The 57671-nt window shown below is 72.9% G+C and carries 51 protein-coding genes (2 of these 51 cut by a window edge); 23 read left to right on the top strand and 28 right to left on the bottom strand.

Annotation, left to right across the window (positions count from 1 at the left end; all coding sequences use genetic code 11):
• The 4 genes from OG946_RS09570 to OG946_RS09555 form a co-directional block, all read left to right on the top strand.
• Positions 1–629, top strand: partial view of an ABC transporter substrate-binding protein gene (locus tag OG946_RS09570; RefSeq protein WP_326795709.1) — the 3' portion only. Its footprint begins 625 nt before the window's first position; the window shows 629 of its 1254 coding nt (coding positions 626–1254); its start codon lies beyond the left edge, outside the window; the stop codon is at positions 627–629.
• 197 nt (positions 630–826) lie between these two features.
• Complete coding sequence (locus OG946_RS09565; protein WP_326795708.1) at positions 827–1783, top strand: carbohydrate ABC transporter permease; 957 nt, start codon at positions 827–829, stop codon at positions 1781–1783.
• On the top strand, positions 1780–2718 hold the full coding sequence (locus OG946_RS09560) for a carbohydrate ABC transporter permease (RefSeq protein ID WP_326795707.1): 939 nt from the start codon (positions 1780–1782) through the stop codon (positions 2716–2718). Before OG946_RS09565 ends, OG946_RS09560 begins: the two co-directional genes overlap by 4 nt.
• A gap of 180 nt (positions 2719–2898) precedes the next feature.
• Positions 2899–4005: a murein hydrolase activator EnvC family protein gene (locus OG946_RS09555; protein WP_326795706.1), complete on the top strand. Its 1107-nt coding sequence runs from the start codon at positions 2899–2901 to the stop codon at positions 4003–4005.
• 3 nt (positions 4006–4008) lie between these two features.
• Here OG946_RS09555 and OG946_RS09550 read toward each other — a convergent pair whose 3' ends face one another.
• The 8 genes from OG946_RS09550 to OG946_RS09515 form a co-directional block, all read right to left on the bottom strand.
• Positions 4009–4224 carry a Trm112 family protein gene (locus tag OG946_RS09550; protein ID WP_326795705.1) on the bottom strand — a complete coding sequence of 72 codons (216 nt, stop codon included), beginning with the start codon at positions 4222–4224 and terminating at the stop codon, positions 4009–4011.
• On the bottom strand, positions 4221–5300 hold the full coding sequence (locus tag OG946_RS09545) for a DMT family transporter (protein WP_326795704.1): 1080 nt from the start codon (positions 5298–5300) through the stop codon (positions 4221–4223). Before OG946_RS09545 ends, OG946_RS09550 begins: the two co-directional genes overlap by 4 nt.
• A gap of 3 nt (positions 5301–5303) precedes the next feature.
• Positions 5304–6095: a class I SAM-dependent methyltransferase gene (locus tag OG946_RS09540; protein ID WP_326795703.1), complete on the bottom strand. Its 792-nt coding sequence runs from the start codon at positions 6093–6095 to the stop codon at positions 5304–5306.
• The gene (locus OG946_RS09535; protein WP_326795702.1) at positions 6092–7480 is read right to left on the bottom strand and encodes a condensation protein; all 1389 of its coding nucleotides are present in this window, start codon (positions 7478–7480) and stop codon (positions 6092–6094) included. The genes OG946_RS09540 and OG946_RS09535 overlap by 4 nt, the downstream gene beginning before the upstream one ends.
• 52 nt (positions 7481–7532) lie before the next feature.
• Positions 7533–12224 (bottom strand): alpha-(1->3)-arabinofuranosyltransferase domain-containing protein, encoded by a 4692-nt coding sequence (locus OG946_RS09530; RefSeq protein WP_326795701.1) that lies wholly within the window; start codon positions 12222–12224, stop codon positions 7533–7535.
• Complete coding sequence (locus tag OG946_RS09525) at positions 12221–12946, bottom strand: class I SAM-dependent methyltransferase (RefSeq protein ID WP_326795700.1); 726 nt, start codon at positions 12944–12946, stop codon at positions 12221–12223. The genes OG946_RS09530 and OG946_RS09525 overlap by 4 nt, the downstream gene beginning before the upstream one ends.
• A 5-nt stretch (positions 12947–12951) precedes the next feature.
• Entirely contained in the window at positions 12952–14265 is a 1314-nt protein-coding gene (locus OG946_RS09520; protein WP_326795699.1) for a glycosyltransferase family 4 protein, read from the bottom strand.
• Positions 14266–14409: 144 nt separating this feature from the next.
• Complete coding sequence (locus OG946_RS09515; RefSeq protein ID WP_326795698.1) at positions 14410–15420, bottom strand: DUF3068 domain-containing protein; 1011 nt, start codon at positions 15418–15420, stop codon at positions 14410–14412.
• A gap of 136 nt (positions 15421–15556) precedes the next feature.
• Between OG946_RS09515 and OG946_RS09510 the strand changes: the two genes are divergently transcribed.
• Complete coding sequence (locus OG946_RS09510) at positions 15557–15700, top strand: hypothetical protein (protein ID WP_018840808.1); 144 nt, start codon at positions 15557–15559, stop codon at positions 15698–15700.
• A gap of 217 nt (positions 15701–15917) precedes the next feature.
• On the opposite strand, the gene OG946_RS09505 is transcribed toward OG946_RS09510, so the two are convergent.
• Complete coding sequence (locus OG946_RS09505) at positions 15918–17975, bottom strand: SpoIIE family protein phosphatase (protein ID WP_326795697.1); 2058 nt, start codon at positions 17973–17975, stop codon at positions 15918–15920.
• Positions 17976–18094: 119 nt separating this feature from the next.
• On the opposite strand from OG946_RS09505, the gene OG946_RS09500 reads away from it, so the two are divergent.
• The 5 genes from OG946_RS09500 (at position 18095) to OG946_RS09480 (ending at position 24012) form a co-directional block, all read left to right on the top strand.
• Positions 18095–18583 carry a GNAT family N-acetyltransferase gene (locus tag OG946_RS09500; protein WP_326795696.1) on the top strand — a complete coding sequence of 163 codons (489 nt, stop codon included), beginning with the start codon at positions 18095–18097 and terminating at the stop codon, positions 18581–18583.
• Between the two features lie 101 nt (positions 18584–18684).
• Complete coding sequence (locus tag OG946_RS09495; protein ID WP_326795695.1) at positions 18685–19470, top strand: IclR family transcriptional regulator; 786 nt, start codon at positions 18685–18687, stop codon at positions 19468–19470.
• 130 nt (positions 19471–19600) lie between these two features.
• Entirely contained in the window at positions 19601–20437 is an 837-nt protein-coding gene (locus OG946_RS09490; protein ID WP_326800193.1) for an SMP-30/gluconolactonase/LRE family protein, read from the top strand.
• Positions 20438–20444: 7 nt separating this feature from the next.
• On the top strand, positions 20445–21332 hold the full coding sequence (locus OG946_RS09485) for an aldo/keto reductase (RefSeq protein WP_326795694.1): 888 nt from the start codon (positions 20445–20447) through the stop codon (positions 21330–21332).
• A gap of 157 nt (positions 21333–21489) precedes the next feature.
• Complete coding sequence (locus OG946_RS09480) at positions 21490–24012, top strand: glycoside hydrolase family 172 protein (protein WP_326795693.1); 2523 nt, start codon at positions 21490–21492, stop codon at positions 24010–24012.
• A 249-nt stretch (positions 24013–24261) separates the two neighbouring features.
• Here the strand turns inward: OG946_RS09480 and mmsB are convergent, their stop codons facing one another.
• From mmsB to OG946_RS09445, 7 genes are all read right to left on the bottom strand, one after another.
• A complete protein-coding gene (gene mmsB, locus OG946_RS09475; protein WP_326795692.1) occupies positions 24262–25503 on the bottom strand; it encodes a multiple monosaccharide ABC transporter permease in 1242 nt (413 codons plus the stop codon).
• On the bottom strand, positions 25500–27053 hold the full coding sequence (mmsA, locus tag OG946_RS09470; protein WP_442814600.1) for a multiple monosaccharide ABC transporter ATP-binding protein: 1554 nt from the start codon (positions 27051–27053) through the stop codon (positions 25500–25502). The genes mmsB and mmsA overlap by 4 nt, the downstream gene beginning before the upstream one ends.
• Before the next feature lie 17 nt (positions 27054–27070).
• Entirely contained in the window at positions 27071–28189 is a 1119-nt protein-coding gene (gene chvE, locus OG946_RS09465) for a multiple monosaccharide ABC transporter substrate-binding protein (RefSeq protein WP_326795690.1), read from the bottom strand.
• 5 nt (positions 28190–28194) lie between these two features.
• Positions 28195–29253, bottom strand: coding sequence for a hypothetical protein (locus OG946_RS09460; RefSeq protein WP_326795689.1), 1059 nt, complete (start codon positions 29251–29253; stop codon positions 28195–28197).
• A 76-nt stretch (positions 29254–29329) separates the two neighbouring features.
• Positions 29330–30346, bottom strand: a complete 1017-nt coding sequence (locus OG946_RS09455) for a zinc-dependent alcohol dehydrogenase (RefSeq protein ID WP_326795688.1) — start codon at positions 30344–30346, stop codon at positions 29330–29332.
• A gap of 87 nt (positions 30347–30433) precedes the next feature.
• The gene (locus OG946_RS09450) at positions 30434–31540 is read right to left on the bottom strand and encodes an aldose epimerase family protein (RefSeq protein WP_326795687.1); all 1107 of its coding nucleotides are present in this window, start codon (positions 31538–31540) and stop codon (positions 30434–30436) included.
• A 72-nt stretch (positions 31541–31612) separates the two neighbouring features.
• Positions 31613–32515, bottom strand: coding sequence for an SGNH/GDSL hydrolase family protein (locus OG946_RS09445; RefSeq protein ID WP_326795686.1), 903 nt, complete (start codon positions 32513–32515; stop codon positions 31613–31615).
• Between the two features lie 226 nt (positions 32516–32741).
• Here OG946_RS09445 and OG946_RS09440 point away from each other — a divergent pair, with 226 nt between their 5' ends.
• Positions 32742–33236 carry a DUF3145 domain-containing protein gene (locus OG946_RS09440; protein ID WP_047015564.1) on the top strand — a complete coding sequence of 165 codons (495 nt, stop codon included), beginning with the start codon at positions 32742–32744 and terminating at the stop codon, positions 33234–33236.
• Between the two features lie 66 nt (positions 33237–33302).
• On the opposite strand, the gene fabF is transcribed toward OG946_RS09440, so the two are convergent.
• The 5 genes from fabF to OG946_RS09415 form a co-directional block, all read right to left on the bottom strand.
• The gene (fabF, locus tag OG946_RS09435) at positions 33303–34568 is read right to left on the bottom strand and encodes a beta-ketoacyl-ACP synthase II (RefSeq protein WP_326795685.1); all 1266 of its coding nucleotides are present in this window, start codon (positions 34566–34568) and stop codon (positions 33303–33305) included.
• A gap of 109 nt (positions 34569–34677) precedes the next feature.
• The gene (locus tag OG946_RS09430) at positions 34678–34926 is read right to left on the bottom strand and encodes an acyl carrier protein (protein WP_101424732.1); all 249 of its coding nucleotides are present in this window, start codon (positions 34924–34926) and stop codon (positions 34678–34680) included.
• A gap of 76 nt (positions 34927–35002) precedes the next feature.
• Positions 35003–36037, bottom strand: coding sequence for a ketoacyl-ACP synthase III (locus tag OG946_RS09425; protein WP_326795684.1), 1035 nt, complete (start codon positions 36035–36037; stop codon positions 35003–35005).
• Entirely contained in the window at positions 36034–36984 is a 951-nt protein-coding gene (locus OG946_RS09420) for an ACP S-malonyltransferase (RefSeq protein ID WP_326795683.1), read from the bottom strand. Before OG946_RS09420 ends, OG946_RS09425 begins: the two co-directional genes overlap by 4 nt.
• Before the next feature lie 89 nt (positions 36985–37073).
• Entirely contained in the window at positions 37074–38288 is a 1215-nt protein-coding gene (locus OG946_RS09415) for a PucR family transcriptional regulator (RefSeq protein WP_078898202.1), read from the bottom strand.
• A gap of 111 nt (positions 38289–38399) precedes the next feature.
• On the opposite strand from OG946_RS09415, the gene OG946_RS09410 reads away from it, so the two are divergent.
• Positions 38400–39071 carry a pirin family protein gene (locus OG946_RS09410; protein WP_326795682.1) on the top strand — a complete coding sequence of 224 codons (672 nt, stop codon included), beginning with the start codon at positions 38400–38402 and terminating at the stop codon, positions 39069–39071.
• Between the two features lie 278 nt (positions 39072–39349).
• On the opposite strand, the gene OG946_RS09405 is transcribed toward OG946_RS09410, so the two are convergent.
• Positions 39350–40276 carry an NmrA/HSCARG family protein gene (locus OG946_RS09405; RefSeq protein ID WP_326795681.1) on the bottom strand — a complete coding sequence of 309 codons (927 nt, stop codon included), beginning with the start codon at positions 40274–40276 and terminating at the stop codon, positions 39350–39352.
• Between the two features lie 104 nt (positions 40277–40380).
• Here OG946_RS09405 and OG946_RS09400 point away from each other — a divergent pair, with 104 nt between their 5' ends.
• The 3 genes from OG946_RS09400 (at position 40381) to OG946_RS09390 (ending at position 41670) form a co-directional block, all read left to right on the top strand.
• A complete protein-coding gene (locus OG946_RS09400) occupies positions 40381–40950 on the top strand; it encodes a TetR/AcrR family transcriptional regulator (protein WP_326795680.1) in 570 nt (189 codons plus the stop codon).
• Between the two features lie 88 nt (positions 40951–41038).
• Positions 41039–41266: an AbrB/MazE/SpoVT family DNA-binding domain-containing protein gene (locus OG946_RS09395; protein WP_326795679.1), complete on the top strand. Its 228-nt coding sequence runs from the start codon at positions 41039–41041 to the stop codon at positions 41264–41266.
• Complete coding sequence (locus tag OG946_RS09390) at positions 41254–41670, top strand: type II toxin-antitoxin system VapC family toxin (protein ID WP_326795678.1); 417 nt, start codon at positions 41254–41256, stop codon at positions 41668–41670. Before OG946_RS09395 ends, OG946_RS09390 begins: the two co-directional genes overlap by 13 nt.
• Before the next feature lie 357 nt (positions 41671–42027).
• Here the strand turns inward: OG946_RS09390 and OG946_RS09385 are convergent, their stop codons facing one another.
• Positions 42028–42159 carry a hypothetical protein gene (locus tag OG946_RS09385; RefSeq protein WP_326795677.1) on the bottom strand — a complete coding sequence of 44 codons (132 nt, stop codon included), beginning with the start codon at positions 42157–42159 and terminating at the stop codon, positions 42028–42030.
• Positions 42160–42243: 84 nt separating this feature from the next.
• On the bottom strand, positions 42244–43083 hold the full coding sequence (locus OG946_RS09380) for a serine hydrolase domain-containing protein (RefSeq protein WP_326795676.1): 840 nt from the start codon (positions 43081–43083) through the stop codon (positions 42244–42246).
• An 86-nt stretch (positions 43084–43169) separates the two neighbouring features.
• On the opposite strand from OG946_RS09380, the gene OG946_RS09375 reads away from it, so the two are divergent.
• Both OG946_RS09375 and OG946_RS09370 read left to right on the top strand, forming a co-directional pair.
• Positions 43170–43583, top strand: a complete 414-nt coding sequence (locus OG946_RS09375) for a MerR family transcriptional regulator (protein ID WP_326795675.1) — start codon at positions 43170–43172, stop codon at positions 43581–43583.
• Positions 43571–44593: an aldo/keto reductase gene (locus OG946_RS09370; protein WP_326795674.1), complete on the top strand. Its 1023-nt coding sequence runs from the start codon at positions 43571–43573 to the stop codon at positions 44591–44593. Before OG946_RS09375 ends, OG946_RS09370 begins: the two co-directional genes overlap by 13 nt.
• A 263-nt stretch (positions 44594–44856) precedes the next feature.
• Here OG946_RS09370 and OG946_RS09365 read toward each other — a convergent pair whose 3' ends face one another.
• The 3 genes from OG946_RS09365 to aceE form a co-directional block, all read right to left on the bottom strand.
• On the bottom strand, positions 44857–45414 hold the full coding sequence (locus tag OG946_RS09365) for a hypothetical protein (RefSeq protein WP_326795673.1): 558 nt from the start codon (positions 45412–45414) through the stop codon (positions 44857–44859).
• A 936-nt stretch (positions 45415–46350) separates the two neighbouring features.
• Entirely contained in the window at positions 46351–47241 is an 891-nt protein-coding gene (locus OG946_RS09360) for a potassium channel family protein (protein ID WP_326795672.1), read from the bottom strand.
• Positions 47242–47437: 196 nt separating this feature from the next.
• Complete coding sequence (aceE, locus tag OG946_RS09355; protein ID WP_326795671.1) at positions 47438–50185, bottom strand: pyruvate dehydrogenase (acetyl-transferring), homodimeric type; 2748 nt, start codon at positions 50183–50185, stop codon at positions 47438–47440.
• A 362-nt stretch (positions 50186–50547) separates the two neighbouring features.
• Between aceE and OG946_RS09350 the strand changes: the two genes are divergently transcribed.
• The 4 genes from OG946_RS09350 to OG946_RS09335 all read left to right on the top strand — a co-directional run bounded on the left by OG946_RS09350 (position 50548) and on the right by OG946_RS09335 (position 53889).
• A complete protein-coding gene (locus OG946_RS09350) occupies positions 50548–50988 on the top strand; it encodes a DUF3052 domain-containing protein (RefSeq protein ID WP_326795670.1) in 441 nt (146 codons plus the stop codon).
• 179 nt (positions 50989–51167) lie between these two features.
• Positions 51168–51653 (top strand): peroxiredoxin, encoded by a 486-nt coding sequence (locus tag OG946_RS09345; protein WP_326795669.1) that lies wholly within the window; start codon positions 51168–51170, stop codon positions 51651–51653.
• A gap of 263 nt (positions 51654–51916) precedes the next feature.
• Positions 51917–53065: a DUF475 domain-containing protein gene (locus OG946_RS09340; protein ID WP_326795668.1), complete on the top strand. Its 1149-nt coding sequence runs from the start codon at positions 51917–51919 to the stop codon at positions 53063–53065.
• 89 nt (positions 53066–53154) lie between these two features.
• Positions 53155–53889, top strand: a complete 735-nt coding sequence (locus OG946_RS09335; protein WP_101424750.1) for a TerD family protein — start codon at positions 53155–53157, stop codon at positions 53887–53889.
• A 15-nt stretch (positions 53890–53904) separates the two neighbouring features.
• On the opposite strand, the gene OG946_RS09330 is transcribed toward OG946_RS09335, so the two are convergent.
• Positions 53905–54678, bottom strand: coding sequence for a TerD family protein (locus tag OG946_RS09330; protein ID WP_326795667.1), 774 nt, complete (start codon positions 54676–54678; stop codon positions 53905–53907).
• 202 nt (positions 54679–54880) lie between these two features.
• Here OG946_RS09330 and OG946_RS09325 point away from each other — a divergent pair, with 202 nt between their 5' ends.
• Together OG946_RS09325 and OG946_RS09320 are read left to right on the top strand one after the other, a co-directional pair.
• Complete coding sequence (locus OG946_RS09325) at positions 54881–56065, top strand: HpcH/HpaI aldolase/citrate lyase family protein (RefSeq protein WP_326795666.1); 1185 nt, start codon at positions 54881–54883, stop codon at positions 56063–56065.
• A protein-coding gene (locus OG946_RS09320) for a phosphoribosyltransferase (RefSeq protein ID WP_326795665.1) crosses the window boundary here: on the top strand, positions 56065–57671 show its 5' portion. It continues 1318 nt past the right edge of the window; 1607 of the gene's 2925 nt are visible here — the first part of the coding sequence; the start codon lies at positions 56065–56067; the stop codon falls past the right edge of the window. Before OG946_RS09325 ends, OG946_RS09320 begins: the two co-directional genes overlap by 1 nt.

The raw sequence follows: 57671 nt of genomic DNA, 5'->3' as shown, positions 1-57671 counted from the left end.
GTTACACCGACGCCGAGGGCAACTACACGATCGACAGCGCCCAGAACGTCGAGACCTTCGAGTGGCTGAAGGAGAACCTGGTCGACCCCGGTCTGACCTACGAGAACCCCGCCACGACCGACCGCAAGACGGCCTTCGCCGACTTCGCCGCCGGCAAGGTGGGCATGCTCAACGGCCACCCGACGCTGATCCAGATGGCCAAGGACGGCGGTGTCGACTACGAGGTGGCGCCGATCCCCGGCAAGGACGGCCCGCTGGACTCCACCCTCGGCGTCGCCGACTGGATGATGGCGTTCAAGGACGGCGGCAAGCAGGAAGAGATCAAGAAGTTCCTGGACTTCGCGTACTCCAAGGAGAACACGCTCAAGTTCGACGAGATGTACAACCTCATGCCGGTGACCACGGACACCCTTGAGGAGATGCAGTCGAGCGGCAAGCACAAGGACCTGGAGCCCTTCTTCGAGGTGCTGCCGGCCGCCCAGTTCTACCCGCTGGGCAGCACGAGCTGGGACGTGGTCTCCGCGGAGATCAAGAAGTCGGGCGGCAAGGCCGTCTCCGACGACCCGGGCAAGGTGCTGGGTGAACTCCAGCAGAAGGCCGAGGACACCGCCGCCGACATGGGCGAGTGACCAGGCACGGGTGCTGAACCGCCCTCGGTGACCGTACCGGGCCGGGCCGCCGCGCAGTATGCCGCGCGGCGGCCCGCCCCGGGCGCCGTCGCCCGGGCACCCCGTGCTCTCGCGCGGCCCGCGTACGACCGCGTCGCCGCGCCCCCGTAGCCCCCAGTGCGGTCCCCGCGGGCCGCCGTACCCGCAAGGAGTCCCCCGTGCCCGTCACGGTCAAGGAGCCCGCGGCCGCTGCCGGCCCCGGGCCCGGCGGGCGGAAGACCGGGCCGCAGCGTCGCCGCCGTCGCGGCGGCCTCGCCCGGCTCGGCCCGCTGCCCTGGATTGCCCCCGCCATCCTGCTGATCGTCGTGGTGGTCCTCTGGCCCATCTACGAACTGATCCGCACCTCGTTCCTCAACGTCAGCATCAGCGGCTTCGTCCGCGGCTCGGCCGGCACCGAGAAGTACCGCCAGCTCTTCGACGAGTCCGGCTTCGGCAGCGTGCTGACGATGACAGTGGTATGGACCGTCGCCGTCGTCGGCGTCACCATGCTTCTCTCGCTGGGCCTGGCCCAGTTGTTCAACAAGCCCTTCCCGGGCCGTACGGTCACCCGCTGGGCGCTCATCGCGCCGTGGGCCGCCTCGGTGCTGATGACCGCCATCGGCTTCCGCTGGATGCTCGACCAGACGGCCGGCGTCCTCAACACCCTGATGACCGACATCGGTCTGATAGACGGGCCGAAGGACTGGCTGGGCGATCCCGCGACCGCCTGGCCGTGGATGATGTTCGTCGCGGTCTTCGTCTCGCTGCCGTTCACCACGTACACGCTCCTCGCCGGGCTGCAGACCATCCCGCACGAGGTGTACGAGGCCGCCCGCATCGACGGCGCCAACTCCCGCCAGACCTACTGGCGGGTGACCGTGCCGCTGCTGCGGCCCGCGTTCCTCGTCGGCTTCGTCATCAACCTCATCAACGTCTTCAACTCGTTCCCCGTCATCTGGGCCATGACCAAGGGCGGGCCCGGCAGCGACACCGCCACGACCACGGTGTTCATGTACCAGTTGAAGGACACCGACATCGGCGAGTCCGCCGCGATGTCCGTCGTCAACTTCGTGATGGTCGTCGTACTCGTCCTGATCTTCCTGAAGGTCAGCCGCTGGAACAAGGAGGACGCATGACGGTCTCCGCGCCCTCACGCACACCGGAAGACGGCCCCGTCGCCAAGGAAGCCGGCGGGAAAGGCGGCGGCGACCGCGGCAGGGGAGCCAGGGGCGGCAAGGGCGCCGCCAAGCGCAGGAAGTACGGCCCGCGCACCCTCGTCATCGCCGCGAGCGCCTGGATGCTGGCGGTCATCTTCATCGCGCCGTATCTGGAGATGATCATCACCGCGCTGCGGCCCGCGGACGAGCTTCGCGACCGGACCTACCTGCCCACGTCGTTCGAGTGGAAGAACCTGGTCGACGTCTGGAAGGAGTCCACGCTCGGCGACAACCTCCAGGTCACCCTGCTGATCGCGGGCGGCGCCACGCTGCTGGTGCTGCTGGTGTCGCTGCCGGCCGCGTACTACACGGCGCGCGTGCGCTACCGCGGGCGCAAGGCGTTCCTGCTGCTGGTGCTCGTCACCCAGATGTTCCAGCCGACCGCGCTGCTCATCGGCCTCTACCGCGAGTTCCACCAGTTGGAGATGCTGAACTCGACCTGGACGCTGATCCTGGCCAACGGCGCGTTCAACCTCGCCTTCGCGATCTGGATCCTCACCGCCTACATCTCCTCCATCCCGGCGGAGTTGGAGGAGGCCGCGATGGTCGACGGCACCGGGCGGTTCGGCGCGCTCTTCCGGGTGACGCTGCCGCTGGCCATGCCGGGCGTGGTCACGGCGCTCATCTTCACGTTCATCTCGACCTGGAACGAGTTCGTGATGGGCCTGACGCTGATGACCGAGCCGGAGAAGCAGCCACTGACCGTCGGCATCAACAACTTCATCGGCAACTACACCGTCGAATGGAACTACCTCTTCGCGGCCTCCGTCGTCGCCATCATCCCCGTCGTCGTGCTCTTCGCCTTCATCGAGCGGCACGTCGTCTCGGGTCTGACGGCAGGCTCGGTGAAGTAGGCCCCGGCACGGCACTACCCTGAACCGCACCCCGCCCGCCGGCGCTGCCGGCCGGCGGGGTGCGGCGTACCACGGCCGGGGGAGCGCGGGGGCGCGGGCGACTGCGCCGGACGGGCGATATACACCGACACCCCGTGTTCGCTGACGCATGGCGCGCGCTTACGTCGTTAATTTCGGCCGATGCGACGAATTATCACACAAACAGGAGCGACCGCGGCCCTGTGCGTCGCCCTGGCCGTGCCCGCCGGCGTTCCGCACGCCGCCGCCCGCCCCGACCCGGGCACCGACGGCAAGGCCGGGGTACGTGCGGTGCGCGGCACCGTCGACCGGCTGTTCCGGGACGCCGCCGCGGCCACCGAGCGCTACGAGGCCGCCCGCCGGGCGTCCGCAGCGCAGCGCGTGAAGATCGCCAAGCTCCAGCGGGCCGTACGCGCCAAGCACCGCAGGCTCGTCGTGCTGCGCGGCCGGATCGGGCAGCACGCCGCCCGCCAGTACCAGTCCGGCGGCCTCGGCCCCACCGCCGCGCTGATGTCCGCGCGCACCCCAGAGGACCTGCTCGACAGGGTCTTCCTGCTCGACAAGGGCGAGCAGGCCGCGGCCGGCCTCTACCACCGCGCCGAGAAGGCCGAGCGGCGGCTCGCGGACGAGCGGGAGCGCCAGGCCGTCGCGCTCGACGACCTGCGCGCGGAACTGCACACGCAGGCGCGGGTGAAGCGGTTCATCGAGCGCAAGCTGGAGCGGGCGCAGGGCCGGCTCGACGACCTGCAGAGCGCGCAGGCCGCCCGCTCGCGCAGCTCCGACTGCCCGCGCGCCGAGCGCTCCAGGGCCGTGACGCTCAGCGCGGACGGCAAGGCGCTGGCGGGCCGCAAGTGGACCGCGCCGGTGGGCCGTTACACCCTCTCCTCGCGCTTCGACCAGGCCGGCGGGATGTGGTCCTCCCGGCACACGGGCCTGGACTTCGCCGTCGACGAGGGCAAGCCGGTGGGCAGCGTCGGCTACGGCGTGGTGTACGAGATCGGCTGCGACGACGCCTTCGGCAACTCCGTCACCGTCCGGCACGACGACGGCTACTACACCTTCTACGCGCACCTCTCCGAGGTGCGCGCCAAGCCCGGCGAGCGGGTCTTCCCCGGCCAGCCCCTCGGCCGCGCCGGTACCACCGGCAACTCCACAGGACCGCACCTGCACTTCGAGGTCCGGGTGACACCGCAGTTCGGCTCGGGGATCGACCCGGAGCCGTGGCTGCGCGGCAAGGGCGTACGGCTGCGCGAACCGGCGGCGGAGTAGGGCTCAGGCCCGGGGCTGCAGACCGCCGGTGATCCGCTCGTGCTCCTCGTCCGACACCGCCTCGCCGGAGGCCGGGAGCAACTGCGGTATGCCGTCGCGCACGGGATAGCGGCGCCGCAGCCGCGGGTTGTAGAGCGCGTCGCCGGAGTCCAGCAGGGTCAGCGGGCCCTTGTCGAGCGGGCAGACGAGGATCTTCAGCAGCGGGTCTTCGGGGTTCACGGGACGGGGCCTCCACGGTGGGGGGTCGGTACAGGGGCGGGCGGCAGTGCGGCGGGACGCCGCCCGGGCGGCTCCGGCCCGGCGCCGGGCCCGGGTGCGGAGCCGGGTACGGCCTCCGGCACTGCGCCGCCCGCGGCCTCCGGCTCCTCGTCGCGTACGGGCCCGGGGCCCGGCGCTTCGCCGGCCGGCTCCTCCGGGGCCGGCTCGTCGTGGCGCGGGAGCGCCAGCAGCACCGACACCGCCAGCGCGATCCCGCCCAGCCGCAGCAGCAGCCGCGGCGCGTCGTGCGGCAGCGGCTCGCCGAAGACGAACGTGCCCGCGGCGACGGCGTGCAGGCAGTTGGCCGTCGTGCACACCGGCACGATCAGCGACGCCCGGCAGCGCTGCAGCGCCGCCTGCGACATCACCAGCCCCGCCACCGCGGTGAACGCCAGCGTGTACGGGTACGGCGACGCCAGCAGGTCGCCCGCGGTGCCGAGCACGTCGGAGCCCGGCACCAGACCCGAGACGCCCTTGATCGTCAGCGAGCTGACCCCGTACAGGAAGCCCACCCCGACCCCGTACGCGATGCCCGTCGTCGGGATCCGGTGCCGCCGCTTGGCGCGCAGCTCCGCCGCCAGGTACAGCCACAGCCCCGCGGCCAGCGACGGGAGCGCGACCAGCAGGAACCGCCCGGCCGGCGCCGAGGTGCTGACCGTGTCGGCGTCCTGGTCCAGGGAGAGCACGATCATCCCCAGCGACAGCAGGATCGCGGCCACCCCGGCCAGTTCGCGCGCGCTCAGCCGCTCGCCGAGGAACCGCGACGACAGCAGGACCAGCAGCACCAGCCCGGAGACGAGGATGCCCTGCGCGGCGGCCAGCGGCAGCGTGCGGTAGCAGAGCAACTGGGCGGCGAAGCCCAGCCCCAGGCTGAGGCAGCCCGCCAGCCACAGCGGGCTGGACACCAGCACCCGCACCATGCGGGCCGGCCGCTTCACGCTCAGCTCGGGCAGCGCCGACAGGGCCCGCTTCTCCAGTACGAAGCCGCAGCTTATGAAGACGTTCGCCAGCAGCGCCGCGGCAACCCCCCACCACATCGACTACTCCCGCCTGGCGTGGACGAGCAGGATCGAGGCCAGCGACGGCGCCCGGCACAGCGCGCGGTCGAACGGCCGCAGCGGCCTGGGCACGTCGTGGTACGGCGCGCCGGCCACCTTCTCCACGGTAAAGCCGGAGGCCGCCAGAAAACCCCGGAGTGCGCGGGCCGTGTAGAGCCGGAGGTGGCCGACGACCTGGCTGCCGGGGCGGCCGTGGATGCCGCGCAGGCTGACTTCCGAGAACACCGGCTGCACGCCGGCCAGCAGCAGCGCGCGGTTGTACCAGGCGGCGAGGTTGGGGGTGGAGAGCAGCAGATGGCCGCCGGGCCGCAGCACGCGGCGCAGTTCGTCGAGCGCGGCGTCCGGGTCGACCAGGTGCTCCACGACCTCGCTGAACAGCACGGCGTCCGCGCTGCCCGCGGCGAGCGGCAGCCCCGCGGGCTGCGCCGCGCCGTCCGGCAGCCCGCCGCGGACGACGTGGACGGGCGTGCCGGGGGCGGCGTCGCGGGTACGGGTCCTGGCGCGGCGCAGCGCGTCGTGCGACCAGTCGACGGCGACGATGCGCTGCCCGCCGGGGCGGCGCGCGTCGAGCACCCCCGCGGCCACCGCGGCGGCGGAGCCGTCGCCGCAGCCGACGTCCACGACCACCGCGGGTGCCGCGCCGGTACGGAACGGGCCCAGGGCGTCCGCCAGCATCCGCGCCTGCCGCCGGCTGCGGGCGTCGCCGGAGGCGACGGGGACCGCCGGGTTCTCGTAGAACTCCCGCAGCGAGGCGGGGGCTTCCGCCCGGCTCACGCCTGATCCCCCGCGTCCTCCGCGCAGGCCGCGAGACCCTGCTGCATCAGCTCGCCGATGCGGACGGCCGCGGCGTGGTCGAGGAGGGCGCGGGAGTAGCGGACGGCCAGGTGCAGCCGGCCCGCGGTGGACGCGGCGGTGATCGCGAGACCGCGCGGCATCCGGGCGGGGGCGGAGAACCACACCGCGGTCGGGCGGCCGGCGGCGCCGAAGTCCAGCGGGTAGACGATGCGGCCGATGTTGGACAGCAGGGTGGTCGACATCAGCGGCGCGGCGGCGCTGCGCAGCGCACGGGCCAGCACGCCGCGGACGCCGACGGGCAGCACCGGCGCGGTGAGCAGCACGCCGTAGAGGCCCAGCGGGTGGCTCGGCTCGGACTTCAGCGTCTGCGTACGGGCCATGGTGGCGCGCAGCAGCCGCTCGACCGCCGCCCGGTCAGGCGCCTCGCCGCCGGTCAGCGCCTCCGCGTCGGCCCGCTCCCCGGCGCCGAAGCCGACCTCGGTCAGCCGGGTGCCGTTGCCGATCAGCATCTCCGCCGACTCCCGCGCCCGGTTGTCGACGGGCATGGTGATGCGCACCGGGGCGGTGCGGGCGCCGTGCGCGCGGTTCCAGCGGGCGGCGGTCAGGCACGTGGCGACGAGGAGCTGGTCGTTGACGGTGGCGCCGTAGGAGGTGCGGCGGGGGGCGGGCAGGTCGAGGAGGAGCAGGCCGTTGCCGGTGCCGGGAGACCCGGAAGACGCCGTGTCGCCGGCGATGCGGGCGGGCCGGGCGGGGCCCGGGCGGCCGGCGTCGGCGACCGGGGGCGGGGGCGCGGGCGGCGCGGTGGCCGCCTTCGGTCCCGTACGGGCCGGGGACGTACCGCCGGCGGAAGCCGCCGCCTGCGGTGCGCCGCCCGCGTACACCTCCGCCGCCGTCGCCAGCACCCGCAGGCACGAAGGGCCGTCCATGGCCGTGTGGTTGACGGTGGTCATCAGGACCGTGCCGCCGTCCCCGGTCTCGACGGCCTCGATCCGCACCGGCGGCGCGGCGTCCAGCGGCGGGCAGTCGGTCATGGTCCGCTGGCGCGCCGCCTCCAGCACGCCGGGCCCCGCGGGCAGGAACGTCACCGGGTCGACGTCGGCCTCCGGGGTCACCTGCCACTGGTAACGGCGGTGCCACCAGCGGCTGGCGGCCTTGCGCTGCTGGAACCGGGGGTGCCGGCGCGCGGCCTCGGCGAGCGCGGTGCGCAGCCGCTCGGGCTCGAACCGCCCGGGGAAGTGGAGCTCGATGTGCACGGTCTCCGGCTCCACCGGATCCGTGCAGTGCAGCGAGACCTCGTCCACCGTGGGGAACGGGACCCGTCCCGGCGCCGCGGGGGCGGGCCGGGCGGGCTGCGTCACCGTCATCTACGCCTCTCCTTCGCGGTGGGCGCCCCGGGTGCGGGGCGCCCACCGGTGTTCACTTGCCCTTCTCCTCCCGCCGGTCGGCGGGCGTGCCGTCGTCCGGCGGGGTGTCCGCGGGGGGTGCGTCCGCGGGCGGGGTGTCCTGCACGTCGTCCACAGAGTCGTCTGCCGAGTCCGCCGCGTCCGCCGTGCCGCTGAGCGGGATCGGCGGCTTGGGCACGAAGGCGTCGCGCGGCTCGTCCTGTGCGGTGCCCAGCGGCGGGGTCGCCGAGTCGTCCGCCGCCCGCTCGGTGCCGAGCGCCGGCGTCCGGTCGGCGCCGGACTCCGCGGCGGCCGCCGTCGCGGCGCCCGCGCCCGCGGACCTGCGGCGCCAGAACCGCTGTGTCGGCCGGTCCGGTTCCGCCTGCGGTGCGAGGTCGGGGCCGGGGTCCGCCGCGACGGCCGTACGTCCGGGCGGCCCGCCGGGCCCGGGCGGCGGACCGCCCGCGGCACCGGCCGCACCCGCCGCGGGCACACCCGCGCCGTACGCGGGGAACGCGGCCGTCTCCGCCTCCGGGTCGACGTCCGGGCCGTACCCGGTCTCCGGCCCGGCCGGCTCCGGCCGCTCCGCGGTGACCAGCGCCGCGGCCAGCGCCAGCACGGCGAGCGCCTGCGCGACGCCGCTGAAGGCCCCCTCGTCCATGCGGACAGCCTCGCCCGCCCCGGTCAGCGCCGCAACACCCGCGCCGGCCATGGCCACCAGCGCCAGCGGCGCGAGCAGCCCGGCCCGGGTCCGCGCCAGCAGCGCCAGCGCCGGCACGATCAGCGCGTAGGGCCCCGCCACCACGGCGACCACGGCGGTGAGCACCAGCGCGCCCAGCACCCAGCCCGGCGCCGGCGGCGCCGGCTCGGCGACGACCACCTCGCGCCGCCCGGCGCGGACGAACGCCAGCCCGAGCAGCGCCAGGATCGCGGCGACACCGGCGAAGATCCCGGCGTCGTACCAGGCCGCCGGCTTGTACTCCAGCTTCACCTCGCCGCTCTTGTCGGCGGGCACCAGGAAGCCCTGCTGCCAGCCGTCGAGCCGCACCGACTCCAGCTCCTCGCCGTCGAGCGTGGCCTTCCAGCCGTCGTTGTAGTTCTCGTACGTCGTGAGGTACGCGTCCTGGCCCTCGCCGACCGTCACGGCGCGCTCGTCGCCCGCCCAGTCGGTGGCCTCCACGTCGCGCCCCGCGGCCGCCGCGGCGGGCTCGCCGCGGGTGAGCGTCAGGTCGGTGACGGCCAGCGCCTCGCCGTCGCCCGCGGCGACCGCGTGCCGGCCGGCGGCCAACTCCACGGGACCCGCGGCCTCGCCGTCGCCCGGGCACAGCTCGATGTCGACGGGCCGGCGGTCGACCAGGTCGCCCAGCGTGCCCTCGGCGCGGGTGTTGAGTAGTTCCCCGTCCACCGACACCACCGGGCCGCTGCCGCACTCCAGCTCGAACGGCTCGTCCTTCTTCACCGGCTCGGTGCGCAGGTCCTCCTCCGCGTCCTCGCCGAGCGCCGGCACGTAGACCTCGGTGAGGCCCACGGGCAGTTGCACGTCGCGGTCCGCGAACGGGTTGTGCACCGACAGCGACTCGGTCCCGGTGACCTTGATGTCGAGCCTGTCGGTCGTCACCGGCGGGATCCGCACCCAGCCGTTGGCGTCCACGCCCACGGTCTGCGCCCCGGTCGGGGTGCTCACCTCGACCTCGGTCGGCCGCGCCGACAGGCCGCCGGCGGGCGCCAGCACGAACTCGCTGATCTCGGTGGCCTCCGGCCAGGTCAGCGTCAGCGACTCGTCCGCCCCGGCGATCCAGGCCGTGGTCAGGTCCTTGTCGACCAGGTTGCGCGGGCTCAACTGCGGGCTCAGCGGCATCGTGGAGCCCGCGGTGGCGCTGATCCGCTCCTCCGGCAGCGCGCTCAGGTCGTCCAGCAGCGCGTCGAGTTCCTGCCCCTGCACGGGCAGCACTTTGCCGGTGACGGTGTACTCGCCCTCCCCGGACTCGAAGCGCCGCTGCAGACCCGTCTCGGCCGCGGCCGGGTTGAGGCCGCCGAGGTCGCTGCCGCGGTGCAGGGAGATCTGCTCCGCGTCCGCCGCGACCTGCTTGGCGTCCGCGGGCAGCCGGAGCTGCCTGCTGACCGGCGAGACGCCGGGGATCTCGACCTCGGCGAAGCCGGCGCCGGCGAAGCCGGTGCGGGTGCCCTCGGTCTTGCGGATGGTGATCCGCAGCCAGTCCGCCTGCCCCTCGGGGGACTTGACGCTCTGCGTCCGGCCGCCGGCCTGCAGCGTGCTGACCTCGCTGCCCCGCGGGGTCTCCACCTCGACCTCGACGGGCTCGGGCCGGACGCCGGCGCCGGGCAGCGGCGTCAGGTCCAGCGTGCCCTCCAGGTTCGTGGGCTCGGTGAAGTCGATCTGCAGCCACTCGCCCTTGGACGTGTCCGGGTTGCCCTCGGCCCAGCCGGTCTGCGGCACGCCGTCGAAGGCGTTGACGGGGTCGAACTGCGGCAGGTGGAACATCCAGTTGCCGCTGGTCGACGCGGTCACCGAGGCGGCGCCGTCGAGGACGGCGGTCGTCTGGTGCTCGGTGCCCTTCTCCGGCACGATCATCCGCGGCTCGTCACCGGGGTCCTGGAGGCTCTCCTCCGGGTTCTTCTCGTCCTCGGTGTAGGTGTACGAGGTGTTGTTGTTGACCACGCCGAACCGGGTGTCCGCCCGGCGCAGCCCGTCGGCCTGCACCTTGACCGCCGGCTCCTCGACGCCCGGGTGGGCGTCGCCCGCGAGTACCGCGGGCCGGCCCTGCCAGTCGGGGTCGGCGGAGAGCTGCAGCAGCGACTCGGGGCCGCCGCTGAGGACGGCGGTGTCGGCGGCGTTGAGCGCGCCGGCCGGTCCCGGGCGCAGGTCCTCGCCGTCGGCCGGCTGGTAGATCTCCACCGAACGCTGGCGCGAGAACAGCCCCTCGATCTGCAGCGGAGTGCCCTCGGGGATGCGGCCGCCGGTCAGCTCGGGGCCGAACTCGGCGACCTTCTCGTAGCCGGAGGACGTGAGGGTCTGCTTCACGGTGGTCGGCGGGACGTAGCCGACCTGGTCGGGGTCGAGGTCGTTGCGTACGACGACGTAGTGCAGGCCCGCGCGGGCCAGGAACGCCTGGAGGCCCGGCACTTCGCCGCCGGTCATCAGCGCCTGGTCGACGGCGTCCATCGCGCGCCGCGAACCCGCCGTGCCGAACGGCACGTAGTCGCGCTGCGCCCAGCGGGACTCGGCGAGCACGTCCAGCGGCTGGTCGATCGGCTTGCCCCACTCGTACGTGCCGTGCGCGGTCGCCGGCACCACCAGGGCCCGGCTGTCGGGGGAGTACTCCTCCAGCCAGTCCGCCGTCTGCTCCCAGTGCTTGGGCAGCTTGTCGAACGCGCCCGGCTGCAGCACGTCGCCGTTGGCGTACGGCAGCAGCAGCCCGGGCAGCACGACGAGGGACGCGATCGCGGGCACCCACGCGCTGCGCCGCGGGTTGGCGCGGGTGCCGCGGCGCTCGGCGGCGACCGCGACGATGTGCGCCAGACCCAGGGCGAGCGCGAGGGCCAGGCCCGGCTGGAACTTGTAGATGTTGCGGAACGGGCTCAGCCAACTGTCCAGCGCGTCCTGCACGCTGCCGGAGAACGGGGCGCCCAGCGCGCCGCCGTAGCCGGCCAGGGTGAGCAGCGCGACGACCATCACGGTCAGCACCAGCCAGCGCCGCTCGGGCAGGTCACGCCGGGCCAGGCCCGCCAGGCCCAGTCCTGCGGCGAGCACGGAGGACAGGATCGGCAGCCAGCCGGTCGCCACGGTCCAGCCGCCGGGCAGCCACGCCTCGCCGAAGTTCAGGTACGCGACCCAGTTGCCGGTGCCGCGCAGCACCTCGGTCGCCGACATGGTGGTCGTGGTGTTGTGCGCGGTCTCGATGAACGGCAGGAAGTTCTCGCCGTAGATGCCGAGGAGCAGCAGCGGCACGATCCACCACAGGCACGCCAGCAGCACCCCGGGCAGCCACCACGCCAGCAGCTTGGTGCGGCGCGAGCCGGTGCGGGTGCACACGTACAGCAGCGCGGGCAGCAGCGCGGCCAGCGTGGAGGCCGCGTTCACGCCGCCCATGAACGGGATGATCAGCGCCGAGCGGGCGGCGGCGACCCGCGGCGTCAGCCGCTCGTCGAGCAGCGGCAGCAGCACCCACGGCAGGACCGCGCCGGGCAGCGCGCCGGCGGAGGTGGAGCCGACGATGATGGTGAACACGGGCCACAGCGCGTACGCGACGGCGCCCAGCACCCGGGTCCCCGGGGTGCCGAAGCCCAGCCGGTCGGCCAGCTTCAGCGCCCCCCAGAACGCGGCCGTGACCACGAGCGACAGCCACAGCCGCTCGGCCAGCCACGTCGGAATCTGCGCCACGTCGGTGAGCAGGTAGTACGGCAGCATCGGGAAGGCGTAGCCGAAGTACTGGTCGTGGATGCCGCCGAAGCCGTTCTGGTCGTGCCACAGCTCGCCCAGGTCACCGGCGAACTTCCACGGGTCGACCACCACGCCGAGCTTCGTCTCGAACGTCGTCTTCCCCGCCGAGGGGATGAGCCAGGCGACGAACGCGAACGCCCAGAAGCCGAGCGGCCAGCGCCAACTGCGCCGGCTCTCGGGCGGCCGCGCCCCTGCCGGCCCCGAGGGGGGCGGTGGTGAGTAGGGCCGGCCGGGCGTGGCCGGCTGCGCGGGGAGCGTGGAGGTCATGGGCACCGCCGGAGTATGAGAAGAAGGTTCCAGGTGGCGAACTCGCGTACGCCGGGGACACGGACGACGGCCTCGGCGAGGAAGGGCCAGTAGCGGGACCGGGCCGCGACGACCTCGACGTCGTCCCGGGCCCGTACCGCCTTGAGCGTGGGGCCTATGTGGATGGGGAAGAGGTTCTCGCCCAGGGTGTGCTTCGGGTCGCGTCCGGTGCGCCGCGTATAGCGGCGGCGCGCCCGGTCCGCGCCCAGGTAGTGCCAGGGCGCCTGCTCGTGGCCGCCCCAGGGGGAGAGCCAGTTGGTGAACGCCACGTACAGCAGGCCGCCGGGCTTGGTGACCCGGATCAGCTCGCTGAGGAAGGTCTCGGGGTCGGCGACGTGCTCCAGCACGTTGGAGGAGAACGCCACGTCGGCGACGCCGTCGGCGAGCGGGAGCAGATAGCCGTCGGCGACCACCGCACCGGTGGTCACGTCGGAGCCGGCCGCCATCTCGCCCGCGTCGCAGTCGAAGAGGTACGCCTCGGCGCCCCGGCTGCGGAACTCCTCCGTGAACCAGCCCCCGCCGCCGCCGACGTCGACGACCAACTGGCCCTTGAGCGGCGTGATCCGCTCGACCTGGTCCGCCGCGTCCCGCGCCAGCAGGCTGTACGCGCGGGCGGGGTCGTCCTGCTCCTTCATGAAGGCGCGGAAGAGGGCGGCCGACCGCCGGATGGAGGGGTCCCGCACTGCTGTCACCCTCCCCGCTTGTCGTGCTGCCCGGCGCGGGCGAGCGCCTCGTCGGCGACGGCGCGGAAGTCGCGTACCGTCGCCTCCCAGCTCAGCCGGGTGGCGCGCTGCCGGGCCGCGGCGCCGAGGGCGGCGCGCCGCTCCTCGCTGAGCGCCAGCGCGCACCAGTGGGCGGCGAACGCGCTCTCGCCGCGGGCCAGCATGCCGGTGTCGCCGTCGCGGATGGAGTCGCGCAGGCCGGGGATGTCGAAGCCGATCGCGGGCGTGCCGCGTACCGCCGCCTCGGTCACCACCAGGCCCCAGCCCTCGACGAGGGAGGGGTGCAGCAGCAGCCAGGAGGAGGCGAGGAGGCGGTGCTTCTCGCCCTCGGAGACATGGCCGGTGAACGTCACGCCGGGACCCGCCATCGCTTCGAGCCGACCGCGCTCGGGTCCGGTGCCGACGATGACCAGCCGGCCGCCGGTGACCGGGCGCACCCGCTCCCACAGTCGCAGCAGCAGGTCGATGCGCTTGTACTCCACCAGCCGGCCCATCGCCAGGAAGAGCGGCTCGGGCGACTTCTGCGGCAGCGGTCCCGGGTCCTCGACGCCGTTGTGGACGACCCGTATCCGCTTGGGGTCGACGCCTATGTTGCGCAGCGCGGTGGCGGTGGAGGAGGAGACGGCGACCAGGAGGTTGCCGCGGTGCGCGCCGGCGAGCGCCCAGTGCTCCAGCCGGCGGCCGAGGCGGGCGAGGGGTCCGGGGTAGCGCATCGCCCACAGTTCGGTGTGCACGTGGTTGACGAGGCAGAGCGAGGGGCCGCTGTGCCACAGCGGCGCCAGGTAGGGCATGCCGTTGCAGACCTCGACCAGCAGGTCGGTGCCGCCGACGTGGCGGGAGAGGGCGCGGCGCGCGCGCAGGAAGTGGGCCAGCTCGAAGGTGGTGCCGCCCGCGGAGACGACGCGGTAGTCGCGGTACGCGGCCGGGCCGCCGCACACGAGGGTCACCTGGTGGCCGTGGTCGGTCAGCCCGCCGGCGAGCCGGTCCACGAGCAGTTCCGAGCCGCCCGCGGCGGGGTTGCCGAGGTCGCGCCGGGCGAGGAAGGTGATCCGCCGCGCGGCGTGGCCGCTGCCGCTGCCGCGGCCGTCGCCGCCGCGGCCGTCGGCCGCGCGGGTGCCGGCGGCACGGGCGCCGCGGTCCTCGGGGCCGCGGGTGCCGCGGCGTTGGGCATCGTGGCCTTCCGCGCCCCGGCTCGCGGGCACGCCGGCGGTCCCGGCCGGGTGCGGGTGCGTACGCCGGAGCGCGTCCGCGTCCAGGGACGGGGGTACGTGCTGGGGCATCGGTGCTCCAACTCGTCTCAGGGTGCGGGCGGGTGGTTCAGGGCCGTTCATGGGGTGCGGCATGGCGGTCGGGTGGACGGGGGCGACGGGGACGCCGGCCGGGGGGACCGGCGTCCCCGTCGCGGGGGTGGGGGGTGAGGGGCATCAGGCCGCGACCGGCTGGGGCGGGACGCCGTCCGGCTCCCGGTCGCGGTCCGGCTCGTCCCGCCGGCCGCCGCGGGCCAGCAGCACGGCGCCGGCGCCCGCGAGTACGAAACCGGCCACCAGCGCGACGACCGGCAGGGTCTCGCCGACCAGCTTCAGCCTGCTGCTGTCCTCGTCGGCGAGGTCGACCTGTTCCTTCTGGGTCTCCTCGGTGAACGCGATGCCGTCGCTCTGCAGCAGCGTGACCTCGTCGGTGCCGCCGCCGGGCTGGCGCAGCGTCTTCTTCGGCGCGATGGAGGCGTAGATGATGCGGCCGGTGCGCTCGTCGGCGACCAGCTCGATCTTCTCGTTCGCGTACCACTCGTCGGCGAACACCTGCTCCTTGTCGGGCAGTCCGACCATCACGCCCGGCACCTGCCGGGTGCCGGTCTTGACGGGCTCGATCTCGCCGGTGAAGGCGAGCCCGGTGTAGCCCTGGATCTCCCGCTCGCCGTCGTACTTCAGCGCCACGGTGTCCTGGGCGGTGCTGTCCCACCAGCGGTACGTGCGCTTCTCGACGTCGAAGGGGAACTTCAGGTACGCGTCGCCGCCGAACCGGTTGCCGTCCACGCCGGTGAACTCGTCGCAGCAGTGCTCCGGCGCGTTCGTCTCGCGGTTCATGACCCAGCGCTCGGTGGTGAACTGGAACGCGCGGCGCGGGTCGTCGATCTCCCGCGTCAGCGGGGTGTCGATGGTGGTGGCCGCGTCCCAGACGGCGGTGTCGTCGTCGCCCGCCGCCACGTCGCCCAGCACCCGCCGGACGATCGTCAGCTCCTGGTTGTCCCGTTCCTTCTGCGTTTCGGTGTCGTAGAAGGTGCCGGTGCCTTCGTAGCGCGTCGTCGAGTCGATGTCGACGGGATTCAGCTTGGCCCGCGGCTCCACGTAGAACGCGAGCATGGGGGCGAGCACGAGCAGGAAGACGCCCAACCCCAGCAGGATGAGGGACAGGGGTGACGCGGTACGGCGGCTCATGCTGCACTCCCGGCAGGGGCTGGTTTACGACGCTGGTTTACGACGCTGGTTTTGTCACCGCGGTGCAAGTTCTACGGGTCGGTAACGTAAGGCTGTGCTTGACAGGGTGTCAATGCTGCTCCCACACTCAGCGTCCATGCAGAACCGACTGGTAGCCGCCGTGGTGACGAGCGTCGCCGCCGCCGCTCTCGCCGTGGGCGCCGCCCTCGGCCTGGTGGCCGCGCTGAACGCCACGCCGGAGCAGCCCAACGTCCCGCTCATCAGCTTCGACGGTCGCTGACCTGGTATTCGTCCCCGCCGCGGAGGTCGCGGCGGGGGCTTTGCCACGCCCGGGTGCCCAGCGTCGCGCAGGTGGCGACACGCCGAGGACACGGTGTCGTATCGATGTCCAAAAATTGTCGACCAGGTGACAAGTAGTCACCGTCCGGTGGCGCGACGCACCGGGGTGCGGCGGCCGTACGCGGTACGTGCCGCGCCCCGCGCCCGCGCCGCGGGCTTCAGCCGAACTCGGCCCAGACGCACTTGTCGTTGCCGCGCGGCTCCACGCCCCACACGTCCGCCAGCCGGTCCACCAGCAGCAGCCCGCGGCCCGAGATGCCCGCTTCGCCCGGTTCGCGGCGGTGGGGCAGCGCACTGGAGCGGTCCTCGACCTCGACGCGCAACCTGCGCTCCGGCGTGCTCAGCGGGCGGATCGTCACGATCGCCGGACCGTCGGTGTGCAGCAGCGCGTTGGTGATCAGCTCGTCGGAGACCAGCTCGATCTCGTCCGCCCGCTCGCCCGCGCCCCAGGAGCGCACCGCGCTGCGGATCATGTGCCGGGCCGCGGAGAGCGCGTCGGGGTCGGAGGGCGGGATGTACTGGCGCAGCCGGCTGCCTGGCTGGGCGGTGTCGCCCGTGGTGCGGCGCAGCATCACCAGCGCCATGTCGTCCTCGACCTGCCGGTCGTCCACCACGTCGCACAGCCGGTCCGACAGCTCGTCGATGTCGCGCGGCCCGGTGCGTACCAGCTCGGTGAGCTGCGCCATGCCCTGGTCCAGGTCGGCGCCGGGGACCTCCACCAGGCCGTCGGTGTACATCAGCAGCGCGTCGCCCGGATCGAGGACCATGGTCGTCACGGGGTAGTCCAGCGGGCCGAACGTCGCGGAGAGCCCGAGCGGCAGCCCGCCGGGGACCGGCAGCACGCGGCAGCCGCCGTCCGCGTGCCGCACCAGCGGGTCGATGTGGCCGGCCCGGACCAGTTGCAGGGCGCCGGACGACAGGTCGATCTCCGCGTACGTGCACGTGGCGAAGCGCTCGGTCTCCAGCTCGTGCAGGAACTCCGAGGCCCGGGCCATCACGGTGGCCGGCGCGTGCCCCTCGCCCGCGTACGCCCGCAGCACGATGCGCAGTTGGCCCATCACCGCGGCGGCCTGGGTGTCGTGGCCCTGGACGTCGCCGATGACGACGCCGACCCGGCCGCCGGGCAGCGCGATCACGTCGTACCAGTCGCCGCCGATGCCCTGCCCCTCGTGCGCCGCCCGGTAGCGCACGGCGACCTCCGCGCCCGGCACCTCGGGGATGCTGCGCGGCAGCATGGCCTGCTGGAGGTCCTCGGCCAGCCCGTGCTCGCGGTCGTGCAGCTTGGCGCGCTGGAGGCTCTGCCCGATGCCGCTGCTCAGCGAGACCAGCAGGTTGCGCTCCTCCGGCGAGAAGGCGCTCTTGTCGCGGTAGGAAAGACCGAGCGCGCCGATGACGCGCCCCTCGGCGATCAGCGGCAGATACGCGGCGCAGTCGATGCCCAGGGACTCCGTGTACGGGTAGAGCCGCGGGTACGCGGCGGCGAACTCCGCCCGGGAGAGCACCAGCCGCGGCCGGCCCGTGCGCACCACCTCGCTCAGCGGCAGCCCGGGCTCGTCGACCCGGGTGAAGTCCGCGAGCTGCACCTCCGTACCTTCACCCATGGTGATGATCTGGATCCGCCCGGCGTCCACCAACCCCAGCACCATGTTCACCGCGCCGAGCCGGGCCAGCCCCTCCGCGCCGCCGAGCACGCCGATCACGTCGTGCACGGTGGTGGCGTTCGCCAGCGCCGCGGTGGTCTGCTGCACGACGCCGGTCTGCCGGCGGCGCTCCTGGTCCAGCGCGAACTGCTGCGCGGAGTAGTTCAGCTCCAGCGTCGCGTCGCGGACCATGCCCACGACGCGGTGCGCGCGGCCGCCGTCGTCGCGCAGGATCGCGCCCTGGGTGTGCGTCAGCCGGGACGTGCCGTCGCGTAGCTGAACGCGCAGGTACGCGCTGTAGGCGGGGCGGTCCTGCGCGATGGCCCGGGAGATCAGCGCGTCGAGCCGCGCGCCCTCCTCCCTGGTGATGCGCGAGCCGAGCGACTGCGGGTCGCCGTCGTACTCCTCCGCCCGCAGGTCGAACACCCGCAGCGCCCCTTCGTCCAGGTGCATCTGCCCGCCGTCGAGGTCCCAGTCGAAGCTGCCCATGCGGTTCAGCTCCATGCTGACCACCGCGGGCGCGGGCCAGTCCCCTGCCCCCGGGGCCGGCGCCGCCGTGCCTCCCCGCTCGCTCATGCCGTTACTTTCGCACTTTTTGTACGGATATTCGAGTGATTGGCCATTCTACGCCCCGCGGAGCCACCCGCCGAACAAAGCGGTGGCGCCGCCGCCCGCCGCCCCGGCATGCTGACCCCATGCTGATCAGGGACGCCACCGCCGACGACTGGCCCGCCATCTGGCCGTTCTTCCACCGCATCGTCGCCGCCGGCGAGACCTACCCGTACCCGCTGGACATGAGCGCCGAGCAGGGCCGCGAGGTGTGGCTGCCGCCGCCCCCGGACCGGACGACCGTCGCCATCGACGACGAGGGCCTGATCGTGGGCTCGGCGAAGATGAACGCCAACCGGCAGGGCAACGGCGACCACGTCGCCAGCGCGAGCTACATGGTCGACCCGGACCGGCACGCGCGCGGCGTCGGCCGCGCGCTGTGCGAGGACTCCCTGCGCTGGACCCGCGCCCGCGGCTTCCTGTCCATGGAGTTCAACGCCGTGGTCGAGACGAACGTCCACGCCGTGAAGCTCTACGAGTCCCTCGGCTTCCGCATCACCGGCACCCAGCCCCGCGCCTTCCGCCACCCCGGGGAGGGCCTGGTCGGCCTGCACTGCATGCACGTCGATCTCTGACTCCGGTCCCCATTGCCCGCCGTGGAGGCGGGCGTTACGCTGCGTTCGTCATTTCGATAACTGGTCGAGATTTCGGACCTTCGAGGGGTGGGTGAGCGCGCATGGGGCGACTCGTACCGGCCGTGACGCGCGCTCTCGACATCCTAGAGCTCTTCCTCGACCGGGACACGACGCTCTCCGCTCCCGAGATCACCCGCAAGCTGGGCCTGCCCAGGACCACCGTGCACGAGCTGGTCACCACCCTGGCCGCCCGCTCCTACCTCAGCGCCGTCCCCGGCCAGCCCGGGCGCTACCGGCTGGGGGTGCGCACGTACCAGCTCGGCAGCACCTTCGGCGAGCAGCTCGACCTCGCCGCCGAGGGCCGGGAGGTCGCCCGCGAGGTCGCCGAGACCTGCGACGAGACCGTGCACATCGCGATCCTGGAGGACACCGACGTCATCTACATCGCGAAGGTCGACAGCACCCGCGCGGTCCGGATGGTCTCCGCCACCGGCCGCCGGCTGCCCGCGCACTGCACCGCCGTCGGCAAGATGCTCCTCGCCTCGCTGCCAGAACAGGCCCTGGACGCGCGGCTGCCGGAGAGCCGGCCGCTGGTCGCGATGACGGACCGCAGCCTCACCTCCGTACGCGACCTGCGCCGCCACCTCGCCGGGGTGCGCGAGCGCGGCATCGCCGTCGAGGAGCGCGAGTCCAACCCGGACGTAAGCTGCGTGGCGGCGCCGGTGCACGACTCCGCGGGCCGGGTGGTCGCCGCGCTGAGCATCTCGGTGCCGATGATCCGGTGGAGCGGGGAGCGCAGGGACGAACTGGCGGAGCTGGCCGCGAAGGGCGCGGGCCGGCTGTCGGAGCGCCTGGGCCACCGGGGCGGCGGGACCCGGGCCGGGTGAGCCGGGGACGTGGCCGGTACGGCGGTCCCGGACGGACCCGGGACGCGGGCCCGGGGCGTACGCGGGAAGTGAGCCGGGGACGCACCCGGAGACGAGAGCCGGGGCATACCCGGGAAGGAGCCGGATGACGATGCTGGACGTGGCCGTACGCACGCGCGCCGAACTGGGCGAGGGGCCCACGTGGGACCCCGCGGCCGGCCGGCTGATCTGGGTCGACATCCTGGGCGCCCGCATCCACGCCTACGACCCGGCCACCGGCAGGCGCACCGTGCAGACCACCGAGCAGCACGTCGGGTCGGCCAAGCCGCGCGCCGGCGGCGCCGGTTACGTCGTCAACCTGCGCGACGGCGTCGGGCTCTACGACGCGGACGGCGCGTTCCGCTGGCTCGTCCACGAGCCGGTCGCCGGCCGCCGCGGCAACGAGGCGATGGTCGCCCCGGACGGCGCCCTGTGGGCCGGCACCATGCGCTACGACTCCGCCCCCGGCGGCGGCACGCTGGCCCGCGTCACCGGCGACGGCGCGCAGACCGTCGTGCTGGACGACGTCACCGTCAGCAACGGCACCGGCTGGAGCCCGGACGGCCGGCTCATGTACTACGCCGACACCCCCACGGGCCGCATCGACGTCTTCGACACCGACGGCGACGGGGTCACAGGGCGGCGCCTGTTCGCCGCCGTGGAGGACACCCCGGGCTCGCCCGACGGGCTGTGCGTGGACGCCGAGGGGTACGTGTGGGTGGCGCTGTGGGACGGCGCCGCCGTGCGCCGGTACGCCCCGGACGGCACCCTGGACCGCACGGTGGAGGTGCCCGTGCGCCGCCCCACGTCCTGCGCGTTCGGCGGCCCGGAGCTGACCGACCTGTACGTCACCTCCTCGTCGCTGGCGGACGAGCACCCGCTGGCGGGTTCCGTCCTGGTGCTGCCGGACGCGGGCCGCGGGCTGCCGCAGGCGCCGTTCGAGGGGTGAGGCGCGGATGACCGCGGAAACGACGGCGGGGACGTTCCGTATCGGCGGGGACCTGGAGGTCGGCCGGCTCGGGTTCGGCGCGATGCAGTTGCCGGCCGGGCCCGCGGACGCGCGGGCGGCGTCGGTGGCGGTGGCGCGGCGGGCGGTGGAGCTGGGCGTCACGCTGATCGACACGGCGCACCTGTACGGCGGCGGGGCCAACGAGGAACTGCTGGCCGAGGCGCTGTACCCGTACCCCGAGGGGCTGTTGATCACCACGAAGGTCGGTGTCGCCCGCTCCGCCGAGACGGGGGAGTGGGGGCTCGACGGCCGGCCCGAGGTGCTGCGCGAGCAGGTGGACCACGCCCTGCGGCGGCTGCGGGTGGAGCGGATCGAGCTGCTGCAACTGCACCGCATCGACCCGGAGGTGGACCTCGCCGAGCAGTTGGGGGCGCTGCGGGAGCTGCAGGAGGCGGGGAAGATCGCGCGGCTGGGGCTGTCCGAGGTGACGGCCGGGGAGCTGGCGCGGGCGCGGGAGCTGGTGGACGTCGCGAGCGTGCAGAACCGCTACAGCGTGGGCGACCGGGAGCACGAGGCGGTGCTCGACGCCTGCGCGGCGGCGGGGATCGCGTTTTTGCCGTGGCGCCCCGTGCTGGGCGCGGTGCCGCCGGCGGACGCCGCGGGCGCTCCGGACGCCGGGGACCCGGAGGCTCCGTACCGGGTGATCGGGGCGGTGGCCCGCGAACTCGGCGCGACGCCGGTGCAGGTCGCGCTGGCCTGGCTGCTGGCGCACTCGCCCGTGGTGCTGCCGATCCCGGGGACGGCGAAGCTCGGGCACCTGGAGGAGAACGTCGCGGCGGCGGACGTACGCCTGGAGCCGGCGCATCTGGAGCGGCTGGACGGGCTGTCGTCGTGAGGCCCGCGGGCCGCGGCCCCGATTTCTGAAATCGATTGCGTGCCGGAGGGCTTGACAGCCCGAGCGTCCAACTCCTGCTCTGTACACACCCCTTGACCGACCCCGGGACCGCGCCTAGCTTCTCGTGAAATCGATTTCGAGAAGACTGGGAGGCACCGTGGACAGACATGGCCGGATTCGCGGCGGCATCGCCGCCCTCCTCGCCGTGGTGACGGCGCTGGCGACCGGGGGCCTGGCGGCGGCCGCGCCCGAGGCACCCGAGCCGCGCGGCGGCCCTGACCTGGCCGCCGCCAAGGGGCCCGTCGGATGGGACACGTACCGGCAGCTCGACCGGCTCTCCGACCTGCCGGCCGGGGTGCACACCAAGCAGTTCTCCAGCTTCGACCGCACCGGCGGCAACGCGCACGACGGCTTCGACGGCAAGTACTCCTGTCTGCGGACGACCGCCACCGGCTGCGTCATCGCCGAGCAGGCCGGGGCCGGCGAGATCGGCGCCATCTGGTTCACCCGCGACGAGGGCAACGTCAGCAGGACGGGCCGCATCACGATCGAACTCGACGGCGAGAAGGTCGTCGACGCACCGCTCCAGGACCTGGTCGACGGCAAGCTCGGCGCCCCCTTCGTCAGCCCGCTGGTCGCCAACGCCGACCAGACGTCCGGCGGCGTCGTGGTCGAGGTGCCGATGCCGTACCGCGAGTCGATGCGGATCACCACCGAGCACAACCCGCTCTTCCACCACGTCTCGTACCGCACCTTCGCCGACGCCGAGGGCGTCACCACCTTCGACCCGGACGACCCCGCCGCCGACGTCGTCGGCACCCTGCGCGCCGCCGGCACCGCCGACCCCAAGCCGGCCGTGCCCGGCGCGCGCACGGAGCGCACCGGCCTCGCGCTCGCGCCCGGCGCCTCCCAGACCCTCGCCCGCACCGACCGGCCGGGGCTCCTCACCGAGCTGCGCCTCCGGCTCCCGCAGGCCCCGTACGTCCAGCCGCGCAGCGAGACCGACGACGGCAGGGCGTACGGCGCGGGCGGCGGCAGCGAGTTCACCCTCGCGATCGACCCCGGCAACGAGGGCGTGCGGCTCACCCGCCGCTACGACCCGATCATCGCGAACCAGGTCGCCACCGTGTACGTCGACGGCCGCGAGGCCGGCACCTGGGGCCCGACGCCGCAGGCCGGCGGCGGGCTGTGGGGCGAGGACAGCGTGGAGCTGCCCGCGGAACTGACCGCGGGGAAGTCGGAGATCACCGTGCGCAACGCCTTCGTCTCCTCCGACCTCGATGTCAACGAGTTCACGTACTGGGCCGACAGCCGCGTCGGCGGCGAGATGCGCCGCACCGACACCATGGACGTCGGCGACGCCGCGAGCGAGACCGCCCACGGCTACGCCATCACCGCGCCGAACTGGCAGGGCGTGCGCACGTACGACTACCCCCTCGGCGACGACGAGCGCGCCGAACTCGCCGCGGCCCAGGACGTGCTCCAGGGCCTGCGGCTGCGCGCCACCTTCGACGGCGAGCGCACGGTGGACGCCCCGCTCGGCGAGTTCTTCGGCTCAGGCCACGCGACCGCGCCCGTACGGGCCCTGATGTACGGCATCGACGCGGAGGCCGAGGGCGGGCCCGTCCTCACCTCCTGGTGGCCGATGCCCTTCGCGCGGAACGCGCAGGTCGAGCTGTACAACGGCTCCGACACGGCGATCACGTCCGGCACCGCGGAGGTCACCGCCGCCCCGTCCCGCACCCACGCCCAGGCCGTCGCCTCCGGCGACGCGGGCCCCTTCCGCGCCACGTCCCACGCGGGTCCGACGGTGCCGGGGGAGAGCTGGGACTTCCTCGCGACGGCCGGGACCGGCAAGTTCACCGGCGTCACCCACACCATGACCGGCGAGCTGGACCGCAACTACCTGGAGGGCGACGAGCGCGTGTACGTCGACGGCGCCCGCACCCCGCAGATCCACGGCACCGGCAGCGAGGACTTCTACCAGAGCGGCTGGTACTTCAACCGCGGCACCTACACCCAGCCCTTCAACGGCAACCCCACCCACCTCGGCCCGCCCACCGGCTGCGCGGCGGACCGGGACTGCACGGGCACGTACCGGCTGATGATCCACGACGCGGTGCCGTTCACGCAGGCCATCGACTTCGACATCGAGCACGGCTTCGTCAACGACAAGCAGGCGGACTACTCGACGACCGCGTACTGGTACGGCGAGAAGAGGGCGACCGGCACGAAGACCGACACCCTGGACGTGGGCGACCCGCGCAGCGAGAAGGCCCACGCCTACACGTCGGACGCGCCCGGTGACGTCACCGAGCTGGACTCCGTCTTCGAAGGCGACGCGCAGCAGCCGCGGCGCCTCACCGCCGACATCCGCGCCACGACGGCACCGGTCAGCTTCACCCTGCGCGTCGACCGCGACAACGCGGGCGTGGAACTGCGCCGCACCGGCGACCAGGCGGCGCCGTACCAGCGCGCGGCGGTGCGGGTCGAAGGGAAGCAACTGCCGGACTGGCTCCAGCCGCTGGGCAACGCGGAGCGCCGCTGGCTGGACGACACGTACCAGATCCCGGCGAGCGTGACGGCGGGCAAACAGGAGATCACGGTGACGCTGACCCCGGCGGCGGACGCCCCGCCGTGGTCGGCTGAGTCGTACGAGGCCCACACCCTGCGCGACTGACCCGCCGCGGCCCGCCGCAAACCCGCCCCGCGGGAACGTCAGGTACCCGCGGGGCGGGGTGCGGGGGCGGGGTGCGGGGGCAGCGCCGGTGCCGGAGGGCGGCCGGGGCCGGCTCCGACGTCGCCTTCCCCGCCCCCTCCCCGCAGCCGCCGCCGGGAGGCTTCCCGGCGGTCCGCACCCGTCGAACCCCGGCCACGTGGAGTGACGGCGGCGTACGTCCTGCCGGACCGTACCCGGCCGGCCTCGTTCCTACGACCCCGCCCGCCGTTTGTTCCAGATGTCGAAGCCCACCGCCGCCAGCAGCACCAGGCCCTTGATGACCTGCTGGTAGTCCGTGCCCAGGCCGACCAGCGACATGCCGTTGTTCAGCACGCCCAGCACCAGGCCGCCGATGACCGCGCCGAACACCGTGCCGATGCCGCCGCTCATCGACGCGCCGCCGATGAAGGCCGCCGCGATCGCCTCCAGTTCGAACATCTCGCCGGCCTTCGGGACGCCCGCGTTCAGGCGGGCCGCGTAGACGCAGCCGGCGAGGGCGGCGAGGACGCCCATGTTGACGAAGACCAGGAAGGTGACGCGCTTGTCCTTGACGCCGGACAGCGTCGCCGCCGCCTTGTTGCCGCCCAGGGCGTAGACGTGGCGGCCCACGACGACGTTGCGCATCACGTAGCCCAGCGAGACCAGCAGGCCCGCCATGATCAGCAGGACCACCGGGACGCCGCGGTAGCTGGCCAGCATCAGTGTGGCGACGACCACCGCCGCGACGATGAACGTGCACTTGCCCAGCCACAGGGGGTACGGCAGCACGTCCAGTTCGTACGACAACTGGCGGCGCCGGTCCCGCCACTCCTGCCACAGCAGGAACAGGCCGACGCACAGGCCAAGCAGCAGGGTGAGGTTGTGGTAGTTGGTGTCCGGGCCGGTCTCGGGAAGGAAGCCCTGGGCGATGTTCTGGAAGCCCTTGGGGAACGGCGACAGCGACTGGCCTTCGAGCACGATCTGGGTGAGGCCGCGGAAGACCAGCATGCCCGCGAGCGTCACGATGAATGAGGGGATGCCGATATACGCGATCCAGAAGCCCTGCCAGGCCCCGGCGACCGCGCCGATGAGCAGCGAGCACACAAGCGCCAGCGGCCACGGGAAGTCGTGGTTGACCATCATCACGGCCGACATCGCGCTGGCGAACGCGCACAGCGAGCCCACCGACAGGTCGATGTGCCCGGCGATGATGACGATCATCATGCCCATCGCCAGGATCAGGATGTAGCTGTTCTGCTGGACGATGTTGGAGACGTTGCGCGGCAGCAGCAGCGTGCCGTCGCTCCATACCTGGAACACCACGACGATCAGTCCGAGCGCGACGAGCATGCCGTACTGCCGCATGTTGTTGCGCATCGCGTCCAGCAGGGCGCCGGCGAGGGCGCCGCGGGATCCGCCGGCGGCGGGGGCGGCCGGCGGGGTGTCGCGCTTCTCGGTGGTCAGCGGGCTCATCCTTCGTCCCTTACGTGCGTGGTCATGTGGCGCATGAGGACTTCCTGGGTGGCTTCCGACCGTGGCACCTCGCCGGTCAGCCGGCCCGCGGCCATGGTGTAGATCCGGTCGCACATCCCGAGCAGCTCGGGCAGCTCCGAGGAGATGAAGACCACCGCCTTGCCGCGGGCGGCCAGTTGGTCGATGACTGTGTAGATCTCGTACTTCGCGCCCACGTCGATACCGCGGGTGGGCTCGTCCAGGAGCAGCACCTCGGGGTCGGCGTGGATCCACCTGCTGAGCACGACCTTTTGCTGGTTGCCGCCGCTCAGCCGGTTCACGGGCTCGAAGACCGTCGGGGTCTTGATGTTCATCGACGTGCGGTAGCCCTCGGCGACCCGCCGCTCCTCGTGCTCGTCGACCGCGCCGCGGCGGACCAGCTTCGGCAGGGCGGAGAGCGTGATGTTGCGCATGACGTTGTCGATGAGGTTGAGGCCGTACGTCTTGCGGTCCTCGGTGACGTACGCGATGCCGTGCCGTACTGCGTCCGGCACGGTGCGGGTGTCGACCTCGCGGCCGTCGACCCGTACCGTGCCGGACTCGTACCGGCCGTAGGAGCGGCCGAAGACGCTCATCGCCAGCTCCGTGCGGCCCGCGCCCATCAGGCCCGCGATGCCGACGATCTCGCCGCGCCCTACCTCGATCGAGACGTCGTCGACGACCTTGCGCTCGTGGTCGATGGGGTGGCGCACGGTCCACCCCTCGACGGCGAGCGCGACCGTGCCCGCGTCGTCGCCCCGGTAGTGGGAGCGCTCGGGGAAGCGGTGGTCGAGGTCGCGGCCGACCATCCCGCGGATGATGCGGTCTTCGGACAGCGCTGGACCCTCGCCGCCCGACTCCGCATCCCGTACCGCCAGCGTCTCGATCGTCCGGCCGTCGCGCAGGATCGTCACCCTGTCCGCGACCTGCCGGATCTCGTTCAGCTTGTGCGAGATGAGGATGCAGGCGATGCCCTGGTCCCGGAACTCCCGGATGAGGTCAAGCAGTTTGCGGCTGTCCTCGTCGTTGAGGGCCGCGGTGGGCTCGTCGAGGATGAGGAGCTTCACCTTCTTCGACAGGGCCTTCGCGATCTCCACGAGCTGCTGCTTGCCCACGCCGATGTCCGCGACCCGCGTCTGCGGCTTCTCCGCGCCCAGCCCGACGCGCTTGAGCAGCGCGGTGGCGGCGCGCAGCGTCTCGTTCCAGGAGATGACGCCGCGCTTCGCCTGCTCGTTGCCGAGGAAGATGTTCTCCGCGATGGACAGGTACGGAACCAGGGCCAGCTCCTGGTGGATGATCACGATGCCGCGTTCCTCGCTGGCCCTGATGTCCCGGAACGCGCACGGCTCGCCCTCGAAGAAGATCTCGCCCTCGTAGCTGCCGTGTGGATGGACTCCGCTCAGGACCTTCATCAGGGTCGACTTGCCGGCGCCGTTCTCGCCGCAGACGGCGTGGATCTCGCCGGGCGCGACGGTGAGGCTGACGTCGGCGAGCGCCGTGACCCCGGGGAAGGTCTTGGTGATGGAACGCATGTCGAGGACCGCAGCGGTCACTTCAGGTCCCCGGCCTTGTAGTAACCCTCCTCGACCAGCAGGTCGGTGTTGCTCTTGTCGATGCTGACGGGGTCCAGCAGGAACGACGGCACGGTCTTGACGCCGTTGTCGTACGTCTCGGTGTCGTTGACCTCCGGCTTGCCGCCGGTGAGCACGGCGTCGGTCATCTGCACGGCCTGCTTGGCGAGCTTGCGGGTGTCCTTGTAGACGGTCTGGGTCTGCTCGCCGGCGATGATGGACTTCACCGACGCCAGCTCGGCGTCCTGGCCCGTGACCACCGGCAGTTCCTTGCCGCCGCTGCCGTAGCCCGCGCCCTTCAGCGCGGAGAGCACGCCGATGGAGATGCCGTCGTACGGCGACAGCACGGCGTCGACGTCCTCGCCGCCGTAGTTGCCGCTGAGCAGGTCGTCCATGCGCTTCTGCGCGGTGCCGCCGTCCCAGCGCAGGGTGGTGACCTGGTTCAGCTTCGTCTGGCCGGACCGTACGGTGAGTTGTCCTGAGTCCAGGTACGGCTGGAGCACCGCCATGGCGCCGTCGAAGAAGTAGCGGGTGTTGTTGTCGTCGGGGGAGCCCGCGAACAGCTCGATGTTGAACTTCGCGCCCTTGTCGTCGTCGAGCTTCAGCGCGTCCACGATGTACTGGCCCTGAAGCCTGCCGACCCGCTCATTGTCGAATGAGGCGTAGTAGTCGACGTTCTCCGTCTCCAGGATCAGCCGGTCGTACGCGATGACGGGGATGTCCGCCTCCTTGGCGTCGGCCAGCACCTCCGTCAGCGAGGTGTTGTCGATCGCCGCGACGACGAGCGCGTCCACGCCCTTGGTGATCATGTTGTCGATCTGCGAGACCTGGTTCTCGACCTTGTCCTCGCCGTACTGCAGGTCGGTCTCGTAGCCGGCGGCCTCGAACTGCTTCACCATGTTCTCGCCGTCGGCTATCCAGCGCTCCGACGACTTGGTGGGCATCGCGATGCCGATCGTGCCGCCCTCGGCGTCGCCCTTCTTCTCCTCGCTGCCGCCCTCGCTGTCCTGGCCGCAGGCGGCGAGGGCGAGGGCGAGCGCGGACACGGCGGCGGCGGTGCGCAGACGGGCGGCTCGGGAGGTGCGGGGGGTGCGCATGGCGGTCAGTTCCCTTCGGGTACGGAGGCGGTGGAGGACTCGGAGGCGGAGGCGGAAGCGGAGTCGGGGGTGGAGACGGACCCGGGAGCGGGGGACCCGGCCCCGGGAGCGGCGCCGGACCCGGCCCCCGGGAACCGGCGCAGCACCCCCGGCAGCCGGGACCCGGGCGGCGACATCTCCCCGCCCGCGCCGAGCCGGTCGAGGAGGTCCAGGACCAGTCGCCCCCGGCGCACCCGTTCGCGCGCGGTGGCGATCACCGTCTCGCGCATGTGGGCGCCGTACGGGTAGATCCCGGGGGCCTTGGACAGGCCGAACTTCAGGTACAGCGGCGCTCCGCGGCGGATCAGCTCGGCGGCGTCGTACATCCGCACGAAGCCGCCGAGGTCGTCGGGCGCCTCCACGTACAGGTCCATCGGCGCCGCGCTGGCCCGGCGGATCTCGGTGAGCTGCTGGAGCGAGAGGTCCGAGGGGATGTTGAGCGAGTCGGCGCCGAGCCGTTCCCACACCGCGTACGCGGCGGGGTTCACCGGGCCGACCAGCGCGGAGACCTTGAACGTGGTGTGCGCGGGCAGCTCGCCGATCTCGCGCAGCCCGTGCAGCAGCCACAGCACGCCCTCGTCCGCGACGAGCAGGCACCGCACGCCCAGTTGGGCGGCGCGCAGCGCGTCCTCCACGCAGCCGGCGAGCTGGTCGTGCCCGCGGGCCCGCAGTCCGGCGCCGCCGGAGAGGCTGCGGGTGGCGGCGCCGGTGTCCCAGGTGCCGCGCGGGCCGGTGAACAGCGACAGCTCGATGTCCCGCGCCGCGCAGGCCGCGACCATGTCGGCGATCTCGGCGTCGGTGAGCATCCACACGCCGCTGCCCTGGCTGATCCGGTGCACAGGGACCCCGAGGCGGGTGCTCTCCTCCAGCACCGCGGCCAGCGCCTCCGGGCCCTCGACGGACGGGATCTCGGTGCGCCAGCGGCCGCCGTCGGGGAAGGCGTGCGGCGAGGTGTCGACGGGGTCGGGCGGCGGGGCCGCGAAGCCGAGGCGGCCGAGGGCCGGTTCACCGGGAGCGTGAGGCACGGGACTCCTTCGTTCGTCATATCGGACGTCGTTCGGTTTCGTACCGAGGGGAAGGCCGCGGCGGCCACGCGCGCACCTACGGCCGCAGCAGCACCTTGCCCACCGCCGGATCCCGGCCGCCGACCAGGCCGACGGCCTTCTCGTACGCGTCCAGCGGCAGCTCGTGCGTGATCAGCGCCGCCGGGTCCAACTGCCCCGCGCCGAACGCCCGCACCGCGTACGACCACGCCGCCGACGAGGCGCCGAAGACCCCGTACACGGCGATCTGCCGCATCGCCAGCGCCACCGGGTCGACCCCCGCCGCCCCGCCCGGCGGGATGCCCGCGACGACGACCCGCCCCCCGCGCCGTACCAGCCCCACCGCCGCCACCGCGGAACGCTCCGCCCCCGCCGTCTCCACGACCATGTCGTACGCCCCCGCCAAGTCCCCGGCAGCGCCGGGCGCCACCGCCCGCGCACCGAACCCCCGTGCCGCCTCGGCCCGTTCCCCCCGCGGCTCCACCACCAGCAGCTCCGCCGGCGAGTACCCCGCGAGCAACTGCACCGCCAGCAGCCCCAGCGTCCCGCCCCCCACGACGGCCACCCGCTCACCCGGCAGCGGCCCCCCGCGCAGCACCGCCGCCGCGGCGACGGCCGCCGGCTCCAGCAGCGCGGCGGCGCGCAGGTCGGCGTCGTCGTCCAGGACGTGCAGCAGCCGCGCCGGCACCGTGACCGTCTCCGCGAACGCCCCGGCGCGGGTGAAGCCCGTCTCGTCGTACGGCCCGGCGCACAGGTTCGTCTCGCCGGCCCGGCAGCGCGCGCACACCTGGCAGCAGCGGAACCCCTCCGCGACCACCCGCCGCCCGGCCAGCGCCGCGTCGGCGCCGGGCCCGACCTCCGCCACCGTGCCCGACCATTCGTGGCCCGGCGTCAGCGGGTAGGTGACGTAACCGGCCGGCCGGGTGCCGTCGTACACCTCGCGGTCGCTGCCGCACACCCCGGCCGCGTACACCCGCACCCGCACCTCGCCGGGCCCCGGCGGCGGCGACGTCACGCTGCCGACCCGCGCCCGCCCCGGTTCGCGCAGCACGACCGCACGGTGGGTCACGCCCATCGAAGCCCTCCCCCCCCGTTCGAGATATCGTCAAGCGTTCGAAATCCAGGCGTTGACGCTAAGGAGGCGGGCGGCAGGTGTCAACGGTCAGCGCACGGTGAACTCGTAGACCGTGGCCGAACGGTAATGCTCGCCGGGCCGCAACACGGTGGAGGGGAAGTGCGGGTGGTGCGGGGAGTCGGCGAAGTGCTGGGTCTCCAGGGCGAGTCCGTCGCCCGGCCGGTAGGCCCACCCGGACGGCCCGGTGAACGACGGGAAGACGAAGTTCGCGGTGTAGAGCTGCAGTCCGGGCTCGGTGGTCCGCACCCGCAGCGCCCGTCCCGAGGCGGGTGAGGAGACCTCGGCGACCGGCTCGGGCGCGGCGGTGACGCCCTTGTCGAGCACGAAGTTCTGGTCGTACCCGAGGCCGATCAGCAACTGGGGGTGCCCGGAGCGAAGTTCGGCGCCCACCGGGCGCGCGGTGCGGAAGTCGAACGGCGTGCCCGCCACGTCGGCGATCTCGCCGGTCGGCGCCGAGGTGGGGGAGTTGACGGTGAACCGGCTCGCGGCGATGCGCAGCCGGTGGTCCTCGACGCTGCCGCTGCCCTCGCCGTCGAGGTTGACGTACGAGTGGTTCGTCAGGCTCACCACGGTCGGCGCGTCGGTGGTCGCCTCGTAGTCGAAGCGCAGCGCGCCCTCCGCGGTCACGGTGTACGTGGCCCGCACGTCGAGCGTGCCGGGGAAGCCCTCCTCGCCGTCCGGGCTCGTCCGCGACAGCAGCAGCGCGGCGGCCCCCGGCGCGGCCGGCGCCGCGGCGGCGGCCCACACCCGCTTGTCGAAGCCGCGGGCGCCGCCGTGCAGGCAGTTGGGGCCGTCGTTGGCGGGCAGCGGGTAGGTGCGGTCGCCGAGGGTGAGGGAGGCGCCGGCTATGCGGTTCGCGTACCGCCCGATGAGCGCGCCGAAGTACGGCTCCGGGTGCTCCACGTACTCGTCCACGGTCGCCAGCCCCAGCACCACGTTGGCGTACCGCCCCTCCCGGTCCGGCACCTCCACGGACTGCACGATCCCGCCGTACGACAGCACCCGCACCCGGGTGCCGCCCGCGACCAGCGTCCACCGCTCGACGGGCGTGCCGTCGGCGAGCTTCCCGAAGGGCTCGGCGGTCACGGAGGGCGCCGGCACGGCGTCGGGCGGGGGCAGGGGAGTCTCGGCCATGACAAAACCCTATGCGGCCTGCGGGGCCGCCCCGCAGGCCGCCGCCCGCCGTTCGCCCCGCCTATCCCTCCGCTATCCCTCCCGGGCCTCCCGGAGCTTCTTGTACGCGATCTCCGCCAGGACGTTCTGGCCGTCCTCGTCCGGGTGGAAGGAGTCCCAGCGGCTCAGGTGGTCGCCGGTGAAGGCGTACCGGAACGCCGCCCCGTCGTCGTACACGCACAGCGGATGCTTCCCGCACTCCTCCGCCAGCACCGCGTTGTACTCCACCACCCGGTCCTGCACCTCCTCGCGCCGGCTGCTGGCCGTCGCCCCGAGGTCCGAGGGGTCCGCGAGCATCGACTGGCAGATGCCCAGCGACCAGATCTGCCGGGTCACCGTGCTGCCCCGGCCCACCTCCCACAGCCGCATGAGGCTCGGCACGCTGGACACGTACACCTGCGTCCGCGGCAGGTCGGACTCCAGCCGGTCCAGCGAGTCGGCCACCGCCGTGCGGTAGTCCGCCACCGGAGTCATCTCCTCCGCGCTCTTCGTACAGGCGTCGTTGGCCCCCATGAGTATCGTCACGAGATCCGGGCGGCGGGCGATGGCCTCGCCCGTCTGGACCGGCAGATCCGCCACTTGCGCGCCCGAACGGGCGAAATTCCAGGTGTGCCCCGACGGCTTGTCCAGTAACCGCTGCGCGAGGCTGTCCACATCCTGCGAGTCGCCCGTCGACCAGGACTTCTCCGGGCAGTCGGTCAGCGGCTCGCAGGCGTGGAACCCGCGGGTGATGGAGTCGCCGAGGGCGGCCACCGACTTCGGCGGCCGGGGTGCAGCCCGGGCCTCCCGCGAGGGCGCGCCCGCGTTCTCCGCGCCGCCTGACGGCGCGGCAGATCCCTTGTCCTTCCCCTGTGTCGCGCCCTCGCCGGTGCAGCCGGCGAGGACCAGTGACATCGCGACCGCCCCTGTGAAAACGAGTGCCGCCCCTTTGCGCATCCCTGCGCTCCCTCCCGCCCCCGAGGTCCTCCTGCGAACGTAGGTCAGCATGCCCAGGACCGACCGTACGGCACGCGCGGGGTGCGACAGCACGGTAGCTTGGCTGATGCTGAACGGGCCGTATCGCGGCGGGATAGCACCCGGTAACGGAGTGTCCTGTTTACCCGGAAAGGCGACCCGTGGTGTTTACTCTAGGCAACTTCGAGCCCGCGGATGGAGGCCCCCGGTGACGACACGTGGAGTTCTGTTCGTCCACTCTGCCCCGCGGGCGCTCTGCCCGCACATCGAGTGGGCGGTCGCCGGCGTCCTCGGCGGCCGGATCAGCCTCGACTGGATCCCCCAGCCCGCCTCGCCCGGCACCTGGCGCGCGGAGTTCTCCTGGCAGGGCGAGCCCGACACCGCCTCCCGGCTCGCCTCCGCGCTGCGCGGCTGGCACCTGCTGCGCTTCGAGGTCACCGCCGAGCCGTACGCCACCGCGGAAGGCGAGCGCTACAGCTCCACCCCCGACCTCGGCATCTTCCACGCCGTCACCGGCGTGCACGGCGACATCCTCATCCCCGAGGACCGGCTGCGCGCGGCGCTGGCCCGCGCGCAGCGCGGCGAGACGCAGTTGGAGGCGGAGATCGCCAAGCTGCTGGGCAAGCCGTGGGACGACGAACTGGAGCCCTTCCGCCACGCGGGCGAGGGCGCACCCGTCCGCTGGCTGCACCAAGTCGTGTGACCCGGCGGGCCGTCGGGCCCACCGGGTCACGGTAGAGACAACAGGGACGGGCAGGGGACCGCCGGGTCAGACCGAGCGGAACGCCAGCACCACGTTGTGGCCGCCGAAGCCGAACGAGTTGTTCAGCGCCACGATCGGTCCTTCGGCCGGCAACGGCGTCGCCGTCACCGCGATCAGCGCCGGGTCGACCTCGTCGTCCGGGTCGTCGACGTTGATCGTCGGCGGTGCGACGCGGTGCTTGACCGTCAGCACCGCCGCCACCGACTCGATACCGCCGGCGCCGCCCAGCAGATGGCCGGTCATCGACTTCGTACCGGAGACCAGGACGTGCCCCAGCTCGTCGCCGAAGACCTTCTCCATGGCCTTGATCTCCGCCACGTCGCCCTGCGGCGTCGACGTCGCGTGCGCGTTGACGTGGACGACCTCGGCGGGCGTCAGGTCGTTGTGCGCGAAGAGGTTCTCCAGCGCCGCCGCGATGCCGCGGCCGCTCGGCTCCGGCTGCGCGATGTGGTGCGCGTCCGCCGACAGCCCCTGGCCGACCGCCTCGCAGTAGACCTTCGCCCCGCGCCGCTTCGCGTGCTCCGCGGACTCCAGCACCAGCACGCCCGCGCCCTCGCCGAGGACGAAGCCGTCGCGCGCCTTGTCGTACGGGCGGGAAGCGCCCTGCGGGTCGTCGTTGTTCTTCGACATCGCCATCATGTTGGCGAACGCCGCGATGGGCAGCGGATGGACCGCCGCCTCCGTGCCGCCGGCCACGACGACGTCGGCGCGGCCGGTGCGGATCATCTCCACCGCGTACCCGATCGCCTCCCCGCCGGAGGCACAGGCGCTGACCGGCGTGTGCACGCCGGCCCTGGCGTTGATCTGCAGGCCGACGTTGGCCGCCGGGCTGTTGGGCATGAGCATCGGCACGGTGTGCGGGGAGACCCGCCGGGCGCCCTTGTCCCGGAGGTTGTCGTACTGCTCCAGCAGCGTCGTCACGCCGCCGATGCCGGAGGCGACGACCGCGCCCAGCCGGTCGGGGTCGACCGCCGCGTCCTCGCCCGCCTTGGCGGTGAACCCGGCGTCGGCCCACGCCTCCCGGGTGGCGACGAGCGCGAACTGCGCCGCCCGGTCCAGCTTGCGGGCCTGCGGCCGCGGGATGATCTCGGTGGGCTCCACCGCGACCTCGCCCGCGAAGTGCACGGGCAGGTCCGCGGCCCAGGCGTGGTCCAGGTCGGCGATGCCGGAACGGCCGGCCACCAGGCCGTCCCAGGTGGATGCGCTGTCGCCACCCAGCGGTGTGGTGGCGCCGATTCCGGTGACGACCACGGTGCGATCGGTCGCGTTCACGTCGATGCTCACTCCGAAGGTTGAGGTGTTTCTACGGCGCCACCGCGGGCTGCCGCCCGCGCCCGGGGGCGCGGGGGGAGGGGGTGGCGACAGCGGGAGAGCCGGTCGCTCAGCTCTGGTGCTTGAGGATGTAGTCCGTGGCGTCGCCGACGGTCCTGAGCGCCTTGACGTCGTCGTCCGGGATCTTGACGTCGAAGCGCTCCTCGGCGGCGACGACGACCTCGACCATGGACAGCGAGTCGACGTCCAGGTCGTCGGTGAACGACTTGTCCAACTGGACGTCCTCGACCGGGATGCCGGCGATCTCGTTCACGATCTCCGCGAGACCGGCGACGATCTCTTCCTGAGTGGCGGCCATCTTGGGGACTCCTTCTTTCCGTTCCTTGAGGGTTCTCATGGGAGTGAGCTGCGCGCCGGGCGGGCCCGGCCGCGGGTCAGGGGAGGGTCACGACCGTGGCGGCGTAGACCAGTCCGGCCCCGAACCCGATGACGAGGGCGGTGTCCCCGCTCTTCGCCTGCCCGGTCGCCAGCATCCGCTCCATGGCCAGCGGGATGGAGGCGGCCGAGGTGTTGCCGGTGGTCTCGATGTCGCGGGCGACCGTGACATGCTCCGGCAGCTTGAGGGTCTTCACCATCGAGTCGATGATCCGCATGTTGGCCTGGTGCGGGATGAAGACGTCCAGCTCGTCCGGCGTGATGCCGGCGGCGTCCAGGGCCTCCTGGGCGACCTTGGCCATCTCGTAGACCGCCCAGCGGAAGACCGTCTGGCCCTCCTGGGTGAGCGCGGGGAACTTCACGTCGCCGTTCTCGTCCAGGGGCAGTTGCCCCACGTCGCCGACGCGGAAGCGGTCCCACGGCACGGTCTGCTTGATGGTCTCGTGCTTGTCGCCCTCCGAGCCCCACACCGAGGGGCCGATGCCCGGCTCGTCCGCGGGGCCGACGACGACCGCACCGGCGCCGTCGCCGAAGAGGAAGGCGGTGGTCCGGTCGGACTTGTCGGTGAGGTCCGACAGCCGCTCGACGCCGACGACCAGCACGTGCTCCGCGCTGCCCTCCACGATCAGGCCCTTGGCCAGCGTCAGCCCGTACCCGAAGCCGGCGCAGGCGGCGGAGATGTCGAACGCGGCCGGCTTGCCGGCGCCCAGCAGATGCGCGATCTCGGTGGCCACCGACGGCGTCTGCATGAAGTGTGAGACGGTCGAGATGATCACGGCGTCGATCTGCTCCGCCGTCACGCCCGCCGCCGCGAGCGCCTTGCCCGCGGCCTCGACGGACATCTGCGCGACGGTCTCGTCGGGCCCTGCCCAGTGCCGGGTGGAGATGCCGGAGCGGCTGCGGATCCACTCGTCGGAGGAGTCGATGTACTGCAGGATCTCCTCGTTGGGCACGACGCGGGTCGGGCGGTAGCCGCCGACGCCCATGATGCGGGCGTACGGAGCACCCTTGGTGGGGCGGATCTTCGCGGTCATGCGCTCTCCTCCGCGGCGGCGGCCGTCTCGGCGACGGCGGCGCGGGCCTTTTCGATGTCCTCGGGGGTCTTCAGCGGCACCGCCGCCACGCCCTTCAGGGCGCGCTTGGCGAGTCCCGTGAGCGTGCCGCCCGGGGCGGCTTCCACCAGTGCGGTCGCGCCGTGCGCCGCGAAGGTCTCCATGCAGGCGTCCCAGCGCACCGGGCTGGCGACTTGCGCGACCAGCCGCTCGACGACCTCCGCGCCCGAGGCCACGACCCGGCCGTCGCCGTTGGACACGTACGGGATCCGCGGGTCCGCGGGGGTGAGCTGCCCGGTCTTCGCCGCCAGCGCGGCCACGGCGGACTTCATGTGCTCGGTGTGGAAGGCGCCGGCGACCTTCAGCGGCACGACGCGGCGCGCCCCCTCCGGCTTGTCCTCGGCCAGCTCGGCGAGCTGCGCGGCGGTGCCGGCGGCGACGATCTGCCCGGCGCCGTTGACGTTGGCGGGGGTGAGGCCGAGGCGGTCCAGGTGCGCGAGCACGGTGTCCTGCTCGCCGCCGAGCACGGCGGACATGCCGGTCTCCGTGACGGCGGCGGCCTCGGCCATGGCCAGGCCCCTGGCCCGTACCAGCGCGATGGCCTCCTCGTCGGTGATCACCCCGGCGAGCGCAGCGGCGGTCAGCTCGCCGACGCTGTGCCCCGCGACCATGCCGACCTGCCGGCGCAGCGGCCCGGGGCCTTCGAAGAGCGCGTACGCGCTGACGAGGCCGGCGGCGACCAGCAGCGGCTGCGCCACCGCGGTGTCGCGGATCTCGTCCTCGTCCGCCTCGGTGCCGGCACGGACCAGGTCGAGCCCGGCGACGTCCGACCAGGCCGACAACCGCTCGGCGACGCCGGGGAGGTCGAGCCAGGGGGTGAGGAAGCCGGGCGTCTGGGCGCCCTGGCCGGGAGCTACGAGTACGAGCACCCTTCAACCTTCTCTTGTCGGGGGTGTCTGCCGCCCGTGGGGACGGGGACGAAGAACACCTGAGGGATTTGTGGAGTCCGAACAAATGACTACGGCTGGGGTTCCGTCTCCGTCAGCCGGCCGAGGATCAGTGCGATACGCAGAGTAAACGCCGAACGGACATCGGACGGGGACCAGCCCGTGACATCGGTCACACGTCGCAGCCGGTAGCGAACGGTGTTGGGGTGAACGAACAACATCCGCGCGGCGCCTTCGAGGCTCGACGCCTGCTCCAGGTAGACGCTCAGCGTCTCCAGCAGCGCGGAGCCGGCCTCCGCGAGAGGACTGTAGATCTCCTCCACCAGTTGTTCACGCGCCGCCGGATCGCCGGCGATCGCCCGTTCCGGCAGCAGGTCGTCCGCCAGCACCGGCCGCGGCGCGTCCTCCCAGGCCGAGCACGCCTTCAGCCCCGCCGCCGCGGCCTGCGCGGAGCGCGTCGCGGCCAGCAGGTCGCCGACGACCGGGCCGGCCACCACCGGACCCTGCGCGAACGGGCCGATCAGCGCCTTCGCCGCCTTCAGCGGCTCCGCGCTGCCGCCCGCGATGACCACGAGCCGGGTGCCCAGCACCCCCGTCAGCACCTGGAGCTTCGCGTGCCGCGCCGCCCGCCGGATCGCCTCCACGGTCAGCTCGCTGTCACCGTCCGGCGCGGTGCCCAGCACCACGCACACGTGGTCCGGCGAACTCCAGCCGAGCGCCGCCGCGCGGGACACGGCACCCTCGTCGGCCTCGCCGGACAGCACCGCGTTGACCACCAGTGACTCCAGCCGGGCGTCCCACGCGCCGCGGGCCTCCGCGGCCTGCGCGTAGACCTGGGCGGTGGCGAAGGCGATCTCGCGGGCGTAGACGAGCAGCGCCTCGCGCAGCGCGGACTCGTCGCCGGGCGCGGCCACGTCCTCGATCGCGGACTCCATCACCTCGATCGTCGTACGCACCATCTCCACCGTCTGCCGCAGCGTGATCGCCCGGGTCAGCTCCCGCGGCGCCGTGCCGAACACGTCGGTGGAGATGGCCTGCGGCGTCTCGGGGTGCCGGAACCACTCCGTGAACGCCGCGATGCCCGCCTGCGCGACCAGCCCGATCCACGAGCGGTGCTCCGGGGGCATGGCCCGGTACCAGGGCAACTGCTCATCCATCCGGGCGATGGCGGCGGCGGCCAGTTCCCCGGACGACTTCTCCAGCCGGCGCAGGGTCGCGGTGTGCGGATGCTGCAACCGAGCGGCGTCACGGTCGGGCGGCTCGGGTGTCTCGGTCGGTTCAGGCACGGGTCTAGCCTGCCCTATCCGGGTCGCGCCGGACGAAAGCGGCGTCCTCCCGCGGTGACTCCGGCCGCTTCGCGGGGCTTCGGGCGGCTTCAGGCGGCGTACGGTGGCGGGGTGATTCAGCTACGGCGGGGGCGGGGGCGCTACCGCGGCGGGGACGCGGGCGCCGGAATCGAGACGCTGCACGCGTTCTCCTTCGGCGGCTTCTACGACCCGGACAACGTCCGCTTCGGCGCGCTCGTCGCCTGCAACGAGGAGCGGCTGCGGCCCGGCGCGGGCTTCGCCGAACACCCGCACCGCGACATGGAGATCGTCACCTGGGTCCTCGACGGCGAGCTGACCCACGAGGACTCCGCCGGCCGCACCGAGACCGTCCGCCCCGGGGACGTCGCGCGGCTGTCGGCGGGCACGGGCATCCGGCACGTGGAGCGCAACGCGGGCCCGGCGCCGCTGGCGTTCCTCCAGATGTGGCTGATGCCGGCGGCCCCGGGCGGCGACCCCTCCTACGAGGTGGTCCGCGGCATCGCCGACGGCACGCCGCTGGCGGTCGAGCGGGCGGCGTCGGTCCTGCACGTGCGCCGGCTGCGGGCAGGGGAGCGGACGGCGCTGCCGGACTCGCCGTGGGTGTACGTGCACGTGGTCCGCGGCGCGGTCCGCATCGGCGGCGAGACCCCGGCCGCGGGGCCGGGGGACGCGGCCCGTATCGCCGGCTGCGAGGGACTGGACCTGACGGCGGAGGGCCCGGCGGCGGCGCTGGTGTGGGAGATGCAGGCGGCCGGGGAATAGGGCTTCCGGCGTGGGCGCTTGACGTCCACGGGAAGTCCTGCGCCAGCATCGCCAGGAGCGTGGCGCGGGCTATCTCCCAGTGATCGCGGTGCCGCGGGTGCGCGCCGCGTTCGTGGTGACGCGCGCGCCGTCGGACGGCGACGGGCGGTAAGGAGGCGGAGTTACTCACGCCCCCATGGGGAGCCCGAACGGGCCCGGCGGGCAACGGTATCGTTCCGGCCACGAACCCGCCGGGCGGGTCGCCGGGCAGCGGATGGCGGCTCGGGTGGGCGTCGGCGTCAGAGGCCGGCTCGCAGGTGGTCCCGGGCCCACTGCCCGAAAGTGGTGAGCGGGATGCCGAGGGCCGTGGCGTACCGGGGGCGGCCGGGCTGGCCGGCGGTGTTCAGCCACTCGTGCGCGACGCCCATCGGCGGCATGCCGGCGGCAAGGGCCTCCTCGGCGGTCATGTCCGGCGCGGGCAGGTGCGTACCGAGGACCCGGGAGAGGACTTCGGCGATCTCCGTCATCGACAGGTAGTCGCTCGCCAACTCCAGCTCGACCCGGTCGAACCGCTCCGGCTCGGCGATCGCCGCGGCCGCCGCGCGCCCGATGTCGGCCACCGCGACCAGGGAGAGCCGGGTCCCGGGGTTCAGGACGCTCACCAGGCCGCCCTCGATGCCGCGCGGGAAGAGAAAGCCCATGGAGGGGAGGAAGTTCTCCATGAAGGTGCCCGGCTTGAGGAGCGTCCAGCGCGGGAAGCCGGCCGCGCGGAGGTGGTCCTGGACCGCGGCCTTGGCGGTCAGGCTGGCCTCCACCGCCCAGCGTCCCTCGGCCCAGCCGGGGGTCTCGGTGTGCTGTCCGGCGCCGGTGACGGAGGTGTGCACGAACTGCCGGACCCCGGCGGCCTTCGCGCCCTCGATGAGGTTGACGCCCTGGGCCACCTCCCCGTCGAAGTCGAAGCCGAAGCCGTCCGCGGTCACGGCGGGCATCTGTACGGAGAACACCGCCCGGGCCCCGGTCGCGGCCCGGATGACGGAGTCGCGGTCGTGGAGATCGCCGGCCACCACCTCGGCGCCGAGAGCCGCGACGGCCCGGGCCCGGTCACCGCCCGGGTCCCGTACCAGCGCGCGGACGGGAACACCCGCCGCCCGCAGGGCGCGTGCGGTGGCGCCGCCCTGCTTGCCGGTGGCGCCGGTGACCAGGACGGGCGCGGAATCTGCGGACATGGCGCTCCTCGGATGCTCGCCGGGGCTAAACGGCGGGGCCCGCCGTTTAGCTCTCGGGTACGATACGGCGGGCCCCGCCACTTAGCAAACACGGAGGCGACACCATGCCCGGGACCGGCCGGCGCGCAGACGCCCGGCGCAACTACACGCGCATCCTCGCCGTGGCCGAGGAAGAAGTAGCCGCGCACGGCGCGGGCGCCTCCCTGGAGCAGATCGCCCGTACCGCGGGCGTCGGCTCCGCGACCGTCCGGCGGCACTTCCCCACGCGCCGCGCCCTCCTGGAGGCGGTCTCCAGAGAGCGGATCGAGGTCCTGCGCCTCCGGGCCCACGCCCTGACCGGCAGGGCGGACAGCCGCGGCGCGCTGCTGGAATGGCTGGACGAGGTGGTCGCCTACTGCGTCACTGCCCGCGGCCTGGCCGCCGCTCTCTGCTACGACACCGCCGGGGCGGACCCCGTACGCGGCAACACCTGCGCGGCGGCACTGGAAGAAGCGGCGGCCCCGCTGCTGCACCGGGCGGTCCAGGACGGCAAGGTGACCCCGGACGCCACGGTGGCCGACCTGATCACCCTGATCGTCGGCATCACCCTGGCCACGGAACACCACCCGGACCCCGCCACCGAGGCGAACCGGCTCTTCCGCCTGGCCGTCACGGGCCTGAGCCCGCAGAGCTGAGGAGGGCCCTGGCGGGTACGTCCCTGCCCGGCGGCGCAGACCGCGGCCAGTTGGTATCCTTTACTTTGTGACAGAGAAAGTAAGGAAAGTGCGACGCTGCACCGCCAAGGTGTCCAGCAAGAACCAGATCACTCTCCCTGTCGCCGCGCTGCGCGCCGCCCACATCCACCCCGGCGACATACTGCGCGTCGAGGTCGACGACCAGGGCAGGCTGACCCTGGTGCCGGAGCAGGATCCGCTGGATGCGGTCGCGGTCTTCCCCGGGCTCTCCGACAGCGCGGACCTGGAGGCGGAGCGCGACGCATGGGACGCGTGATCCTCGACTCCAGCGTCCTGCTCGGGCTGCTCGACCCCGGCGACGCGCTGCACGCGTCCGCACGGCGGGCCGTGTCGGCCATGCGGCACGACGGGCACGAACTCGCCGTTCCCGCATCGGTGCTGAGCGAGTGCCTGGTACGCGCCCACCGGCAGGGGGGAAGCGGCACGGCTGCCGAAGTGGAGAAGGCCATCGACCGCATCGCGGTCGATGTACTGCCCCTCGACCGCCGTATCGCGCGCGTCGCGGCGGCCCTCAGGGCCCAGCAGAAGGCACTCCGGCTGCCGGACGCGCTGGTGATCGCCACGGCGACGGCGACGGGCGCATTCGCGGTGCTGACCGGCGACAGACGCTGGGACGGCGTCGACCCGCTCGTGGAGATCGTCACCCCGGACGAGCAGTGACCTGAACACGGCGCACCCTCAAAAGAGGCGATCAACCGGGGGCTGGCGAGGGGCGGTTACGATCTGCCTCCTTCGTCAAGAAACGATGGACGACAGCATGCCGGTTATCAGCAAAGTCTGGGCTTCCTGACGCGTCGTGGTGTGGGCGAAGCCGGCTCGGGCGAGCTGGTCGGTCCATACGCGGGGCTGAAGCACCCAGCGGTGCATCGTCGTTGCGTCGCCCGCCGGCGTTCTCGCCGGGATGCCGGCGCAACCAGCCCATCCCCTGCGCCGGCAAGGCAGTCAGCACCTACCTCGCCGGCGGCCCCCTCCCCCCGGCCGACCGCACCTGCACACCCTGACCGCCCGGCCACCGCCTCAGTGCGCGGTGGCCGTCCGCAGCCCGAACGCGATCAGCACCGCACCCGCCAAGCGGCTGGTCGGCTCCGTCTCCTCGGCCAGCTTCACCACCGCCACCGCCGCGACCACCACCCCCGCGACCGTGACCAACTTCTCTCACGCACTGCCGAATCCGAAAAGCATGCGAACCTCCCCCTCACTGGCAGTGAGCCGAGCGCCGGCCAGTGACAGAGGTCACTTGCCCGCGGCCAGCTCCGCCAGCACCCCGTCCGTGAACGGCGGCCACGCCTCCGTCGCCCAGTCCCCGAAGCCCTTGTCCGCCAACGCCACGCACGCCGCCCCGTGCCCCGCCGCCGTCGGCGCCTCCGGGTCCACCCACAGGAACGTGCCCGACTGGCCGAAGTGCCCGTACGTGCCCGGGGACGACGACGCGCCCGTCCAGTGCGGCGACTTCCCGTCGCGGATCTCGAAGCCCAGGCCCCAGTCGTTCGGGTTCATGTGGCCGTAGCCCGGCAGCACGCCCTTAAGACCGGGGAAGCAGACCGACGTCGCCTCCGCGTGCGTCTCGTCCGAGACCAGCCGCGGCACCAGCAGCTCACCCGCGAACCTGGCCAGGTCCGCGGCCGTCGACGTGGCGTCCTTCGCGGGGGAGCCGTCCAGCGTCGTCGCCGTCATGCCCAGCGGCACGAACACCGCGTCCCGCACGTACTCCGTCAGCGGTATGTCCGTCGCCTTCGCGAGGTGGTCGCCCAGGACCTCGAAACCGGCGTTCGAGTACAGCCTGCGGGTGCCCGGCGCGGCCATCACGCGGTGCTCGTCGAAACCGAGCCCGGACGTGTGGGCCAGCAGGTGGCGCACCGTCGAGCCCTCGGGACCCGCCGGCTCGTCCAGCTCGATCGCGCCCTCCTCGACGGCCACCAGCGCCGCGTACGCCACCAGGGGCTTCGTCACCGACGCCAGGGAGAAGCGGTGGTCCGCCGGGCCGTGGGCCCCGGCGAGCGAGCCGTCGGCGCGTACCGCCGCGGCCGCCGCCTTGCCGACGGGCCACGACTCGATCACAAGCAGGCTGTCCATGCGCCGAGCCTAACGCGCGCATATCTTGTTGCTTGGAGTGCACTCCAAGTCAGTAGCTTCGACGCGTCGAGAGTGGGGAGCCGGCAATGAGCCTGACCACAGCGGCCCGGGTGCGCCCCGTGGGCCAAGATCACTACTCCATCAGCGAGGTCGCCTCGTACACCGGGCTGAGTGCCCACACCCTGCGCTGGTACGAGCGCATCGGGCTGCTCAACGGCGTACACCGCTCGCACACCGGGCAGCGCCTCTACACCGACGGCGACCTCGACTGGCTCGACCTCATCGGCAAGCTGCGGCTCACCGGGATGCCCGTGGCCGACATGGTCCGCTACGCCGAGCTGGTACGGGCCGGGGACCAGACCATGCCGGAGCGCACCCAGCTCTTCCGCGAGCACCGCGAGGTGGTCAGGCAGCAGATCGCGGATCTGCAGACGACGCTCGCCGTCCTCGACTTCAAGATCGAATTCTACGAGGGAGCAGCCTCCGGATGCACTCCATGAACACCCCCGTCGCCACCGTCCCCCTCGGCACCGACGGGCCCCGGGTCGGGGTCCAGGGACTCGGCTGCATGGGCATGAGCTTCGCGTACGGGCCCACCGACGCGGACGCCGCCCGGGCCACCCTGGACCGCGCGCTCGAACTCGGCATCACCCTGTACGACACCGCCGACATGTACGGCGACGGCGAGAACGAGAAGTTCATCGCCCCCTTCATCCGCGCCAACCGGGACGCCGTCACCCTGGCCTCCAAGTTCTCGCTCTCCACCGACCCCGAGGATCCGCAGAAGCGCGTGATCCGCAACGACCGGCCCTATCTGCGCTCCTGCATCGAGGGCAGCCTGCGCCGGCTCGGCGTGGAGACCATCGACCTGTACTACATGCACCGCCGCGACCTGCGCGTCCCGATCGAGGACACGGTCGGCTTCATGGCCGAGCTGGTCCAGGAGGGCAAGGTGCGGCACCTCGGGCTGAGCGAGGTCACCGGCGCGGAGCTGCGCGCGGCGCACGCGGTGCACCCGATCGCTGCGGTGCAGTCGGAGTGGTCGGTCTTCAGCCGGGACGTGGAGCGGACGGCGGTGCCCGCGGCGCAGGAGCTGGGCGTCGCCTTCGTGCCGTACTCGCCGCTCGGCCGGGGCTTCCTCACCGGGTCCTTCGTCAATGCAGAGGAGGACCTGACCGCCGACGACTTCCGCCGGACGATGCCGCGCTTCACCGGCGGCAACGGCGCGAAGAACGCCGAACTGCTCGCGCCGCTGCGGCAGATCGCCGAGGCGCACGGGGCGACGCCGGCGCAGATCGCGCTCGCGTGGGTGCACGGGCAGGCGGCGCTGCGCGGGATGACGGTGGTGCCGATCCCGGGGACGCGGAAGCCGTCGCGGGTGGAGGAGAACGCCGCGGCGACGGTGATCGAGCTGACGGAGGCCGAGCGGGCGCTGCTGGAGCCGCTGGCCGGGCAGGTCGCGGGGCCGCGGTACGCGGACGTCAGCTTCACGTCCGCGGGCCGGGAGTAGCGGGGTCTGGAGCGGCGGGGTGCGTCCGTGGTCCGCGAGTACCGGGGCCGGAGCAGCGATTGGACGCCGACTTGCCGTCCAGCCCCATTGTCTTCCCGTTGCGGCACAGACACTGACCGGGCATGAACCAGGGCGGGGGTGCCCCGGCCTCTCACGTCTTCGTCGGCCGTCGTCGAGCGAGTCGCAGCGGTCCTCCAGTCGCACGCACCAGCCTGCTCGCACCGCTCGGCGACGGGCCCTCGCGGTCGATGTACGTGGCCCGGCTACCGGGCGGCACTCCGGCGGGGCCCGCCCTGGGGGGATTGCGTCCGGGGCGGCAGAGCATCAGACTCGGCCCGCTGCCCGCCTTGCTGGCGAGAGTCGGTGGCCCGGCTGTCGAACGACGCGGGCAGCAATGCACTGACGCCCGCAGCCGTCGCGCCGGGGCGGAGGTGCACGGGGGCATGCTGCGTGCGGGCGCTGCCGTGCTGGGTGTACGGGACATTGCCATGGGTGTACGGGACATTGTCATGCCGGCTGTGCGCATGCGCTTGGTCGAGCGTCAGCCCCTGCATTGCCTGCGGCAGTGGATCCTCCCCGGACGCCCGGGCCCCCACATTCGCGGTGTGGTGATACCCGGACCAGTCGTGCGACCACTGGTCGTCGTGCGTCTCTGTCTGGGATGTTTCCGGCGACTCGGCCTCCGCAAGGCACTCCCGCAGTTCTTGCTGCGCCGACGTCGCCACGGCGTAGTCATTCCGCTGCACCCCTGCGGCGAGCGCCTGGTGGTACACATCGTCAGAGGCCAAATTAAGATCAGGATGAGCCAGGAACGTCGGCACCGCCCAATCCGACGGGCCACGCCCCAGGCTGATCCCGGTCGACCGCCACACTTGCAGACCCGGCCCTCCGGGACCCAGTGCCACCAACGTCCCCTCCGGTGGTACCGCCGGCCAATACGGCGCCTCCAGCCGTACGCGATAAAGGGCGTACAGCTGCAACGCCTCACCAGCAGCCTCGGCCGTAGCCGAGGTCTCCCGCGCATTATTCGGTGGCATGGTGGCCTGCGTCCTCTCGTTCTTGTGGAACTCCTACCGCACCGCCACAACGTGTCGCACCACCGTCCGGTTCACACCGCGGCCCGTACCCCACCCCACGAGCTGACGTTCCCGGCTGGTACGGGCTGGCGCGGAGCGTGGTCGGCCGGGCCGCCGCACCGTGGCATTCCACGGGATACCAGGCTGGATGGCGGGTAACGCTCCTGCCACCTCTCGGAGCCGGCCCGGCCGGTGTGGCGAGCCCTGTCCGCCCCGACGGTCTCGACCGGGGCGACGTGTGCAGCGTTGGATGATTGCTCTTGACCGGCGCTGGGGTCCGCGGCCCGCGAGGTGGTAAGCGATCACGAGCTTCGCCCTCAGGTGCTTGGCTCGCGGTGACCTCTCCTTGGGCGCCGTACGCGAAATGGCCCGGTCTGGCGCCGGGAGTGCCCCGGCCGGTCGAAGCACCGGCGTGACCTGCACGTTCCGGTCCTTTGACCGGCTACACCACCCGGCGGGACGCCATCGATTCGGGCTGGATCGCCGGGCGTTGCCACGAGTCGGGGCCGGATTTCTCCGCCTGGGTGGTGCCGGTGCCGCGGACGGCCTGGTGGGGATTGGGTAGTGGGCTGGGCGCGTTGATGGGCAGAGGTTGGGCCTGGTTTGTCGGGATTGTTAGGGTATGTTGCTGCGAGTTCGTAGCGGTTTCGTTCGTCCGGGGACTCTGTCCTCACCGTCCCGTCACTCCCGGGGAGCCGCCGGTCGCGGGACGGCCTCGCCTGCCGGCCCCGGTACGGCCCCGCCCGCCGGGGCCGCTCCCGCCTGGCGCAGGGCCGTGACCTCCGCCCGTAGTGACGCCACCTCCCGCGTCAGCTCCCGTAGCGCCGCCGTCTGCTGCTCCTCGTGCTCGCTCTCCCGCTTCACCTGCGAGATGAACCAGGCGGCGATGTTCGCCGTGACCAGACCCAGCAGCGCGATCCCGGAGATCATCAGCCCGATCGCGAGCAGCCGTCCCAGGCCCGTCGTCGGGGCGAGGTCCCCGTACCCGACCGTGGTCATCGTCGTGAACGCCCACCAGACGGCGTCGCCGACGGTGTGGATGTTCGCGTCGGGCTTTCCCCGCTCCACCTCCAGCACCGCGAGCGCGCCGAACAGCCACAGCACCAGGACCGAGCCCGCCACGTACGTCGTCAGCCGGACCTGGGCGGCGGCCGTCGCGAGCCGGCCGGTGAGGAGGAGCGCCGAGACCAGCTGGAGCAGCCGCAGCGGGCGGATGAGCGGCAGCAGCACCGCGCAGAGGTCGAGCAGGTGCGTGCGTACGAACCGCCAGCGGTCGTCGGCCAGCCGCAGCCGTACGGCGTAGTCCGCGGCGAAGACGGCCCACACCGCCCACGTCGCTGTTCGGCACGCCCGGTGCAGGGCGTCCGGCAGCCCGGGGTCCAGGACCGGCACGGCATACGCGGCGGCGAAGAGCAGCGCGAGCCCGAGCAGCGGACGCCGCGTCCGGCGCTCCCACCGCGCCAGCCGCGGCTGCGGCGCGGGGGCGGTGGCCCCGGATGGTGCGGGCGGCGCGGCCACGGCGGCGGGCCCGGCGTCCGCGTGCTCGGGGATGCTGTCCGGCGTCATGGGCATGGCCCGATGCTACGGAGACCCCGCGGCCGGCGGCGCGGCGGCGGCGCGGCTCAGGCCTGCCCGGCCCCGCCGCCGCTTCGCCCCGCCGTCCCCGCCGGAGTCTCGCCGTCCCGTCGAAGTGCTGCGTCCCGCTGCCCCGGCGGCGGCGCCGCTCCGCGCTGGGCCGCGCCGCCCCGCCGCCCCTCAGCGGGAGGCGTCAGGCGTCGCCGCCCGCCGCGCCCGGGTCGGCCGCGGCGACGTCCAGCAACTGATAACGGTCGATGGCCTGCTTCAGCACCGAGCGGTCCACCTTCCCCTCCTTCGCCAGCTCCGTGAGCACCCCCACCACGATCGACTGCGCGTCGATGTGGAAGAAGCGCCGCGCCCCGCCGCGGGTGTCGGCGAAGCCGAAGCCGTCCGCGCCCAGCGACTGGTACGTGCCCGGCACCCACCGCGCGATCTGGTCGGGTACGGACCGCATCCAGTCCGAGACCGCCACGAACGGCCCCTCGGCCCCGGCGAGCTTCCGCGTCACCCACGGCACCCGCTGCTCCTCCTCCGGGTGCAGCAGGTTGTGCCGCTCGGTCTCCACGGCCTCGCGGCGCAGCTCGTTCCACGAGGTGGCGGACCACACGTCGGCGCGTACGTCCCACTCCTCGGCCAGGATCCGCTGCGCCTCCAGCGCCCACGGCACGGCCACGCCGGACGCCATGATCTGCGCAGGGATCCGGCCCGCCGCCCCGGGCGAGAGCTTGTGGATGCCCTTGACGATGCCCTCGACGTCGACGTTCTCCGGCTCGGCCGGGTGGACGATCGGCTCGTTGTACACGGTCAGGTAGTAGAAGACGTCCTCGCCGTGCGGGTGCTCGGGCGACGAGCCGTACATCCGCCGCAGGCCGTCCTGCACGATGTGCGCGATCTCGAAGCCGAACGCCGGGTCGTACGCCACGGCCGCCGGGTTCGTCGACGCCAGGAGCTGGGAGTGGCCGTCGGCGTGCTGCAGGCCCTCGCCGGTGAGCGTGGTGCGACCGGCGGTGGCGCCGATGACGAAGCCGCGCCCGAGCTGGTCGGCCATGGCCCAGAACTGGTCGCCGGTGCGCTGGAAGCCGAACATCGAGTAGAAGACGTAGACCGGGATCAGCGGCTCGCCGTGGGTGGCGTACGCGGTGCCGGCGGCGGTCAGCGCGGCCGTACAGCCGGCCTCGGTGATGCCGTCGTGCAGGAGCTGCCCGGTGGGCGACTCCTTGTAGGCGAGGAGCAGCTCGCGGTCCACGGACTCGTACGTCTGGCCCAGCGGGTTGTAGATCTTGGCGCTCGGGAAGAAGGAGTCCATGCCGAACGTGCGGTACTCGTCCGGCGCGATCGGCACGAACCGCTTGCCGATCTCCTTGTCCCGCATCAGGTCCTTCAGCAGCCGCACGAACGCCATCGTGGTGGCGATCGCCTGGGTGCCGGAGCCCTTCTTGACGGCCGCGTAGGTCTTGTCGTCCGGCAGCTTCAGCGGCTGGGAGCGCACCACGCGCGTCGGTACGTAGCCGCCGAGGGCCTGCCGGCGGTCGTGCATGTACTGGATCTCCTCGGAGTCCCGGCCCGGGTGGTAGTACGGCGGGAGGCCGTCTTCCAGGTCCTTGTCCGGGATGGGGAGGTGCAGCCGGTCGCGGAACCGCTTGAGGTCCTCGACCGTGAGCTTCTTCATCTGGTGCGTGGCGTTGCGGCCCTCGAAGTTCGGGCCGAGGGTCCAGCCCTTGATGGTCTGGGCGAGGATGACGGTCGGCTGGCCCTTGTGCGCGACGGCGGCCTCGAAGGCGGCGTAGACCTTGCGGTGGTCGTGGCCGCCGCGGCCGAGGTGGAGGAGCTGGTCGTCGGTCATGTCCTCGACCATCTTGCGCAGCCGCAGGTCGTCGCCGAAGAAGTGCTCGCGGATGTACGCGCCGGATTCGGTGGCGTACGTCTGGAACTGGCCGTCCGGCGTACTGTTCAGCTTGTTGACCAGGGCGCCGTCGCGGTCCTGCGCGAGCAGCGGGTCCCAGGAGCGGTCCCAGACCAGCTTGATCACGTTCCAGCCGGCGCCGCGGAAGTACGACTCCAGCTCCTGGATGATCTTCCCGTTGCCGCGGACGGGGCCGTCGAGCCGCTGGAGGTTGCAGTTCACGACGAAGGTGAGGTTGTCCAGCCCTTCGCGGGCGGGCAGGGACAACTGGCCCAGCGACTCCGGCTCGTCCATCTCGCCGTCGCCGAGGAACGCCCACACGTGCGAGTTCGAGGTGTCGGCGATGCCGCGGGCCTGCATGTAGCGGTTCGTCCGGGCCTGGTGGATGGCGCCCAGCGGGCCGAGGCCCATGGAGACCGTGGGGAACTCCCAGAAGTCCGGCATGTTCCGCGGGTGCGGGTAGCTGGACAGTCCGTGGGGCGCCCTGGAGTGCTCCTGCCGGAAGCCGTCGAGCTGTGCTTCGCTGAGGCGGTCGAGCAGGAAGGCGCGGGCGTAGATGCCGGGCGAGGCGTGGCCCTGGAAGAAGACCTGGTCACCGCCGTCGCCGCGGTCCTTGCCGCGGAAGAAGTGGTTGAAGCCCACGTCGTAGAGCGACGCGGACGAGGCGAAGGTGGCGATGTGCCCGCCGACGCCGATGCCGGGGCGCTGGGCCCGGGAGACCATCACGGCCGCGTTCCAGCGGGTCGCGTTCAGGACCTTGCGCTCGATCTCCTCGTTGCCCGGGAAGAACGGCTCGTCCTTGGTCGCGATGGTGTTGACGTAGTCCGTGCTGCGCATCTCGGGCACTGCCACGCGCTTCTCGCGGGCGCGTTCGATGAGGCGGAGCATGAGATAGCGGGCTCGTTCCCGGCCCCGCTCGTCGACGGCCGCGTCGAGCGAGTCGAGCCACTCCTGGGTCTCCTCGGGATCGAAATCCGGGACCTGGCTGGGAAGGCCGCCAATGATGATCGGGTTGCGATCGGATCCGGAAGCCACGCTGTTCCTTCACTGTACGTATCGGTAATCGGACTGCTCGCAGATGAGAGGTCTCGCGCTGATTCCCATCGTCTACCGCGGTTGCGGCCACGTCATCTCTACTGTTTGGTAACCCTGTATTCGTTCGACCGGGGCTCGACCGACACGGCCGTGGAGGGGCCGTACGGGCTGATCGCCAGCGTACCCGCAGGCAACCCGGGCGACTGCGCCCCCTGGTCGAGGGGTGCCCTCCATAGGGCGGGATCGGCCGCCGGGTACTTGCGCGATTCGCCCGGCACGTGTGGACTACGCCCATCGCCTCGCGTGCGCGCGGGTGTGATGCTGATTTCGGAAGATCTACGGACACGAGCAGGAGGCAATCCGTGAGCGCGACCGCGGACCACGCGGAGGAGCGGACCAACCCCGCCACCAGGCTGGGTTTCCAGGCCGGAGAGGTGGTCCAGGAGATCGGTTACGACGACGACACCGATCAGGAGCTTCGCGAGGCCATCGAATCGATCACCGGGCAGAACCTCGTCGACGAGGACTACGACGACGTCGCGGACGCCGTCGTGCTCTGGTTCCGCGAGGAGGACGGCGATCTGACGGATGCGCTGGTGGACGCCACCACCATGATCGACGAAGGCGCCCCGGTCTGGCTCATGACGCCCAAGACCGGCCGTGACGGCTACGTCGAGCCCAGCGACATCGGCGAGGCGGCGCAGACCGCCGGTCTGGCCCAGACCAAGAGCATCAACGCGGGTACGGACTGGAGCGGCAGCCGGTTGGTGACCCCGAAGGGGGCCCGCTCGACCAAGCGCTGACACGTCTTTCACCGGGGCTGCCCGTGCGGTCCCGCAGTTTTGCGCGGGCAGTCCCGCGGTGCTGCGCGGCCGGGATCCCGGTCGGCGCGACGGGATCCCGGCGCGGGGGCGGGCCCGCCCCGCCCGTACGCTCGTGACCCGGCAGAGGTTCGCTGGACGGCAGACCGGAGGTCACGGATATGGCACTGGACGGGATCGAGGCGCTGGCGCCCGGCGCCGAGGCGCCGGACTTCGCGCTGCGCAACGAGCACGGCGAGACCGTGCGGCTCTCGGACTACCGCGGCGAGAAGGCGGTGGTCCTGCTCTTCTTCCCGTACGCCTTCACCGGTGTCTGCACGGGCGAGCTGTGCGCGCTGCGCGACCGGCTGCCCGCCTTCGTCAACGACGAGGTCCAGCTTCTCGCCGTTTCCTGCGACACGCCGTTCGCCCTGCGCGTCTTCGCCGACCGGGAGGGCTTCGGCTACCCGCTGCTGAGCGATTTCTGGCCGCACGGCGCCACGGCGCGGACGTACGGCGTCTTCGACGGGGAGAAGGGGTGCGCGGTCCGCGGCACGTTCGTCATCGACACCGCGGGCACGGTGCGGTGGACGGTCGTCAACGACCTGCCGGACGCCCGGGACCTCGACGAGTACGTGGCCGCGCTGAAGGCGCTCGCCCCCGCCTGACGTCCCCGCCCGGTGCGGGCAGGTATTCGTTCGGGTGTTCGGCAGGGTGGACGTCCGTGGCCGGAATCCTGCACTATCCGGCAGTGGCGCGGCTCCTGACGCTGCCGGACCCGGGAAGTGTGGGGACTTGACACCGCCGGGGAAGATGGGGTCACGACGTACGTGCCGGGTGCGGGTGAACCGTGCGGGTACGGTGACGAAAACCCGGTGGCGTGCAGCGCCGCGGAGACGGACGGACCCACGATGAGAATGGACGACTGCCAGTGGTGCTGAAAACCTTCGGCTGGTCTTTCGCGGTGACCGCCGCGGGCCTCGCCTGTGCCGCGATCTTCTGGGGGTGGGAGGCGTTCGTCCTGGTGGCGATCCTGTCCATCCTGGAGATCTCGCTCTCCTTCGACAACGCGGTTGTCAACGCCGGCGTGCTGAAGAAGATGAACGCCTTCTGGCAGAAGATCTTCCTCACGATCGGCATCCTCATCGCCGTCTTCGGTATGCGTCTCGTCTTCCCGGTCGTGATCGTCGCCATCACCGCCAAGGTCGGGCCGATCGAGGCCGTCGACCTGGCCATGGACGACCCCGACCGCTACGAGCAGCTCGTCACCGACGCGCATCCGTCCATCGCCGCGTTCGGTGGGATGTTCCTGCTGATGATCTTCCTGGAGTTCCTCTTCGACGAGCGGGAACACAAGTGGATCCCGTTCATCGAGAAGCCGCTCTCGAAGATCGGCCGGATCGACGCGATCTCCGTCTGCATCTCCCTCATCGTGCTGCTCACCACCGCGATGACCATCGCCACCAGCGCAATTCAGCATGGCGGCGGACATGTGGACAAATCGGGGACGGTCATGTCCGCCGGCATCGCCGGCCTCATCACGTACCTCATCGTCGGCGGCTTGTCCGGGCACTTCGAGGACAAGCTCGAAGAGGAGGAGGAGCGGGAACACGAGGCGGAGGAGGCGGCGAAGCGCTCCGGCCAGCAGCCGTCCGCCGTCGGGCTCGCGGGCAAGGCCGCGTTCTTCATGTTCCTCTACCTGGAGGTCCTGGACGCCTCGTTCTCCTTCGACGGCGTCATCGGCGCCTTCGCCATCACGAACCACATCTTCTGGATGGCGCTGGGTCTGGGCATCGGCGCGATGTACGTCCGGTCGCTGACGGTCTACCTGGTCCGCCAGGGCACCCTCGACGACTACGTGTACCTGGAGCACGGCGCGCACTACGCGATCGGCGCCCTGGCGACCATCCTGCTGATCACCATCAAGTGGCACATCCACGAGGTCATCACCGGCCTGATCGGCGTCGCCTTCATCGGCCTGTCCCTCTACTCCTCCATCCGCCGCAACCGGCGCATCGAGCGCGAGGGCGGCGGCGGAGACGACGAACCGGCCGAAAAGGAGCTTCCCTCCCGCGTGTAGGTTCCGCGCGGTCCGAGATGCGGAAGGATTCCCCTCGGGGCCGGTCGACCGACCGGGCCCGAGGGGTTTCCCACGTCTGGGGGTGCGAGGTGTCGTTCTGGGGCAACTGGCGGCGGGAGGGGGTGCCGCAGTTCGACAGCGCCGGTGCGTCGTACTCGGTGCAGCTCACCAAGCGCAAGCCGCTGCTCTCACTGAGCCGGCAGGGATCCGACACCGGCAACCTGCGCATCAACCTGTCCTGGCGGATGCGCACCTCCGACCTCGGCGGCCGCACCCGCATGGGCGGCGGGACGCTGCTGCACCCGGCGAAGCTGTTCCGGCCGGAGATCGTGCAGGCGCAGGGCCCGGCCGTCGTCAACGTCGACCTCGACCTGGCGTGCATGTACGAGCTGGAGGACGGCACCAAGGGCGTGGTGCAGCCGCTGGGCAACCTCCTCGGCGACATCAACGACCCGCCGTACATCAAGCTCAGCGGCGACGACAGGTTCGGCTCGGGCTCGGGCGAGACGGTGTACGTCAACCTCGACCACAAGGAGGCGTTCCGGCGGCTGCTGGTGTTCGTCTACATCTACGACGGCACCCCCGCGTTCGACCGTACGCAGGCCGTCGTCACGCTGTATCCGTCCAGCGGGCCCCGGGTGGAGATCGCGCTCGACGAGCGGGCGCCGGAGGCGCGGTCGTGCGCGGTGCTGCTGATCGAGAACAAGAAGGGCGAGCTCACGGTGCGGCGCGAGGTGCGCTACGTGTACGGGTTCCAGTCGGAGCTGGACCGGCTGTACGGCTGGGGGCTGGTGTGGGGGCGCGGGTACAAGACGAAGACGTGAGCGCCCGGGCGGCGGTCAGCGGCCGATGAACTGCGGGCCCTGGGGCGGGAGGGTGAACGCCGGGGGATAGCCGTACGCGATGGGGGGCGCGGGCTGCGGCTGGGCGGCGGCCGGCTGAGGGCTCTGCGGGGCCTGTGCCGCCTGCTGGGCTTGTGCCGCCTGCGCGGCGCCCGGCGCGGGCTGGCCGCCGGAGGCCGGGTCGTTCCCGGAGTCGGGCGTCGGGTGGTGCCCGGTGTCCGTCTCGTCCACCGAGATGCCGAACTCGCCGGCGACGCCGACCAGGCCCGTGGCGTACCCCTTCGTCACCGCCCGGAACTGCCAGCCGCCGCCGGCCCGCCGCAGCTCGCCGCAGATCAGCGCCGACGACGGGCTGCCGTCGGGCTGGATGTCCACGTACGCGAAGGGCTCCCCGCCCGCCGCGTCGCCGCTCCCGGCGTCGTGCAGCTCGACCCGCAGGTTCCGCACCCGCGCGAGGGTGCCGCCGTCGGCCGAGGCGATCAGCACCATGCGGTCGACCGACGGGTCCTGCCGGGTGAGTTGCGCCTCGACGGAGTCGGTCAGCCCTTCGCCCTGCCGCTTCTTCGGCAGCTTGCGGGCGAGCCCGGAGGGGTGCCGGGGCTGGTTGTAGAAGACGAAGTCGGTGTCGGAGCGCACCCGGCCGCCCTCGTCTAGGAGGATGACGCAGGCGTCGACGTCCGGGACGCCGGCCCCCGGGGTCCAGCGCAGCACGGCCCGTACCGCAGGCACGGATACGGACATGTCGGACCCCTGCGCCATGGCGTGCGTCATGCGGGCTATCCTGCCCTGTCGCCCGCGGCGGCCACAATGCGGGGCGATCGGGGAACGGTGGAGGGCTCCCGGACGTCCCTTTTACCGAATCATCGCCTTCCCTCGACCTTCCTTTACCGCCTCCCCCCGCCCGCCACCTCAACCCGTCTTCCCCCACCCACGCCGGCCCCGCCCCGGCCGCGTCGACCCTTGGGAGCACCGCATGCGCCACTTCGGGCACATCTCCCCGGACGTGCGTGCCGGGCTGTTCCACCGCGAGCCGGCCGAGTTCACCGCCGACGCCCCGCAGGCCGAGCTGGCCATGGCCCTCGGCGCGACGCTCTACAGCCCCGCCACCCGCCCGCAGCTCGCGCGCGACATCCGCGTCCAGGCGGCCCGGGGAGTGGTGTCGATGGTGCTGTGCCTGGAGGACTCCATAGCGGACGACGAGGTGCCGGACGCGGAGGCCAACGTCGTACGGCAGCTCAGGGAGCTGGAGCGGCAGGGCACAGGCGGTGCCCTGCCGCTGCTGTTCGTCCGCACCCGGGAGGCGGGCCAGATCCCCGATCTGGTGGCCCGGCTGGGGCCCGCGGCGCGGCTGCTGTCGGGGTTCGTGCTGCCGAAGTTCACGGCGGTGCAGGGGGTGGCGTTCCTGGAGGCGGTCATCAAGGCGGAGCAGCTGCTGGCGCCGGGCGGGCGGCGGCTGTACGCGATGCCGGTGGTGGAGTCGCCGGAGGTGCTGCACCTGGAGTCGCGGGCGGCGGCGCTGCGGGGGATCGCGCGGGTGCTGGAGCAGTACCGGGAGCGGGTGCTGGCGGTACGGCTCGGGGTCACGGACTTCTGCGCCGCGTACGGGCTGCGGCGGTCGCCGGACATGACGGCGTACGACGTGCAGTTGGTGGCGGCGGCGATCGGGGACGTGGTGAACGTCTTCGGGCGGGCGGACGGCAGCGGCTTCACGGTCACGGGTCCTGTGTGGGAGTACTTCCGTCAGCAGGAACGATTGTTCAAGCCGCAGTTGCGGAGCAGCCCGTTCGCGGCGGGGCGGGCGGAGGAGCTGCGGGCGGCGCTCATCGAGCACGACATGGACGGCCTGCTGCGGGAGATCTCGCTGGACCGCGCGAACGGGCTGCAGGGCAAGACGTGCATCCACCCGAGCCATGTGGCGCCGGTGCACGCGCTGTCGGTGGTGAGCCACGAGGAGTACGTGGACGCGACGGACATCCTGCGCAAGTCCGGTGCGGGCGGCGGGGTGATGCGGTCGGCGTACACGAACAAGATGAACGAGGCGAAGCCGCACCGGGCGTGGGCGGAGCGGACGCTGCGGCGGGCGCGGGTGTTCGGGGTGGCGCGGGAGCACACGACGTTCGTGGAGCTGCTGGCGGCGGCGGGACGGGGGGAGAGCTGATGGCCCGGGACGCGGGAGCGGGTGCCGGTTCCGGGGTGTGGCCGGGGGAGTGGGTGGAGAGCCGGCTCGGGGTGGAGCTGTCGGGCCCGGCGGAGCTGCGGGACCTGGTGGGCCTGGCGCTGCGCCGCAACCCGCGCCGGGCGCACCTGCTGGTCTCCACGGTGCTGGGCAAGCACGTCCCGCAGCGCCCGAGCCGCATCCACGGCGCGGGCCTGCGCCTCGGCGGCCTCGCCCGGGACCTGCTGGGCCCGGAGGCCGCGGCCCGGGCGGTGGTCCTCGGCTACGCCGAGACGGCGACGGGCCTGGGTCACTGCGTGGCGGACGGCCTGGGGGCGAGCGCGTACCTGCACTCCACCCGCCGGGCGGTCCCGGGAGTGCAACGGGCGGCGGGCTTCGAGGAGGAGCACAGCCACGCGACGGAGCACCTGCTGCTCCCGGCGGACCCGGCGCTGCTGACGGGGGAGGGCCCGCTGGTGCTGGTGGACGACGAACTGTCGACGGGCCGCACCCTGCGCAACACGATCACGGCGCTGCACGCGGCCCGCCCCCGGGCCCGGTACGTGGTGGCGGCCCTGACGGACATGCGCTCGGAGGAGGACCGCAGGGCCCTGGAGAAGTCGGCGGCGGACCTGGGCACCCGGGTGGACGTGGTGTCGCTGACCTCGGGAACGGTACGCCTGCCGCCGGACGTGCTGAGCCGCGGCGCGGAGCTGGTGGCGCAGCACGAGGCGCCTGCCGCGGGCACGGCGGGGTCGGCAGGGGACGGGCCGGGTGCGGCGGGGGGTGCTCCGGGGGGTTCGTCGGGCGGTGCGGCCGCGGCGGAGTCGGGGGGTGGCCGTGGTCCGGTGACCGGCCCGGCTGACGCCGGTGGTGGGGAGCACGAGGCGCCTGCGGCAGAGGCGGCGCCCACTGCGCGGGACGCGGCGGGGGCGACGGCGCCGGGGCCGGCGGAAGGTGCGCAGCCGGGCCCCGCCGACGCCGCGGGGCCGGCGGCGGGCACGGCGGCGCCCGGTGCCATCGGCGGCCGGGCTGCCGGGCGCTCCGCGCCCCCGCCGGCCGGCGCCCCTTCCGCCTCCGGCACCCCTTCCGCCTCCGGCGCCCCTTCCGCCTCCGGCGGCGGGCTGCCGGAGCACCCCGGGGGCTCGGGGGCGGAGCCCCTGGGTTTCGGGAAGGGGCGGGGTCGGGGAGCAACTGCCGCCGCCGTGCGCCGCGTTGCGCTGGGGTGGCCCGGTGGGCTGCCCGACGGGGGGCGGCACGGGTTCGGGGCCTGGCATCGTGCGCGGCTCGATGACGCCCTGCCCGGTATGGCCGGCCGTGTCGCCGGGGCCCTCGGCCTCCCCGCGGCCCCGGCGGAGCCGCCTCGCCTGCTCGTGCTCGGGACCGAGGAACTGATGTACGCGCCCCTCCGGCTCGCCACCGCGCTGGAAGACCTTCTCCCCGGCGCCGACGTGCGGTTCTCCTCCACCACCCGCTCGCCCGTGCTGCCCGTCGACCACCCCGGCTACGCCATCCGCAGCCGGCTCACCTTCCCCGCCCACGACACCCCCGGCGGCACCCGCTACGCGTACAACGTCACCGGTGACGACGGCTACGACGCCGTCGTCGT

It is taken from the genome of Streptomyces sp. NBC_01808 (assembly GCF_035917395.1).
Lineage (GTDB): Bacteria > Actinomycetota > Actinomycetes > Streptomycetales > Streptomycetaceae > Streptomyces.
Note: the sequence above shows the minus strand (reverse complement) of the source record. Positions and strands in the feature narration are given on the sequence as shown.

Bases quoted from the DNA above. Each gene is read 5' to 3' on its own strand.
- OG946_RS09430 (WP_101424732.1), bottom strand. From the start codon at position 34,926: ATGGCCGCCACTCAGGAAGAGATCGTCGCCGGTCTCGCGGAGATCGTG.
- OG946_RS09345 (WP_326795669.1), top strand. From the start codon at position 51,168: ATGGCACTGGACGGGATCGAGGCGCTGGCGCCCGGCGCCGAGGCGCCG.
- mmsB (WP_326795692.1), bottom strand. From the start codon at position 25,503: ATGAGCCCGCTGACCACCGAGAAGCGCGACACCCCGCCGGCCGCCCCC.
- OG946_RS09330 (WP_326795667.1), bottom strand. From the start codon at position 54,678: ATGACGCACGCCATGGCGCAGGGGTCCGACATGTCCGTATCCGTGCCT.
- OG946_RS09515 (WP_326795698.1), bottom strand. From the start codon at position 15,420: ATGAGCCGCCGTACCGCGTCACCCCTGTCCCTCATCCTGCTGGGGTTG.
- OG946_RS09370 (WP_326795674.1), top strand. From the start codon at position 43,571: ATGCACTCCATGAACACCCCCGTCGCCACCGTCCCCCTCGGCACCGAC.
- OG946_RS09560 (WP_326795707.1), top strand. From the start codon at position 1,780: ATGACGGTCTCCGCGCCCTCACGCACACCGGAAGACGGCCCCGTCGCC.
- OG946_RS09505 (WP_326795697.1), bottom strand. From the start codon at position 17,975: ATGAGCGAGCGGGGAGGCACGGCGGCGCCGGCCCCGGGGGCAGGGGAC.
- OG946_RS09375 (WP_326795675.1), top strand. From the start codon at position 43,170: ATGAGCCTGACCACAGCGGCCCGGGTGCGCCCCGTGGGCCAAGATCAC.
- OG946_RS09400 (WP_326795680.1), top strand. From the start codon at position 40,381: ATGCCCGGGACCGGCCGGCGCGCAGACGCCCGGCGCAACTACACGCGC.
- OG946_RS09500 (WP_326795696.1), top strand. From the start codon at position 18,095: ATGCTGATCAGGGACGCCACCGCCGACGACTGGCCCGCCATCTGGCCG.
- OG946_RS09490 (WP_326800193.1), top strand. From the start codon at position 19,601: ATGCTGGACGTGGCCGTACGCACGCGCGCCGAACTGGGCGAGGGGCCC.
- OG946_RS09495 (WP_326795695.1), top strand. From the start codon at position 18,685: ATGGGGCGACTCGTACCGGCCGTGACGCGCGCTCTCGACATCCTAGAG.
- OG946_RS09535 (WP_326795702.1), bottom strand. From the start codon at position 7,480: ATGACGGTGACGCAGCCCGCCCGGCCCGCCCCCGCGGCGCCGGGACGG.
- OG946_RS09325 (WP_326795666.1), top strand. From the start codon at position 54,881: ATGCGCCACTTCGGGCACATCTCCCCGGACGTGCGTGCCGGGCTGTTC.
- OG946_RS09510 (WP_018840808.1), top strand. From the start codon at position 15,557: ATGCAGAACCGACTGGTAGCCGCCGTGGTGACGAGCGTCGCCGCCGCC.
- OG946_RS09405 (WP_326795681.1), bottom strand. From the start codon at position 40,276: ATGTCCGCAGATTCCGCGCCCGTCCTGGTCACCGGCGCCACCGGCAAG.
- OG946_RS09450 (WP_326795687.1), bottom strand. From the start codon at position 31,540: ATGGCCGAGACTCCCCTGCCCCCGCCCGACGCCGTGCCGGCGCCCTCC.
- OG946_RS09485 (WP_326795694.1), top strand. From the start codon at position 20,445: ATGACCGCGGAAACGACGGCGGGGACGTTCCGTATCGGCGGGGACCTG.
- OG946_RS09445 (WP_326795686.1), bottom strand. From the start codon at position 32,515: ATGCGCAAAGGGGCGGCACTCGTTTTCACAGGGGCGGTCGCGATGTCA.
- OG946_RS09425 (WP_326795684.1), bottom strand. From the start codon at position 36,037: ATGACCGCGAAGATCCGCCCCACCAAGGGTGCTCCGTACGCCCGCATC.
- mmsA (WP_442814600.1), bottom strand. From the start codon at position 27,053: ATGCGTTCCATCACCAAGACCTTCCCCGGGGTCACGGCGCTCGCCGAC.
- OG946_RS09455 (WP_326795688.1), bottom strand. From the start codon at position 30,346: ATGGGCGTGACCCACCGTGCGGTCGTGCTGCGCGAACCGGGGCGGGCG.
- OG946_RS09530 (WP_326795701.1), bottom strand. From the start codon at position 12,224: ATGACCTCCACGCTCCCCGCGCAGCCGGCCACGCCCGGCCGGCCCTAC.
- OG946_RS09555 (WP_326795706.1), top strand. From the start codon at position 2,899: ATGCGACGAATTATCACACAAACAGGAGCGACCGCGGCCCTGTGCGTC.
- OG946_RS09360 (WP_326795672.1), bottom strand. From the start codon at position 47,241: ATGCCCATGACGCCGGACAGCATCCCCGAGCACGCGGACGCCGGGCCC.
- OG946_RS09380 (WP_326795676.1), bottom strand. From the start codon at position 43,083: ATGGACAGCCTGCTTGTGATCGAGTCGTGGCCCGTCGGCAAGGCGGCG.
- chvE (WP_326795690.1), bottom strand. From the start codon at position 28,189: ATGCGCACCCCCCGCACCTCCCGAGCCGCCCGTCTGCGCACCGCCGCC.
- OG946_RS09390 (WP_326795678.1), top strand. From the start codon at position 41,254: ATGGGACGCGTGATCCTCGACTCCAGCGTCCTGCTCGGGCTGCTCGAC.
- OG946_RS09545 (WP_326795704.1), bottom strand. From the start codon at position 5,300: ATGTGGTGGGGGGTTGCCGCGGCGCTGCTGGCGAACGTCTTCATAAGC.
- OG946_RS09520 (WP_326795699.1), bottom strand. From the start codon at position 14,265: ATGCCCCAGCACGTACCCCCGTCCCTGGACGCGGACGCGCTCCGGCGT.